At 42.9% G+C, this 57,671-nt stretch carries 42 protein-coding genes and 1 pseudogene (2 of these 43 only partly in view); 22 read left to right on the top strand and 21 right to left on the bottom strand.

Features of this window, described 5'->3' with window-relative positions; genetic code table 11:
• The 5 genes and pseudogenes from AB6811_RS10375 to AB6811_RS10355 form a co-directional block, all read right to left on the bottom strand.
• A protein-coding gene (locus AB6811_RS10375) for a bifunctional riboflavin kinase/FAD synthetase (protein ID WP_369490391.1) crosses the window boundary here: on the bottom strand, nucleotides 1–991 show its 5' portion. 20 nt of this gene lie to the left of the window's left edge; only the first 991 of its 1,011 coding nucleotides appear in the window; it begins with the start codon at nucleotides 989–991; its stop codon lies off the left edge, out of view.
• A 155-nt stretch (nucleotides 992–1,146) separates the two neighbouring features.
• On the bottom strand, nucleotides 1,147–5,400 hold the full coding sequence (gene glgP / locus AB6811_RS10370) for an alpha-glucan family phosphorylase (RefSeq protein ID WP_369490390.1): 4,254 nt from the start codon (nucleotides 5,398–5,400) through the stop codon (nucleotides 1,147–1,149).
• A gap of 410 nt (nucleotides 5,401–5,810) precedes the next feature.
• Nucleotides 5,811–7,013: pseudogene (locus AB6811_RS10365) on the bottom strand (glycoside hydrolase family 57 protein); the annotation flags it as partial.
• Nucleotides 7,014–7,024: 11 nt separating this feature from the next.
• Nucleotides 7,025–8,308, bottom strand: a complete 1,284-nt coding sequence (locus AB6811_RS10360; RefSeq protein ID WP_369490389.1) for a glycosyltransferase family 4 protein — start codon at nucleotides 8,306–8,308, stop codon at nucleotides 7,025–7,027.
• 1 nt (nucleotide 8,309) lies between these two features.
• Nucleotides 8,310–10,265 (bottom strand): amylo-alpha-1,6-glucosidase, encoded by a 1,956-nt coding sequence (locus AB6811_RS10355; RefSeq protein WP_369490388.1) that lies wholly within the window; start codon nucleotides 10,263–10,265, stop codon nucleotides 8,310–8,312.
• Nucleotides 10,266–10,539: 274 nt separating this feature from the next.
• Here AB6811_RS10355 and AB6811_RS10350 point away from each other — a divergent pair, with 274 nt between their 5' ends.
• Entirely contained in the window at nucleotides 10,540–11,766 is a 1,227-nt protein-coding gene (locus AB6811_RS10350) for a thioredoxin domain-containing protein (protein ID WP_369490387.1), read from the top strand.
• Nucleotide 11,767: 1 nt separating this feature from the next.
• Complete coding sequence (rsmA, locus tag AB6811_RS10345; RefSeq protein WP_369490386.1) at nucleotides 11,768–12,538, top strand: 16S rRNA (adenine(1518)-N(6)/adenine(1519)-N(6))-dimethyltransferase RsmA; 771 nt, start codon at nucleotides 11,768–11,770, stop codon at nucleotides 12,536–12,538.
• Here the strand turns inward: rsmA and AB6811_RS10340 are convergent.
• A complete protein-coding gene (locus tag AB6811_RS10340) occupies nucleotides 12,535–13,800 on the bottom strand; it encodes an ABC transporter permease (protein ID WP_369490385.1) in 1,266 nt (421 codons plus the stop codon). The two genes, rsmA and AB6811_RS10340, sit on opposite strands and share 4 nt — an antisense overlap.
• 307 nt (nucleotides 13,801–14,107) lie before the next feature.
• Between AB6811_RS10340 and purH the strand changes: the two genes are divergently transcribed.
• Genes purH through rodA form a run of 6 tightly spaced genes read left to right on the top strand, consistent with a single transcriptional unit; the run spans nucleotide 14,108 to nucleotide 21,291 of the window.
• Nucleotides 14,108–15,634 (top strand): bifunctional phosphoribosylaminoimidazolecarboxamide formyltransferase/IMP cyclohydrolase, encoded by a 1,527-nt coding sequence (gene purH / locus AB6811_RS10335; protein WP_369490384.1) that lies wholly within the window; start codon nucleotides 14,108–14,110, stop codon nucleotides 15,632–15,634.
• 20 nt (nucleotides 15,635–15,654) lie between these two features.
• Nucleotides 15,655–16,674, top strand: coding sequence for a rod shape-determining protein (locus AB6811_RS10330; RefSeq protein WP_369490383.1), 1,020 nt, complete (start codon nucleotides 15,655–15,657; stop codon nucleotides 16,672–16,674).
• Between the two features lie 19 nt (nucleotides 16,675–16,693).
• A complete protein-coding gene (gene mreC, locus AB6811_RS10325) occupies nucleotides 16,694–17,518 on the top strand; it encodes a rod shape-determining protein MreC (RefSeq protein WP_369490382.1) in 825 nt (274 codons plus the stop codon).
• Nucleotides 17,518–18,036 carry a hypothetical protein gene (locus tag AB6811_RS10320; protein ID WP_369490381.1) on the top strand — a complete coding sequence of 173 codons (519 nt, stop codon included), beginning with the start codon at nucleotides 17,518–17,520 and terminating at the stop codon, nucleotides 18,034–18,036. Before mreC ends, AB6811_RS10320 begins: the two co-directional genes overlap by 1 nt.
• A complete protein-coding gene (gene mrdA / locus AB6811_RS10315) occupies nucleotides 18,036–19,886 on the top strand; it encodes a penicillin-binding protein 2 (protein ID WP_369490380.1) in 1,851 nt (616 codons plus the stop codon). Before AB6811_RS10320 ends, mrdA begins: the two co-directional genes overlap by 1 nt.
• Nucleotides 19,870–21,291, top strand: a complete 1,422-nt coding sequence (gene rodA, locus AB6811_RS10310) for a rod shape-determining protein RodA (RefSeq protein ID WP_369490379.1) — start codon at nucleotides 19,870–19,872, stop codon at nucleotides 21,289–21,291. Before mrdA ends, rodA begins: the two co-directional genes overlap by 17 nt.
• Here the strand turns inward: rodA and AB6811_RS10305 are convergent.
• Genes AB6811_RS10305 through AB6811_RS10295 form a run of 3 tightly spaced genes read right to left on the bottom strand, consistent with a single transcriptional unit; the run spans nucleotide 21,248 to nucleotide 23,834 of the window.
• A complete protein-coding gene (locus tag AB6811_RS10305; RefSeq protein WP_369490378.1) occupies nucleotides 21,248–21,874 on the bottom strand; it encodes an acyl carrier protein phosphodiesterase in 627 nt (208 codons plus the stop codon). The genes rodA and AB6811_RS10305 overlap by 44 nt on opposite strands.
• 11 nt (nucleotides 21,875–21,885) lie before the next feature.
• The gene (locus AB6811_RS10300; protein ID WP_369490377.1) at nucleotides 21,886–22,671 is read right to left on the bottom strand and encodes a UDP-2,3-diacylglucosamine diphosphatase; all 786 of its coding nucleotides are present in this window, start codon (nucleotides 22,669–22,671) and stop codon (nucleotides 21,886–21,888) included.
• Nucleotides 22,672–22,679: 8 nt separating this feature from the next.
• A complete protein-coding gene (locus AB6811_RS10295) occupies nucleotides 22,680–23,834 on the bottom strand; it encodes a peroxiredoxin family protein (protein ID WP_369490376.1) in 1,155 nt (384 codons plus the stop codon).
• 120 nt (nucleotides 23,835–23,954) lie between these two features.
• Between AB6811_RS10295 and AB6811_RS10290 the strand changes: the two genes are divergently transcribed.
• Genes AB6811_RS10290 through AB6811_RS10280 form a run of 3 tightly spaced genes read left to right on the top strand, consistent with a single transcriptional unit; the run spans nucleotide 23,955 to nucleotide 27,402 of the window.
• Entirely contained in the window at nucleotides 23,955–25,076 is a 1,122-nt protein-coding gene (locus AB6811_RS10290; protein WP_369490375.1) for a pyridoxal phosphate-dependent aminotransferase, read from the top strand.
• Nucleotides 25,073–26,185 carry a glycosyltransferase gene (locus AB6811_RS10285; RefSeq protein ID WP_369490374.1) on the top strand — a complete coding sequence of 371 codons (1,113 nt, stop codon included), beginning with the start codon at nucleotides 25,073–25,075 and terminating at the stop codon, nucleotides 26,183–26,185. The genes AB6811_RS10290 and AB6811_RS10285 overlap by 4 nt, the downstream gene beginning before the upstream one ends.
• Nucleotides 26,161–27,402, top strand: coding sequence for an ABC transporter permease (locus AB6811_RS10280; protein WP_369490373.1), 1,242 nt, complete (start codon nucleotides 26,161–26,163; stop codon nucleotides 27,400–27,402). Before AB6811_RS10285 ends, AB6811_RS10280 begins: the two co-directional genes overlap by 25 nt.
• 38 nt (nucleotides 27,403–27,440) lie before the next feature.
• Here AB6811_RS10280 and lysS read toward each other — a convergent pair whose 3' ends face one another.
• Complete coding sequence (gene lysS, locus AB6811_RS10275; protein ID WP_369490372.1) at nucleotides 27,441–29,165, bottom strand: lysine--tRNA ligase; 1,725 nt, start codon at nucleotides 29,163–29,165, stop codon at nucleotides 27,441–27,443.
• A 174-nt stretch (nucleotides 29,166–29,339) separates the two neighbouring features.
• Here lysS and AB6811_RS10270 point away from each other — a divergent pair, with 174 nt between their 5' ends.
• The 5 genes from AB6811_RS10270 to AB6811_RS10250 are packed head-to-tail and all read left to right on the top strand — an operon-like array spanning nucleotide 29,340 to nucleotide 35,895.
• Nucleotides 29,340–29,966 carry a TetR/AcrR family transcriptional regulator gene (locus AB6811_RS10270; RefSeq protein WP_369490371.1) on the top strand — a complete coding sequence of 209 codons (627 nt, stop codon included), beginning with the start codon at nucleotides 29,340–29,342 and terminating at the stop codon, nucleotides 29,964–29,966.
• A 21-nt stretch (nucleotides 29,967–29,987) separates the two neighbouring features.
• Nucleotides 29,988–31,349: a TolC family protein gene (locus AB6811_RS10265; protein WP_369490370.1), complete on the top strand. Its 1,362-nt coding sequence runs from the start codon at nucleotides 29,988–29,990 to the stop codon at nucleotides 31,347–31,349.
• Between the two features lie 26 nt (nucleotides 31,350–31,375).
• Nucleotides 31,376–32,419, top strand: a complete 1,044-nt coding sequence (locus AB6811_RS10260; protein ID WP_369490369.1) for an efflux RND transporter periplasmic adaptor subunit — start codon at nucleotides 31,376–31,378, stop codon at nucleotides 32,417–32,419.
• Nucleotides 32,420–32,437: 18 nt separating this feature from the next.
• The gene (locus tag AB6811_RS10255; protein ID WP_369490368.1) at nucleotides 32,438–35,584 is read left to right on the top strand and encodes an efflux RND transporter permease subunit; all 3,147 of its coding nucleotides are present in this window, start codon (nucleotides 32,438–32,440) and stop codon (nucleotides 35,582–35,584) included.
• Between the two features lie 17 nt (nucleotides 35,585–35,601).
• Complete coding sequence (locus tag AB6811_RS10250; protein ID WP_369490367.1) at nucleotides 35,602–35,895, top strand: PG0541 family transporter-associated protein; 294 nt, start codon at nucleotides 35,602–35,604, stop codon at nucleotides 35,893–35,895.
• 396 nt (nucleotides 35,896–36,291) lie between these two features.
• Here AB6811_RS10250 and AB6811_RS10245 read toward each other — a convergent pair whose 3' ends face one another.
• The 8 genes from AB6811_RS10245 to AB6811_RS10210 all read right to left on the bottom strand — a co-directional run bounded on the left by AB6811_RS10245 (nucleotide 36,292) and on the right by AB6811_RS10210 (nucleotide 47,415).
• Entirely contained in the window at nucleotides 36,292–37,980 is a 1,689-nt protein-coding gene (locus tag AB6811_RS10245) for an OmpL47-type beta-barrel domain-containing protein (RefSeq protein WP_369490366.1), read from the bottom strand.
• A gap of 8 nt (nucleotides 37,981–37,988) precedes the next feature.
• Nucleotides 37,989–38,918 carry an OmpA family protein gene (locus tag AB6811_RS10240; protein WP_369490365.1) on the bottom strand — a complete coding sequence of 310 codons (930 nt, stop codon included), beginning with the start codon at nucleotides 38,916–38,918 and terminating at the stop codon, nucleotides 37,989–37,991.
• Between the two features lie 49 nt (nucleotides 38,919–38,967).
• Nucleotides 38,968–40,869 (bottom strand): tetratricopeptide repeat protein, encoded by a 1,902-nt coding sequence (locus AB6811_RS10235; protein ID WP_369490364.1) that lies wholly within the window; start codon nucleotides 40,867–40,869, stop codon nucleotides 38,968–38,970.
• Between the two features lie 8 nt (nucleotides 40,870–40,877).
• A complete protein-coding gene (locus AB6811_RS10230) occupies nucleotides 40,878–41,255 on the bottom strand; it encodes a DUF1987 domain-containing protein (RefSeq protein ID WP_369490363.1) in 378 nt (125 codons plus the stop codon).
• A gap of 57 nt (nucleotides 41,256–41,312) precedes the next feature.
• Entirely contained in the window at nucleotides 41,313–42,836 is a 1,524-nt protein-coding gene (locus AB6811_RS10225; protein WP_369490362.1) for an AbgT family transporter, read from the bottom strand.
• Complete coding sequence (uvrA, locus tag AB6811_RS10220) at nucleotides 42,833–45,685, bottom strand: excinuclease ABC subunit UvrA (protein ID WP_369490361.1); 2,853 nt, start codon at nucleotides 45,683–45,685, stop codon at nucleotides 42,833–42,835. Before uvrA ends, AB6811_RS10225 begins: the two co-directional genes overlap by 4 nt.
• 8 nt (nucleotides 45,686–45,693) lie before the next feature.
• Nucleotides 45,694–46,653, bottom strand: coding sequence for a lytic transglycosylase domain-containing protein (locus tag AB6811_RS10215; protein ID WP_369490360.1), 960 nt, complete (start codon nucleotides 46,651–46,653; stop codon nucleotides 45,694–45,696).
• A gap of 591 nt (nucleotides 46,654–47,244) precedes the next feature.
• The gene (locus AB6811_RS10210) at nucleotides 47,245–47,415 is read right to left on the bottom strand and encodes a hypothetical protein (RefSeq protein WP_369490359.1); all 171 of its coding nucleotides are present in this window, start codon (nucleotides 47,413–47,415) and stop codon (nucleotides 47,245–47,247) included.
• 873 nt (nucleotides 47,416–48,288) lie between these two features.
• Between AB6811_RS10210 and AB6811_RS10205 the strand changes: the two genes are divergently transcribed.
• The gene (locus tag AB6811_RS10205) at nucleotides 48,289–49,404 is read left to right on the top strand and encodes a hypothetical protein (RefSeq protein WP_369490358.1); all 1,116 of its coding nucleotides are present in this window, start codon (nucleotides 48,289–48,291) and stop codon (nucleotides 49,402–49,404) included.
• 79 nt (nucleotides 49,405–49,483) lie between these two features.
• Here AB6811_RS10205 and AB6811_RS10200 read toward each other — a convergent pair whose 3' ends face one another.
• Nucleotides 49,484–51,154 (bottom strand): formate--tetrahydrofolate ligase, encoded by a 1,671-nt coding sequence (locus tag AB6811_RS10200; protein WP_369490357.1) that lies wholly within the window; start codon nucleotides 51,152–51,154, stop codon nucleotides 49,484–49,486.
• A gap of 119 nt (nucleotides 51,155–51,273) precedes the next feature.
• Nucleotides 51,274–52,281 carry a gliding motility lipoprotein GldB gene (gene gldB, locus AB6811_RS10195; RefSeq protein WP_369490356.1) on the bottom strand — a complete coding sequence of 336 codons (1,008 nt, stop codon included), beginning with the start codon at nucleotides 52,279–52,281 and terminating at the stop codon, nucleotides 51,274–51,276.
• Nucleotides 52,282–52,669: 388 nt separating this feature from the next.
• Here gldB and AB6811_RS10190 point away from each other — a divergent pair, with 388 nt between their 5' ends.
• The 3 genes from AB6811_RS10190 to dnaB all read left to right on the top strand — a co-directional run bounded on the left by AB6811_RS10190 (nucleotide 52,670) and on the right by dnaB (nucleotide 55,378).
• Entirely contained in the window at nucleotides 52,670–53,248 is a 579-nt protein-coding gene (locus tag AB6811_RS10190; protein ID WP_369490355.1) for an LEM-3-like GIY-YIG domain-containing protein, read from the top strand.
• A 139-nt stretch (nucleotides 53,249–53,387) separates the two neighbouring features.
• Complete coding sequence (locus tag AB6811_RS10185; RefSeq protein WP_369490354.1) at nucleotides 53,388–53,645, top strand: SemiSWEET family sugar transporter; 258 nt, start codon at nucleotides 53,388–53,390, stop codon at nucleotides 53,643–53,645.
• Between the two features lie 191 nt (nucleotides 53,646–53,836).
• Nucleotides 53,837–55,378: a replicative DNA helicase gene (dnaB, locus tag AB6811_RS10180; protein ID WP_439655720.1), complete on the top strand. Its 1,542-nt coding sequence runs from the start codon at nucleotides 53,837–53,839 to the stop codon at nucleotides 55,376–55,378.
• A gap of 2 nt (nucleotides 55,379–55,380) precedes the next feature.
• Here the strand turns inward: dnaB and AB6811_RS10175 are convergent, their stop codons facing one another.
• Entirely contained in the window at nucleotides 55,381–56,097 is a 717-nt protein-coding gene (locus AB6811_RS10175; protein WP_369490353.1) for a YjjG family noncanonical pyrimidine nucleotidase, read from the bottom strand.
• Nucleotides 56,098–56,620: 523 nt separating this feature from the next.
• Between AB6811_RS10175 and AB6811_RS10170 the strand changes: the two genes are divergently transcribed.
• Complete coding sequence (locus AB6811_RS10170) at nucleotides 56,621–56,791, top strand: hypothetical protein (RefSeq protein ID WP_369490352.1); 171 nt, start codon at nucleotides 56,621–56,623, stop codon at nucleotides 56,789–56,791.
• A gap of 775 nt (nucleotides 56,792–57,566) precedes the next feature.
• On the top strand, nucleotides 57,567–57,671 hold the 5' portion of the coding sequence (locus tag AB6811_RS10165) for an aldehyde ferredoxin oxidoreductase C-terminal domain-containing protein (RefSeq protein ID WP_369490351.1). The gene runs 1,782 nt beyond the window's last position; only the first 105 of its 1,887 coding nucleotides appear in the window; the start codon lies at nucleotides 57,567–57,569; its stop codon lies off the right edge, out of view.

Below are 57,671 nucleotides of genomic sequence, written 5' to 3'. Positions count from 1 at the left end.
CGGGCCGTAAAGTTAGGAATAAGTTTTGATAACGTTCAACTTTTTCGTTCTTTAAGGCTTCCAGGGCATTCTGTTTATCAATAACAAGTTGCTCTTTCAAGTGCTCAACGGAGGCAAAACGTTTTTCGTCCCGTAACCGGGCGACAAGGGCAACCTCAATGCCTGAATTGTAAAGGTCTTCCTCAAAATCGAAAATGTTTACTTCAATGGTTTGCTTGTTGTCAGTTCCAACTGTTGGTCTAAAACCGATGTTAAGCATTCCCTTGTAAATGGTGTCGTTGGCGTTAACAACCACTGCATATACCCCTTCCTTGGGAATAAGTTTAAGTGGATCGTTAGGACGAATGTTGGCAGTGGGGAAACCGATTCTTCGTCCAAGCTGATTGCCGGATTGAACAGCACCGGTTATAAGGTATGGGTAACCCAGCATCTGGTTTGCCAGCTCAAGGTTTCCAGTTAGGAGCGCTTCGCGTATCTTTGTGGAGCTTACATCAATTCCTTCAATTTTTTGCGAGGGGATCACTTTCACGGTGAAACCCATTTCGCCGGAAAGTTTATTCAAAAGGTCTGAATCGCCCGATCCTCCTTTCCCAAAGCGATGATCGGCACCAATAACAAAATGCTTAACCTTATATTCGTAAACCAGCAATTTGATGAAATCGGTGGCATCCAAATTGAAAAAATCCCGGGAAAATTCCTGAACAATAAAATAGTCTATTCCAAACTTGGCAATTATTTTAGCTTTCTCGTTAAGCGTGTTAAGGAAACGAAGTTTCTCAGGATCTTTATGGAGGACAAGTCTGGGGTGTGGCCAGAAAGTTAGCACAGCCGATTCCAAACCCATGATTTCAGCATCGTGAGCTACTGTTTGGATTAGCTCGCGGTGTCCAAGGTGAACGCCATCAAAAAAGCCTAAGGTAAGTGCTAATTCCTTGCGGCGCGTTTGATTTGGACGTTGAATAATAATCATGTTGGGCTTGTGCTTACTCACATGCTAATTTGCAAAAATTTATTGTTTCAAAGTAATATTATTGTTCATGATATTTTTCTTGTTGACTAAAGTATAAAAAGCATTGACGAACCGACGTAAACTTTTGGTAAGGGGAAAAGGCTTGCATTAACCTTTTCCCCAATGCGTTTTTTCCATTATATCCATCGAACCAAGCAAAAATCCATGCGGTGGGGCAGTAGTGGGTTTTTGGGGAATATTCTAATACCACACTCAAACGCACCGGGTTCAACGGGGATCAGTTTTAACCGGAAAGTAGCTCTTGAGCCTTCAATTCCAGCAAGTTCAAATTCATGAACACGCTTAACGGTTACTTGTTGGTTCTCAATAAGGTCGGCAACCACAAGCTCTACCCCTATTTCATCGGGGGCAAGTGATCCCAAATCGAGAACAACTTCAGCCTCATACTCATTACCCAGTAATATGGGTTCACGGTTCATGTCAAACTGTTTAACCCGTATCACTTCAATCTCGTCCCAGCTACGAGTAATGCGGCGTTTCCATGCGGAAATCTGTTTGGCTTCCTCAAAATCGTTCTCGGATAGCTCATTAAACCTATAGTAAAGCTTGTTGTAAAACCGGTTTTGGTAGTCGTTTATCATTCTAAGAGTTGTAAAGTTCGATGCCACTTGGGTCATGGACTTTTTGATAAACGAAATCCACTTTTGAGGGACATCGTCGGCGGTGCGCTCATAGAATGCGGGTACAACCTCATTCTCAAGCATGGTATAGATGAGTTCAGCATCGAGTTCGTCCTGGAACTCCTCTTGGGGGTATGTGGGTTCCATTGGTAGTGCCCAACCGGCATTCTCGCGGTAGCCTTCAACCCACCATCCATCCAGAACGCTAAAGTGAAGCACTCCATTCATTACGGCCTTTTGACCGCTAGTTCCTGAAGCTTCCATGGGACGGGTGGGGGTGTTAAGCCAAACATCAACACCTTGTACCATGCGTCGGGCCAGTTCCATATCGTAGTTTTGCAGGAAGATTATTCTGCCAAGGAAACGTGGTTGCTTGGATATTTCAATAATCTTCTTGATTAAATCCTGGCCGGCTTTATCGTGTGGGTGGGCTTTACCAGCAAAAAAGATTTGAACAGGTCGTTGGGGGTTGTTGACTAGTTCCGCTAACCTGTCCTGATCCTTAAATAGCAACCATGCCCTTTTGTAGGTGGCAAATCGGCGGGCAAAACCAAGGGTAAGTATCTTGTCGTTCAGCTTTTCTTGTATCTCAATAACCTGACGTGGGCTTTCAAACCTAACCAGGTTCGGATTATTTAACCGCTTGTTAATTAGCTTGACAAGGCGTTTCCTTAGTTTGTTCCGAATATCCCATATTTTATTATCGGGCAAGTTCTCAATAGCGCTCCAGTTAGGAAGTGTGTAACCCAATTCAGAGCTGTCAGAGCTATCTTCCAGTATTGCTTTCCATTCACGGGCAGTCCATGTAGGGAAGTGAACCCCGTTAGTTACATAGCTTATATGAAGTTCATTGGGGAAGTAGCAGGGCCACATGCCGGCAAACATTTTTCGGCTAACCTCACCATGGAGCCAGCTAACCCCGTTAACTTCTTGCGAGAGCTTTATAGCCAAATGGCTCATTGAAAATCGTTCAGTTGAATCACCAGGACTCATTCGGCCTAAATCCATGAATTGATCCCAGCTTATTTTTAACCTTTCAGGGTAATGAGCCATGTAGGTTCGGACTAATTCTTCAGGGAAGGCATCGTGGCCGGCAGGGACAGGGGTGTGGGTAGTGAAAAGGCTCGATGCTCTAACAAGTTCCAAAGCTTCAGGAAACGATAGTTTTTCTTCTTGGATGTAACGGCGTAAACGTTCCAGCCCGATAAATGCGGCATGACCCTCGTTTATATGGTAAATATCGGGGGTAATTCCTAATTCGTTCAAGGCTCGTATGCCGGCTATGCCAAGAATCATTTCCTGTTTAAACCGGTTCTCCAGGTCGCCACCGTAAAGGTGGTGAGTGATGGTACGGTCAAGGGGTTGGTTATCCTCAAAGTCAGTATCCAAAAGGTAAAGGTCGGTTCTGCCAACTTCAACCTTCCATACCCGGGCGTAAACATCGCGTCCGGGAAATGCCACCTTAACAGTGATCCACTTGCCGTTTTCGTTACGCACAGGAGTAGCAACACTCTGGGTAAAGTTTTGCTGATCGTAAACAGCAACCTGTTGGCCCGATGCTGAAAGGTTTTGAGTGAAATATCCATACCGGTATAAAAGTCCGATACCAACCATATCAACATTGCGATCCGAAGCTTCTTTCAGGTAGTCGCCAGCCAACACACCCAAGCCTCCCGAGTAAAGTTTAAGGGAGCTATGTAAGCCAAACTCCATGCTGAAGTATGCAATTCGGGGACCTTTCCGTTCATAGCGTTTCATCATGTAAGAGGTAAACCTCAGGTAAACCGATTGGAGTTTATCCACAAACGCTGTGTCGTTCTCAAGTTCCTGAAAGCGGGGTAAACTTATCCTTTCGAGAAACTGAATGGGGTTATGCTCGCACTGATCCCAAAGGTCCTTGTCAATAGATTCAAATATTTCCTTTGAGTCAGTATTCCATGACCACCAAAGGTTACGTGAAATCTCATCGAGGGGTTTTAGCTTTTCGGGCAAACGTTTTTGGATTATCAACCTAACCCAGTTGGGTTGATACTGTTTGAATTTCCGTTCAACTGTTGGCAATACCTCTTGCCGTTCAACCTCCATGTACATTTGCGTGCGGTCGCCAACTACCTTAAGTGCTTTATCGTAAGCTTGGAAGTAGTAGTCAATAAAGTTTTCCCAAAGGGCAACCCGCGATATCTCGTCAGCATTATGGGCAAGATTCAGCTTCTTATTGTTGTCGAGTTTTATATTGTAATCGATGGTTAATGCAATTTGCTCAACCACTTCGGGGTCGTTATCGTCGGTGCGGTGAATTATTCTTATGGCATCCTTGGGGTTATTGTAATGCTTATTAATCCAATCGCCAAAACCCGCCAGGGTTGTTGTGATTGTAGGAACTCTAAAGGCCAAACTTTCAAGTGGAGTGTAACCCCAAGGTTCATAGTACGATGGGAAAACAGTGATATCCATACCAATAAGTAAGTCGTAGTATGGTTTGTTAAATATTCCATCGTTTCCGTTGAGGTAACATGGAACCCAGAATACTTTAACCTTATCGGTTGAAGCGTTGTTTAGTCCGAGTGCTCGAATCCGTTTTAGTATAATCTCGGATTCAGGGTCGTTTAGGTAGTGCGTAACGTGTGTATCATCAAGAATGATGTAGCTATCGCTTTCCTTGGCATCGCGTAGGTTATGGAATACATCCTTCCTAGGGCCGTGGTGTCCTGCGGGAATTAATAGGAATGCAAGCACCTCTTTTTCAAGGTTATTTTCACGATTTAGCTTTGCTAGCGCTTCCAGGAAAACATCAATACCTTTATTCTTGAACTCGTAGCGGCCGCTAATGCCAATTACTAAGCTATCCTTTGCCACATCGTGCGATAGCATAGCCTCGGCAACCTCGTAAAACTTAATCTTTCCTTCAAGCTTCCTAAGTTTAAATTCCTCTTCGGGTTTAGGAATAAAGGAGCCATCGAAACCGTTTGGGGTGATAAGATCAACCTCATTACCAAGAAAATACTTGCATTCCTGAGCTGTAATTTCACTTACTGTGGTAAAGCAGTCGGCTTCCTTGGCAGCAATCGATTCAAGGGAGTGTTTGGCAACAACGTTAAATTCCTTGGCTTTATGATCGGTGTTATACTTGTCAATATTGCTGTAAAGCGGAATACCGTTGCCCGCAATGCTGCGGCCCAAAACTGTAGCGTGGGTGGTAAATACTGTCCCTATTTGGGGCATGTTTTGTTTCAGGTATAGCAATCCGGTTCCAGTCATCCACTCATGGAATTGGGCTACCACTCTGTGACGTAGGCTAAGGTTGAAGTTTGTGAAACTCTCAATTACTTTCCCGGCTGCGTAACCAAAAAGTGCTGGCTCAATGTAGTCCCATTGTCCGGTAATTGAATCGAGTTTAAAACGTTCCCAAAGCAGTTTAAAAATCTCATCCTTATGTGATATTAGCCCTGAAAAGTTCACCAGTATTGCAACCGGTTTACACGGTATATTCCATCGTCCCACTCTTACCGAAATCCCTTCGGATAAAGCTTGGTTTCTCCAAGCTTTAAAGAGATTTGGATCCTCAATAAACTCAAAGTTATGTTCGGTGTCCTTAATTATGTCGGGCCCAATGGTTATGTAGTTATTTTTAAGTTCATTCTCCAGCAACGAAGCCTTAGTGGAAACAACAGTGTGGATTCCACCTACCTTGTTACAAACCTCCCAGCTTACCTCAAATAGGTAGTCGGGCTTCAGTAATTTTTCCTTCATACACTGAACCTTTATTTAGTTTTACTTTTTCCGGTTGTTTTTTTTGTGGCCGAAGTCTCTTTCTTTTCCTTTACTGCTTTTGTTTTAGCCGCCGGTGCTTTACCCTTAGCCGAGGTTGGCTTAGCATTTGGGGTTGATGCCTTAACTTTCTTATCTTTTTCGTCAGGCTCTACCTTCTTTGTTTTAGCAATGGTTTTGCTCGGTTTAGAGCTAGCCTTTGCAGTTTTTTCTGTAGTTTTTTTAGCAGCAGTTTTGGTTGCAGTTGCCTTTTTGGTGGATCTGGACTTAGCAGTTTCTTTAGCAGATGATTTAACCTTGGTGGTTTTTAGCTTGGATTGTAACTCATTAATTTTTTCCTGATACATCTCAATGAGCTTAACGGCCTGTTCAGGATCCTCAACCTTTTCAACTTCTGCTGGTTCTTCAATTAGTTTACTTTTAAGCCTGATGGTAAAGTCGCTAAGAACATTCATAAAGTTGATGAACGCCTCGTAGGGGGTGTCGTATGGATTAAAGTATTTATGAACGTCGCCATCGCTAAACCATTTGGTACACATGTAGTAGAAGTGGTCGCTGGTTTGCAGGTAAAGCCAGTCGCGCTTGATGTTAGGGTCGTCAATTTTTTCAACCATATCGGCAAGGTTGTAAAGCTCATTAAAGGCGCTATCCTGTAACTCGTTACCAAGCCATGCCGTAAGGTCACGTTCCTCATCGGCCCAAGAAATAGGATGTGGCACGTGAAGTAATGCTACGGGTTGATGTTTTTGGGCAGCCTCCGAGGGGGTAAGAAATTCAAAGTTGGTATTGGCAAAAACCCTACCGGGTAAAGCACGCATAAAGTCGAAAATACCAGTTTCAGCCCACTGGTGCTCACCAAAGGTTTCGTAATCCATGAAAAGGTTTACAATTTCCTCATTTGGGTTGATATTATTCAACCAGTGCACGTACTTTTCGGTTGTAAGTGGCCATTCGCTCCAGTCGCGGTTGGAGAACCTAAAGGCGATATCATCGCTTAGCCTAAAGTTCTTTAGTAGTAATCGAAGTTTTGGGTTGATGGCATTGGAGTAAACAAAGTTTGAGCTCTTCCAACCCAGGATGTGTTTAGCGCCCTCGGTTAGCATGGTGTTGAAACCCAGGTCGGCGACCATTGCACCTATCTCATCGGAATATATGAGCTCTGTATTACGGAAACTTTTGGGCTTATACCCAATAAGATTTTCAACCTTAGCCATTTGCGCCTTTACCTGGCGAGTAAGCTCCTCCCTGCTTTTTAAGGCCGATAGGGAGTGCGAGTATGTTTCAGCCAAAAACTCAACACTACCGGTTTTGGCTAGCTTCTGGAATGTTTCAAGCACATCGGGAGCATACATCTCAAACTGGTCGAGCGCAGTACCAGAAATGGAGTAGGATATTTTAAACCTTGAACCGTATTCTTTTATGAGGTCCAGCATCAGCTTGTTGGTAGGTAGGTAGCATTTCTCGGCAACCTTTCGCATTATCGACCTATTGGCAAACTCGTCAAAGTAATTATGGTTTTTTCCGATATCGAAAAAGCGATACCTACGCAACCTGAAAGGTTGATGAACCTGGAAGTAAAAGCAAATGGTCTTCATAGTATTCCAATTTACCTGTTAGCTAGTTTGTTGTATATTTCAATAATCTTGGTGGCTGCACCATCCCACTTAAGGCTGTTAACCTCCTCCTGTCCGTATTTGATAAAGAAGTTTGAAAGGGCTTGGTAGTGGAGTAGCCCGTAAATACTGTCGGCAAGGGCATCGATATCCCAAAAATCGACCTTAATGGCATACTTAAGCACCTCGGCAACACCCGATTGTTTAGATATAATAACCGGAACGCTTGAACGCATGGCCTCAAGCGGGCTTATCCCAAATGGTTCCGATACCGATGGCATAACATAAACGTCCGATAGCTGGAACATTTGATTTACCTCGTTTCCCTTGAGGAAGCCTGTAAAGTGAAACCTTGGGGCAATGCCAAGTTGCGCAACACGCCTTATCATTCGGTTTAGCATATCGCCGCTGCCAGCCATAACAAACCTAACATTTTGGGTGCGTTTGAGCACCTTGTTGGCCGCCTCCACAAAGTAGTCGGGGCCTTTTTGAAAAGTAACCCTTCCTAGGAATGTAACCACTTTTTCATCAACCCCTCGCTCAAATTCTTGCTCTATATCACCCTTAAAATGAACGGCGTTGTGAACTGTTACCACCTTATGTTCGGGAATACCATAACGGTTTATCACGATGTTACGGGTTAGGTTGCTAACGGTAACAACCATGTCGGCAACTTCCATGCCTCGGCGCTCAATATCGTAAACCGCTTGATTTACATTCTCGCCACTGCGGTCGAATTCGGTTGCGTGAACGTGAACAACCAAGGGTTTTCCCGATACCATTTTGGCTGCAATGCCAGCAGGGTAGGTAAGCCAGTCGTGAGCATGAATTACATCAAACGTTTCCCGCCAAGCCACCGATGCAGCAGTAATTGCATAGCGGGTAACCTCGGTCATTAGGTTAGGGCCGTACTTTCCTGTGAACTTAAATTTTCTTTTAAATGTGTTTATGTTGTATTCAACGCTCTCGTTTTCAGCGTACTCAACAATTTTACTAAATTCCTCAGGATCAACATAGGGAACTATGTTTGAACTGATCTCTAGGTATTTAATATGTTTCCAGAACTCTTCAAGGTTTTTGGATGAGTGCGACACCTCAATATCTTCGGCGCTAACAAGGCGGACCCTACGCTGGTCTTCATCGCCAAAAGCTTTGGGCACAACAAAAATAATTTCAGTGCCCTGTTTAGCCAATGCCCGGGTAAGTCCATAGCAAGCGGTTCCTAAACCTCCAGTAATGTGAGGGGGAAACTCCCAACCGAACATCAGAACTCTCATATTATTTACCCTTTCCTGATTTATGTTTTTCAACCATTTGATATATTCTTGTAAGTTCAGCAACGCTCCATGCCTGCGAAATGCAGCCGTTTGGACGTTGAGGGGGATCGCCATCGTAAACCTCGGAAATGGTGCAAATACCGTGAATATTAATATCTTCCTGGAACGATTCAAGAATATTTTCAGCCACATTAATGGCGTGTTCGGGGTTAAGGCGGAAATGAGCCTCAACATAGGCTCCTAAGAGCCATGGCCATGCCGTACCCTGATGGTAGGCTGAGTCGCGTGTGGGTTGGTCGCCCTCGTATCTCCCCTTATAATGCGGATTGTTTGGCGAGAGTGTTCGTAGTCCCTTGGGTGTATATAGCTCCTTATCGACAATCTTAAGCACACTTGGCATTTTATCTTCATCGAGTGGTGTGTATGGTAGCGAAATGGCAAAGATTTGATTAGGCCTAATATCGGTATTAGGGCCTTCCTCATCAACATAATCGGCCAAGTAGCCCTTCTCGGCTAGCCAGAAAAGATTGTTGAACGATGCTTTTGCCCTTTCGGCAATAGGTAGCCATTCCTTTACAAAACGGTAATCCTTGTTCTTGGTGGCAAGGTCAATGGTAAACATTATGGCGTTGTACCATAAGGCATTGATTTCAACCGGATAGCCAATTCGGGGTGTGACGGGTTTGCCATAAACCACGGCATCCATCCATGTAAGTGCATAACCCCGCTCTCCTGCCCAAATAAGGCCGTTGTCGTGCATCTTAATGTTAAAGGGTAATCCATCCCTGAATCCTTTGAGGATGGTTTTCATCTTCTTGGCATAATCGTGCCATACCTCCTTGTGGTCGTTTGTATATAGGTAGTATTGCTGAATAGCCCAGAAATACCAAAGAGGCGCATCAACCGAGTTAAAGGCCTGCGATGTGGCATTTCCCATGTTGGGGAAGAGTCCATTTTTAAGCTTTGCGCTTAGCGAGTCCAGCAGTGTTTTGCACATTTTAGGATCGTCAATGCCTAATGTTAGTCCCGGCAGCGATATAAATGAATCGCGCCCCCAACTTCCAAACCATGGGTAACCAGCAATTATATCCCAGCTTTTCCCTTTATGAACAATAAACTGTCGGGCAGAGTTTTCTATGCAAGCTTTGTAGCTATCCTTGGCAGGGCGCCGGAGTATTTCCGCATTAAACTTTTTAAGTAAGGTCGAGGGTGTTTGCTCCTCGGTGGCGGCTGAAAAGATTACGCTTTCGCCCTTTTTTATTGGAATCTCGAAGTAGCCTGGAACAAAAAGGTCCTCGTGCCCCTCGTATCCACGTTTCAGCTCCTCCATGTACTCAATGTTGTAGTACCAATCAGGGCAAGCTACAAATTCGTTTTTCTTGTTCAGCTGGAGGTGTAGCGTAGGGAACCCTGTGTATAGCTTATACTTAACCCCATTGGCACATGGTTGAAATTTTGTGTTAGCCCACATATTGGCCTTTGAAACATTATGTACATTGCGGAAGGCAAGAAAAGGTTTAATTCGCAGGTGTGTTGAGCTATGCGCATCGACCAAGGTGTAGCGAATCATGAACTGCTCCTCGTTGTGTACAAACAGCAACTCTTTCTTAAAGATTACGCCACCAACCCGGTAAGTAAGGGTAGGTGTTGGCTCGTAGGTAAAATCGATTATGTATTTATGGCCACGAGGCTCGTAAATGCCGGGGTAACGATGAATACCCAGGTTAAACGTTTGTCCGTGCTGTATTACTGTTTCGTCAACGCACGAAAGCAAAACGTGATTTTCACCATCAAACTCATCAATTGGTAAAATCATCAAGCCATGGTACTTACGTGTATTGCAAAGAATAATTGTTGTGCTGAAATATCCACCTGCACGGTTTGTGCTTAGAATCTCCCGGTTTAGCGAGTACTCCAGGTTAACCAGCTGCTCTTTGTCAAATGAAAGGTATTTCATGGCTCAAAAATTTTTAATTATACTTTAAACTTTCAATACTTTCCTTTAACTATGAGTTGTCATATTAAACATGACATAACATAAGTAAAATGCGGTTGGCAGTTGCTTTTAGTATAGCTATAAGCATATTTACAGCTCCAGCCATCCCATTATTTTTTGTAAAAAATCTCGTTACAAGTTAGCAAAAAAAGATGACTTAAGCCCAATTTTGGTTTAGCTTTTTGTTAATTTTGGAAGTTGATTTTTAAGAGTTGTCAGATATAATTCGTTTGCGATGCCCATAAATTTTTTTTCAAAAAAAATCATCTTTCTTCTTCAGGTTTCGATTTTGGTTTTTATTGCTACGGCATGCTCAAACCATTACGATAGGATTGAAATTACATTTAAAGCCCCCCAATGGACAGAGGGTTGGGTTTACTTTAGAGTGCCAGATTTTGGAAGCAGTTTTGCCGACTCAGTGTTGCTTAACTCTAAAGGTGAAGGGAAAATAACTTTTAACACCAAAGAACCTCAAGTAATAGCAATTACAACGGATAAAAAGGATTACCCGTTGATAGTATCGGCAAAGCCGGGTGAAAAAATAACACTTACCTATAGTAATGGTTGGCAAGCCGATGGTTCGCCCGAAACGATTCAGGTAGTCAATTTTCAGAATAATATTAATAAGGTTTCGCAGACCCTAAAGAATTTTCAGGCAAAAATTGATGCCATTGATAGTACTGAAATCTTGGTAAAAGATTCGCTCGTTAAGGTTTACACTCAGTTAAAGGATTCGTTGAGAAATGGCTTGCAGAGCGATGCATACATGTTTGTGGCATCTAATCCCTTTGAGCTTACATCTGTTTTCATTGTAAATGCAACATTAGATTCTGAGCAACTATTACCCTACACCAGCTATTCCAGGCTATATAGGAAGGTTGATAGCTGCTTAACCTTGCTTTACCCTAAAAAACAAGTAGTTTTCGATTACAAGAAAACCATTGAATACCATAGGCTTAACGATAGTATTTCACAAATTGAAAATTCATTAAGGCCGGGCATGGTTGTACCACCCCTTCAGTTCCAAACATTAGACGGGAAATATATTTCCATTCCGGGAATATGGGCAAAATGGATTCTGCTTTGTTTCTGGGACAAAGAATCAATAGGCAATAGCAAAAACTTAAAAAATCTTTACTCCACCTACAAACCTTTGGGTTTTGAAGTGGTGAGTTTTGGAGTAAAGGTGGATTCATTAATGTTGGACAACCTCGCTAAGTCCGATACCCTGGGTTGGTACCAGGTTTCACTAAACGACACGTACAGCATCAACAAACTTCAACTTTATGGAATAGCACGCTTACCCGGCAGTTTATTTATCGATAAATCGGGGAAAGTGATTGCAAAACATTTAACCGTAAATGCTTTAGGCTTAAAGCTCGATTCCTTGACTAGAGTACTCAAGCCAAAACCTGTGCTAAGGCCAAGAATTGATTCCGTTTTAACAAATACCCCCCAGTAACATGCCCGAAGTGCGCCCCAAAAAGCATTTAGGTCAACATTTTCTGAACGACAAACGTGTTGCCCAACGCATTACCGAAAGCCTGAGAGCCGATGGTTGTGATGCAGTGCTTGAGATTGGCCCGGGAATGGGCGTTCTTACATTCGATCTTTACCAAAGGTTTGGTAGTAGACTTGTAGCAGTTGAGGTTGATAGTGAATCGGTCAGCTACCTTAAAAGGAACCTGCCTGACTTAAAAGTGGTTGAGGCCGATTTTTTGCAGGTAGATGTTAAGGAATTGCTGAAAGGGCAATTTGCTGTAATAGGAAACCTACCCTACAATATCTCATCGCAAATCTTTTTTAGAGTAATTGAGCAGCGCGATTTTGTTCCTGAGGTTGTAGCAATGGTTCAGCGCGAGGTTGCCCAGCGAATTGCCGAAAAGCCTGGTTCCAGAACTTACGGGATACTTAGTGTGCTTCTACAAGCCTTTTACAATATAGAGTATCTGTTCACTGTAAGCGAGGGATGCTTTACCCCACCGCCCAAGGTAAAATCGGCAGTAATCCGTTTAACACGAAATAGTGTAAATGACTTAGGCTGTAGTTACACCCTTTTTGAACGGGTTGTGAAAGCTGCCTTTAACCAACGGCGTAAAACCTTAAGGAACTCCATCCGTTCAGCATTTAACGGCATTGAGATTAGCGATAAATACGGTACTAAGCGAGCCGAGCAGCTTTCAGTTGATAACTTTGTGGAGTTAACCTTAGAGGTGGAACGTTTGCTTGGCTAAGCCTTTGTATTTATTGCCTCAACAGGACTTAGACGTGATGCCACCCATGCGGGCACAAATCCCGATACTATTCCAATAACCGCCGATATGAGTAAGCCCCGGATTATGTTTGACAGGGTAAGCGACACGTTAAAATCCAACCCATGGGTTACTGCAAGTGTTCCAATAAAAATAAGCAGTAAGCCAATAACTCCACCAGCCACAGCCAATAGAACCGCCTCGTAGAGGAACTGGATTAGTATGAAGTATCGTTTTGCCCCTAGTGCTTTTTGAACACCAATTTGGCTTGTGCGCTCCTTAACCGAGACAAACATGATATTGGCTATTCCAAATCCTCCAACAATTATGGAGAAAAATGCAATGAATCCTCCGGCAAAGTTGATTGATGCAAAAATGGAGTCGAGGCTATCCTTCAACAGGTCAATTTGGTTAAGCGCAAAGTCATCCTCATCCAGGGGTTTAAGCCGGTGGTGGGCGCGGAGTATGCCACGTAACTCATCAATTAAATCCTCCACGCTAGTATCATCTTTTGCTTTAACCATTATCCACGGGCCGGAATTCCTTAGGTCGACCATGGTTCGAGCAAGGTTAAGCGGAATAATTACCATGTTATCGAGGCTGTTTTCCCCAATGGCCGATTTCCCTTCCTTGGCAAATACTCCTATTACTGTAACTTTTTGCCCGCCAATTTTGATGGTTTTATCCAATGGATTTGCACCTTGAAAAAGGTCTTTGGCAATATCGCTGCCAATTACAGCATATGGTCTTCCTGAGTTAATCTCAAACTGGTTAAAGAATCGGCCTTCGCTTAAGTCGAAAGTTCGAATTTTATCAAAATCGGTGCTAATGCCGTAAATGGTAGCATCGGGGATATTGTTGCCATTATACTTTAGCTGCTTATTGTATGCTACATTAAAGCATGCAGCATCGGTTAGTAAGCTTTTCCTGCGTATCTCCTCAAGGTCACTTAGGGTTGGTTCTGGTCTATTGAGGTATTTCCACCATGGGTATTCCTCATTGCCTCCCCAAGGCCACTTTTGAACGTATACAACCTTTTTCCCAAGCGCCTGTAGGCTGTCGCGCACATTCTTCTCTAAGCTGTCAATCATGGTAAAAACCGATATAATGGCAAAAATGCCAATAGTGATGCCAAACAGCGACAGAAAGGTTCTAAGCTTATTTGCTTTTACTGATTGGTATGCAAACTGCATGCTTTCGCGTGCAAGCTTGAGTAGAATGATAAATGGTCGTAATGCTTTCATTAATGCAGGTAATTTTAGTCAAAAATGGAAACCGATAGTTTGTGCTCATTCAACAAATATACCTATTCGTTAACTTTTCAGCTAACATAAACTGTTAAATATTCCTATCTTTTTTGAGCATTTATTGTTTACAAGGTTTAATGGGTTTGCCTTGATATATTACTTTAAGTAGCTTTTATTTGGTTAATATTTTCAGGTTTGTTGAAAAAAAGTAGTTGCTAAGTATTGGTTTTTCAAAGGATTTAACCAATTTTATGGCTAGTTACTGAATATTTATTTTATTCGTAAGCAACTGACAAACAACAAGATGAATAGTTATAAAGTTGTTAAAACTGCCTTAATATCGGTTTACCACAAGGATAACCTCGATAAAATTGTAAAGTATTTAGGGAAAAAAAATGTTACCATATACTCAACTGGTGGAACAATGGATTTCATCAAGGGGTTGGGTGTTCCGGTTTTAGCGGTAGAGGAGCTCACAGGCTATCCTTCAATTCTTGGAGGCAGGGTGAAAACATTACACCCAAAAGTTTTTGGAGGGATTCTTGCCAGACGCGATAACGAGAACGATCTTTTTCAGCTCCAGGAGTATAGCATTCCTGAGATTGATTTGGTTATTGTAGACCTTTACCCTTTTGAAAAGACTGTTGAATCCGGCGCATCCGAACCTGAGGTAATTGAGAAGATTGATATTGGCGGAATTTCACTCATCAGGGCAGCTGCCAAGAATTTCAGGGATGTTTTAATAGTATCGAATCGGGAGCAATATGAAAGGGTTTACGAAATGCTCACGGGGCAAGATTGTGCCACATCGCTGGAGCAACGTAGGGTATTTGCAGCCGAGGCATTTGCCACATCTTCGCATTACGATACGGCCATTTACGGCTATTTTAGCCCTGAGTTTCCTCAGAGCTTCTTCCGTAAAAGCTTAAAGGGTGTTAGGGGATTGAGGTATGGTGAGAATCCCCATCAGAAAGGGGTTTATTACGGCAATTTCGATGAAATGTTCGAACAGCATTGCGGTAAAGAAATCTCCTACAATAACCTATTGGATATCGATGCGGCGGTTAACCTTATCAGGGAGTTTGAAGAGCCAACCATTGCCATTTTGAAGCATAATAACGCCTGTGGCGTTGCTTCGCGCCCCAGTATCCTTCAGGCTTGGGCCGATGCACTTGCTGGTGATCCTGTTTCGGCCTTTGGTGGCATTATCATATCCAACCGGTCAATTGATGAGACTACTGCTAAGGAGATTAATAAAATCTTCTTTGAAGTTCTCATTGCTACCAACTTTGATAATGCTGCTCTAGAAGTGCTACAAGCCAAGAAGAACAGGATAATTCTGAGGATGAAGGATTTTAAACTGCCGCAACAGGTTTACCGAACTGCCTTAAATGGAGTTTTAATGCAGGAGCGCGATTCGGTTACCGAATCCGATTCGATGCTGCAGCTGGTTACCCAAAAATCGGCCAAGCCAAACGAGGTTAGCGATTTGCTTTTTGCCAATAAAATTGTAAAGCATACCAAATCGAACGCCATAGTTTTGGTTAAAAACCTTCAGCTTGTAGGGAGTGGCGTGGGGCAAACATCAAGGGTTGATGCTGTAAAACAGGCTATTGCAAAAGCACATAGTTTTGGATTTGACCTGAATGGGGCTGTAATGGCCTCCGATGCCTTTTTCCCATTCCCGGATAGCGTTCAGCTTGCCTACGAGGCAGGGGTGAGGGCTGTTATTCAACCTGGTGGGTCAATCAAGGATCAGGAGAGCATCAATTTCTGCAATGCCAATGGCATTGCCATGATTTTTACTGGAATTCGACACTTTAAACATTAGAAAATAAATATTAATTCGATATGGGACTTTTTTCGTTTTTAACTCAGGAGTTGGCAATCGATTTAGGAACGGCTAACACTATCATTCTTTTTAACGATAAAATAGTTGTCGATCAGCCTTCCATAGTGGCAATTGATCACTCCACCGGGAAAATGATAGCCATAGGAGAACAGGCCCGGGCTATGCATGGTAAAACCCACGAGAACATCAGAACCATTCGCCCGCTCAGGGATGGAGTAATTGCCGATTTTAATGCGGCTGAACAAATGATTCGTGGTATGATTAGCATGATTAATACCAAAAACCCAATTTTTACCCCATCGCTCCGCATGGTTATAGGAATTCCGAGTGGCAGTACTGAAGTTGAAATTCGTGCTGTACGCGACTCCGCCGAACATGCTGGTGGTCGTGATGTTTACCTGATTTACGAACCCATGGCAGCCGCCCTTGGTATCGGGCTCGATGTTATGGCTCCTGAGGGTAGCATGGTGGTGGACATAGGTGGTGGTACCACCGAAATTGCGGTTATTGCCTTGGGGGGTATTGTATGCAACAAGTCGGTTCGTATTGCGGGCGATGGCTTTACAGCCGACATTCAGGCATACATGCGTCAGCAGCACAATGTTAAAATTGGTGAGCGTACCGCTGAGGATATCAAGATAAATGTGGGTTCAGCTCTTCCTGACCTGGACAACCCTCCGGCTGACTTTATTGTTCGTGGGCCAAACCTAATGACAGCATTACCCATTGAGGTACCTGTTTCTTATCAGGAAATAGCTTACTGTTTGGATAAATCGCTTTCAAAAATTGAATCGGCTATTTTTAACGTGCTAGAACAAACCCCACCTGAACTTTATGCCGATATTGTTCAAAAGGGTATATACTTGGCTGGTGGTGGAGCATTACTACGTGGCCTCGATAAGCGTTTAACCGAGAAAGTGAACATTCCTTTCCACGTTGCTGAGGATCCTTTACATGCGGTTGCAAGGGGTACCAGTATAGCATTGAAAAATTTGTCGTTCCCATTCCTGATGAGGTAACCCAAGCGATGCTTTTGCGATGAATAACCTGTACGAGATTTTAAAGCGCCTTTACATTCATCTGATATTCCTAATTCTATTAGGGATATCGCTTTCGCTATACTTTAACACCACATACTACCAGAAATCGCAGGTTGGAGCAGTAACAAAATCAATTTCCGGATTCTGGCATAAGCAAGCATCACAGGTAACAGGCCTTTTCCAATTGCAGCGTTCAAACGTATTACTGCTACTGGAAAACGTCAAGCTCCGAAACGAAATAGAGGGGTACAGGCTTAAGCTGCAAATGCTTCAGGATTCATTCATGAGAATTGAGGACACTTCCGGTTTATTCCGGTATATTCCAGCCAGGGTTATTGATAACTCAATTAACAGCCGCCATAACTACATCATCCTCGATGCGGCGGGATCTAATGATGGTGCTTACAAGGAGATGGGCGTTATATGTAAGAACGGCGTTGTTGGCATTGTATCGGCTACCACTAAACATTTTGCCTCAGTCATTTCACTGTTAAATACCGATGTAAGGGTTTCGGCTATGCATAAGAAGTCGGGCGCGTTTGGAGCGGTTTCGTGGGATGGCATGAATTACAGGCGTGTTGTACTTGATGAAATTCCCCTTCATGTAAATGTGGCAGTTGGCGATACCATTGTAACCAGTGGCTTTTCAACCATCTTCCCTAGGGATATCCCAATAGGTCGTGTAGTTGATTTTTACAATAAGGATGGCAGTTTCCTACAAATTACGGTTGAACTCTTCGCCGATTTTAAAACCCTCGACTATGTGTACTTAGTCGATTCAAAGGTGAAAAGCGAGGTTGATCGTTTGCAAACAATGGAGTGATGTACAGCGATATTCTAAAATATTTAGGTTTAACGGTAATACTGCTTTTACTGCAGTTTCTGGTGCTTAATAACATCAATTTCATGGGTTATGTAAACCCGTATATCTACATACTTATTATATTATTGCTTCCCTACCGAATTACCCGCTGGATGTTGCTTATTATTGGTTTTGCACTAGGATTTGCTGTCGATTATTTTTCCAATACACTTGGACTCCATACCACCGCCTCGCTGGTTATTGCCTATTTCCGTCCGGTAATCCTAAACCGGTGGAGTTTTAAATCGGTTCAGGATATCAGGGGGGTCCCCGATGTTACGAACACCTCACTGGAGTGGTTTGTTGTATATGCCCTAATTGCTGTGCTAGTTCATCACTTTACTCTATTCGTTCTGGAAGTATTTACGTTTAAACACTTCTGGTTAACGCTGGTTCGAATTATACTCAGTACTGCTGTTTCAACGTTTTTTATAGTGATCATTGAGCTTTTACGGGCTCCCAATAAAATGTCAAGGTAGTGGTGTTACGAGCTGAAAGTAGCAGACGAGTTGTAGTGTCGGTAATCATAATGCTTGTTTTTGCTGCCATAATTGGCAAGTTATTTTATATTCAGGTAATTGATAGTTCCTACAAGTTCTCGGCAGCAAATAACGTGCTCCGCTACATCACACAGTATCCTGCCCGAGGACTAGTTCTCGATCGGCATGGAGTGCCCATGGTATCCAATAAGCCGGTTTTTGATATTTTAATGGTAAAGAGGCAGGTAAAACCATTTGATACCCTTGAGTTTGCCACCATGCTTGGGCTTACGGTTGAACAGGTTCGCGATGCATTTATTCAGGCAACAAAACAAAAAGGCTATTCCCCCCGTAAAGCCGTGGTTTTGCTTAAGCAAATATCTGCAGAGAATTTTGCCCGTTTCCAGGAGGTGATGTATAAGTATCAGGGTTTTGAAATTCAACCCCGTACGGTGCGTTCATATAATCCACCCATTGCGGCGCATCTGCTAGGGTATGTAGGTGAGGTTGATGATCGCGATATTAAGAATAACCCATACTACCAACAGGGCGATTACATTGGTATAAGTGGTATTGAGCGCTCCTATGAACATATTCTACGTGGGAAAAAGGGTGTAAAAATCTTCATGGTCGATGTTCATAACCGTATCAAGGGTTCATACGAGCAGGGGAAATTTGATACGTTAGCAATACCCGGTAAGAACATTACCAGTACTATTGATGCAAGGCTTCAGGAGTATGGCGAACGCTTAATGCAAAATAAAATAGGCAGCATTGTTGCCATTGAACCCAAAACCGGCGAGGTGCTGGCTATGATATCGAGCCCAACATACGATCCCAACCTGTTGGTTGGAAGGCAAAGGACTGCTAACTTCAAGGTTCTCCAACAGGATTCGTTAAAGCCAATATTCAACCGTTCAATCATGGCGCTATACCCGCCCGGTTCAACTTTCAAGGTGGTAAATGCGTTAATCGGATTACAGGAAGGGGTTGTTACGCCTGAAACCCGATATAGCTGCTATGGAGGATACACCGTGGGACGTGGTGTTGGTTGCCATAACCATCCATCGCCTACCAACCTGATACAATCCATACAGGTTTCGTGTAATACCTATTACTGCCATGTTTTCCGAAACATTATCGACAAAAGGGAATTTGGTTCGGTTGAAAATGGATTCTCGGTATGGAAAAGGCATGTGGAATCGTTTGGTTACGGCAACAAGCTGAATATCGATTTACCGCATGAGCTAAAGGGTATTGTACCTTCGGTTTCATTTTACGATAAGTACTTTAGAAAGGGAGGCTGGAATTCGCTTACCATCATTTCGCTTGCAATTGGGCAGGGTGAACTTTCCGTTACACCCTTACAAATGGCAAACCTTGTGGCAACAATTGCCAACAAGGGATACTACATTGCACCCCATGTGGTAAAGTCAATAGAGGGCGATACCTTAAACTCCCTGTATCGGGAAAAGCATATCACCTCAATTGAGCCAAAGTACTTTGATTACATTATTGAGGGAATGGATTTGGCAGTAAACGGAGCGCCGGGTAGCGGAAGCACTGCGCGAATAGCTGCTTTGCCCGATATTCGTATTTGCGGTAAAACCGGAACAGCCCAAAACCCACATGGTAAGGATCACTCCGTATTCTTTGCCTTTGCCCCTAAGGACGATCCCAAAATTGCAATTTCGGTTTATATTGAGAATGCTGGCTTTGGTGCCACATGGGCTGCACCTATTGCAAGTTTGATGATTGAGAAGTACCTAAAGGATTCTATCTCCCGTCCTGATCTGGAACGATATATACTTGACGCAAACCTATTAGATAGACGTGCAAAGGCGAAATAACATACTACGAAACCTCGATTGGGTTGCAACCATCCTGTACGTTGTTCTGGTGCTGATGGGTTGGTTAAATATTTATGCCGCTGTTTATAGCGATGAGCACAGAAATATTCTTGATTTCAGTCAGCGCTACGGTAAACAGCTGGTTTGGATATTCTTTGCATTCATTATGGCTATTGTTATTCTTTTCTCCAACGATAGAATATACCCGGCATTTGCTTATATCTTTTATGGGATTATTCTTTTAACATTGATTTCAACGTTGCTTTTTGGCCGTGTGGTTAATGCCTCAAAATCGTGGATACCCATAGGTTCATTCGGTTTACAACCGGCTGAGTTTGCTAAGATTGCCACTGCCCTTGCTCTTGCAAAGCTCATGAGTAGCTATGGTTTTAAGCTTTCAGGGTTTTGGTCGTACGTTAAGGTGGCAGTTATTATAGGGTTGCCTGTTGGCATTATACTTTTGCAGAACGACACTGGCTCGGCCTTGGTTTTTGGCGCTTTGATTTTGGTTTTATACCGTGAGGGTTTGCCTGCATGGATATTATCGTACCTGGTTTTTCTGGTAATTGTTTTCATTTTAACGCTCGTTTATAGCACCCCTGTTTTAATTACTTTCATTTTTGTTGTGGCAGTAACACTTTTTGTAGTATTTACTCGCCAGCACCGCGATGCGTTCAGAATATCCATTGGCGCAGCAGGAATAGGTCTGTTGCTCTACATTTCATCGGAGCTATTCCATTTAAGGCTATCTAATGCATTGATCTTTCTTATCCCAGTACTAATTAGTGCTGTTTTAGGCTTTTTTTATGCCTACAAGAACAGGTTAAGGCAGGTTTATGCTATTTCATTCTTTCTTATTGCAACCATAGGTTTTTCAATGTCGGCCGATTACGTTTTTGAGCGTGTGCTAGATGTTCATCACCAAAAGCGTATTAACGATTTACTTGGTATTGAAGATGATCCGTTAGGGTGGGGTTACAATGTTAACCAATCAAAGATTGCCATTGGCTCTGGCGGTTTCTGGGGTAAAGGTTACCTTTCGGGCACTCAAACCAAATTCAACTTTGTGCCCGAGCAAAGCACCGATTTTATTTTTTGCACAGTGGGTGAGGAGTGGGGCTTTTTGGGTTCTACTGTTGTGGTTTTGCTTATAGCGCTTTTCCTGTTAAGGTTACTAAAAATTGCCGAGCGTCAAACCGAACATTTTGCCCGTATATACGGATATGGAGTAGTTTCCATCCTGTTTTTCCACGCTGCGGTTAATATTGGCATGACCATTGGGCTGGTTCCTGTTATTGGGATTCCCCTGCCGTTCTTTAGCTATGGGGGCTCGTCGCTATGGGCGTTTACAATCCTGGTATTTATTCTCCTTCGGTTCGATGCTTCACGCTATGGGGCATACTAATAGGAATACCGTACTCTTTTTCTGCAACCTGTATTAATGCGTAAAGCAATTCCTGAAGCCCAGCACTGAACGCAATATAGTTTTCCTTCACTATTTGCAGAGCAAGGCTTGGGTTCCCTTTCATTGTGGTGTAGTTACCCATTATCTCAAGGGCTCTGGTTACACCCTCATCGGTGCTGTAGGAGTAGAGTCTGTTACTTTGAATCATAAATGGTAAGAATCCCCTTACTGCTGGGGGTAGCATGTGGTAGCGCTGAAGCATCTGAAAGTAGAAAGTTCTTGTAAAGCCTTTAAGAGGCCTGTTTGAGTATGTGCTCCATTCTTTTGCCAGGATGTAATCGAACATCACATCTGTAGCAACACCCGACCATCGCCCATAGCTGGGGCGCAATTTCTCCCTACAGCTTTTCCATGCCTCGTGCCTATCAGTAACCTGATCGATTTTGCGGTGAAGCTTTATGCCAGTTTGAATACCCTGCGGGTAGGCAAGGATTTGTTTCCCTTTTACATGATCGCCTATAAAATTGCCCAACCGAATATCGATGTTGCTCCCCGAAAGGTATAAATGAGCCAAAAAATTCATTAAGTAGCTTGTTATAAGAAAGATGTAGTAGCCAAAACCTCATCGGCTTTGGGTGGTTGGTAGCGCATAAGCTTTAGCTCCTTGCCATCCCAAACACTGTAGGTGTTGCTTACTAACCAATCACCTAGCACTACAAGGTTCGATTTTTCTGAAAGCGGATATATTATGGGTGAATGCCAGTGCCCGTAAATAAAAAAATCAATATGATCGTCCTGGAGTTTATGCCTTGAGAACTTGGTTATTTGCTCATCCTCGCCCCTGAAAACATGGGTTATTTCCTTGGAGTATCTACTGCTTACACTCCACTGGTTACCAAACCATAACGAGAAGTTAGGGTGGAGTTTGGCAAACATCCATTGTAGGGTAGGGCTGGTAAAGATTCGTTTAAGCAGTTTGTAGCCGGGATCGCCAGGGCCAAGGCCATCGCCATGGGCAAGCAGGAACTTTGCACCATAAAGTTCCCGAACAATTGGTTCGCGGTGAATTTGAACCCCTAGTTCCTTTTCAAAATAGTCGAACATCCATACATCGTGGTTGCCAGTAAAAAAGTGAACGGGAATGCCGCTATCGGTAAGCTGGGCAATTTTTCCCAGGAACCGCGTATATCCTTTGGGAACAACCCGCCTATACTCAAACCAAAAGTCAAAAATGTCGCCTAAAAGGTATACTTCCTCAGCATCGTGGCTAATGGTATCGAGCCAGGTATTGAAAAGCTTTTCACGGGGTAGGCTCTGCTCAAGGTTGGGCAAGCCCAAATGCAGATCCGATGCAAAGTATATCTTTTTACCCTGGCTCATAATGTTTTTTACTTGTTCAGGTAGCTATCCAAGGCCTTTTGCAGGTTTGCGCCGTATAGATTTTTGCCAATGATATTGAAATCTTTACCAATAAGGTAATTGGCAGGTAGTTGTTTTACGTTGTAGAATAATGCTGCATTTGAAGCCGATGGATCATCCTCCCTTACACTGATCCATGGTAATCCGGCGTTCTCAATGTAGTTAATCCAACCCTCACGGGTAGCATCGAACGATATCTGGTAAACCTCAAACCCTCTGCTTTTATACTTCTTATAAATTTCCAATAGTTCACGATTATCCAGCAAGCTTGCTGTGTTCTCGCTGGTAAAAAAGTCGAGAAGTATAACCTTGCCTTTAAGTGATGATAGTTTAATATTACGCCCATTCCTATCAGGAATGCTTAGGTCAGGAATAGGCATCTCTGCATTCTGGATTAGCTGCTGCATTTTAGCATTGGCAATGCGATTTTCAATATTCTTGATATCCTCAAGCATCCCTTTGGTGTAACTCGATTCCGGGTAAAGTGCTTTCCATGCGGTGGCAACCATTTTTATTAGCAGTAAATCGTCGGAGCTGTCAAATATGTAAAGGTTCTCGTTATATTTTTGGTATAAAGCCATTATGCTGGCTTTGTTCATGGGGTTCTCCCAAACAAATTTGGTGAGTTCGTCCTTTACCCGCTTGCGTTCCTGCTCAAATTGGTTGTTTATTAATTCACGTTCCGAGTTACTCTCGGCGTTCAGGTATCGTTTTGATAGCTCGTCAACTGTGGTTTTTGACTTGGCAAATGTTCTTGTAACCCAACGAACCTTTTCAGAACCCTCTGAACCCGAAACCTGATAGTCGATGGCATTGTTAAGGTCTAATATCACGTTGATTTTTTCACCTTTTGAAGCTAATAGGGTAATGGCAATCCCTTTGCTAGTGCTAAGGGAGTAAAACTCCGGTTCTTCGCCCTGTTTTACCTTAAACTTTTTTACACTTTCGCCAGCCGAAATCCTAACCGAGTCAAGCTTTATGGTTTTATTGAAATCAATTTTACTTAAGAAAAGTGTAGTTTTTTCAGGACTCTTTACTTTTACGCTAATAACAACCGCATCTTTGCTGCTGCATCCCGCCAAAAACACTATTAAAACTATTGAAACAAAATACCTAAAACGCATGCTGTTTAAATTTTGGTTACATGCAAATTTAGCCAAACTTTACAATTTTGGCTTACCCTATGTCTATCTAATGCTTTTTTAATTGCATTTTTGTAGATATTTTGCTTAAACTCTTGGTTTATGAGAGCAAAACCCGATGGTTCATATATAAGCTATTTCAGTAACCTGGTAAAAGTAAATGGAGGTATCAACCTTGCACAGGGCATTCCAGGCTTTCAGCCTCCCACTGAACTCGTTAATATTTTAAAAGATATTGCTAATTCGCAGCATCACCAGTATGCGCCTGGAATTGGTAATCTACAGCTTAGAGCGCTAATTGAGAATCGCTATGGAGTTGAACCCGATGAGCTTCTGGTAGTTCAGGGTGCAACCGAAGGCCTTTCGTTGGTTTACACCTATCTTTTTCGAATGCTTGGAGAAAATCTGGTAACCCTTTCCTTTGACCCCGCTTACGAAAGCTACAGTCGGCTGCCTCAAATCTTCAACCAAAAATTTGTTCCCTTTCCTTTGATTAATGAAGAGTTTGTTGACTTCGACGAACTTAAAAGATGCATTGAGGGAAATAAAGTAAAGTTGATATTCATTAGTTCACCCGGTAATCCCTACGGCAAAGTTTGGACAAAAGCAGAAACCTGTAAACTTCTCGAACTTGCTAACGAGCTAAATTTTTTTGTTGTTTTCGATTCGGTTTATGAGGAGCTATACTTTTCACAAAAACCCTATATTCCTTTGGATAATATCTCCGAAAGATTATTCATTGTTAGCAGTTTTTCAAAATCGTTGTGTATTACCGGATGGCGTGTGGGTTATGTAATCCATCATCCCAGTCACACCAAGGCCATTAGGGCCATTCACGACTATATCGGGCTGTGTGCACCAAGCGTTATGCAACAAGCGCTTGCGGTTTACCTTGCACAGTTCCAAAACGGTAAAGCTTTTATGGATGTGCTAAGGCAAAGGGTTAAGAGTTCCTTCGACAGCTTAAGTGGCATGCTTCACCGTTTAAACTTTACGGTTCCCAGAATTGATGGCGGTTGTTTTATCTGGGCTAAGTTGCCTCAACCCTTTACCGATGGCTTTGAGTTTGCTTCTGACCTTTACGATGCTACTGGCGTGGCTGTTATTCCGGGCGAGCATTTTAGCAGCACAAAGGTAAACTGGTTGCGCTTTAATGTGGCTCGACCTTTAGAGGAGATAGATTTAGCCAGTAACAGAATTGCTGATTTTATGAGCAAGCAATGATTATAATCTCAACCATACTGATTGCTATTTACACTATAGCCATTCTATGGTTGTTAAAAGGCTTGTTGACCAATAACTGGTTGGAATCCAATGGAGCCCCCGGTCAAACTGTTAATGGCATTTCGGTGATAGTGGCATTCAGGAATGAGCGCGAAAATCTACCTAAACTTATTGCTTCGCTTGAGGCTCAGGATTTACCGCATGAGTTTTGGGAAGTTATTTTAGTTGATGATGGCTCAACCGATAGCGGTTTTGACCTAGTAATGTCATGCAAAAGCCAATTACCTTTAAAACCTTTGGTTTTACCTAATGGGCAGGCGGGTAAAAAACAGGCATTACTTTATGGACTATCAGCAGCCAGTTTTGATACTGTTGTATTCACCGATGCGGATTGCACCCACACCCCTCAGTGGCTAAGCTCTATTCGTGAATGCATGGAAAATACTGATTTTTTACAGGGTGAGGTAAAACCCCAGTTTGAAAAGGGCAGTATTGTTTCCATGTTCGAGGCACTCGATTACCTATCGCTTATGGCCGTTTCAGCGGCAAGTTTTGCTGTTGGCAAACCGGTTATAGCCTCATCGGCTAATTTGGCTTTCAGGCGAAGCAAGGTTAATATAGATGGAAAGGTATTGCGCACCGATATAGCCTCAGGCGACGATATGTTTCTGCTGCATCATGCCAAAACCATCACTGGTTTACGGTTTAAGTTCATAGCATCGCCTAGGGTTGCTGCCTACACAAGTTTTAGTGGCGGGGTAAAGGGTTTTGTTTTGCGCCGAAGCCGTTGGGCATCAAAGGCAACTGCATATACCGATTCCCTAACGCTTCTATTATCGCTCCAGGTTTTTACCCTAAATTTTTGGATTGTTCTTTTGGCAGTACTGTCAGTTTTGGGTGTAATTGCTTTTAACCTTCCAATTTCACTCCTTGCTGCCAAAGCAATAGTAGATTTACCTTTCTTGGCATATTACCTTTTTAAAACCAAACAGCAAAACCTATTGGCGGTTTTTATACCTTTACAAATCCTTTATCCCTTTTATATAACATTTGCAGCCATTCTAGGATTAATTAAAGGAACAACTTGGAAAGGAAGAATAAACAGCTAGCGGAGTTAGCCCGAAGCGGTTCCCCAATGCGAATAGCCATACGTAGGTTACTTGCCGACCGTATGGCCGTAGCATCGCTATTGCTTATAGTTTTTATTGCCTTTATAGCGTTTCTTGGATACCTAATCACACCCGATAGTTCGCCATATGCAAATGGTCAGCATTTACAGCTGGCAACGCTTAAGCCTGGTAGTAAAGTCAAATTCCTGCGTGTTGCTATGCAGCACGAGGTTAAAAGGCGGAACATTCTGGGCCGAATGTTTTATGGACAGGAGCAAGATTACAACGAAATACCTGTTGATTCAATCTACTTTGATGGTATTAAGGTATATGTCCGTGAGTACAACCCAATTCCCGAAGGCGATGCCATTGTTACTGAATTAACACTCCCCGAAATCCTCTTCAGGTTGAACCCCCAAAAAAAATACTTACTTGAGAACGATACAATCACAGCATTTCTGTTCAATGGGCAGCAAGCAATTTTGGCTGTAGCTGAAGCACAGCAAAGGGTTTTAAATCAAAACCTTGTAACGCGCCGATTCCTTCTTGGAACCGATCGTTTTGGGCGCGACCTTTTAAGTCGCTTGGTTATTGGTGCACGCATTTCGCTTTCAGTAGGTTTTATTGCCGTGGGCATTGCTCTAATAATTGGTATTGTTCTGGGTGCCATTGCCGGTTTTGCCCGTGGATTTATTGACGATGCCATTATGTGGCTGGTGAACGTGGTTTGGTCAGTTCCTACTCTGTTAATGGTAATTGCCCTAACCATGGTGATAGGTAAGGGTTTCTGGCAAATATTTGTTGCTGTTGGTTTAACCATGTGGGTTGATATGGCACGTGTTGTACGCGGTCAAGTGCTTAGCGTTAGGGAAAAGGAGTATGTTGAAGCTGCTAAGGTTTTGGGTTACGGCCCGTGGCGTATCATTTTCAGGCACGTTCTACCTAATATTATGGCACCGGTTATCATAGTTTCGGCAAGCAACTTTTCAACAGCCATACTGCTTGAAGCAGGATTAAGTTTCTTGGGGATTGGCGTGCAGCCCCCGGCTCCCTCGTGGGGAACCATGATTCGCGACCATTACGGCTACATCATTATGGATAAGGCCTACCTTGCCCTGATACCTGGCTTTGCCATGATGCTTTTGGTGCTGGCCTTTAACCTGCTGGGTAACAGTCTCCGCGATGCCTTAGACCCCCGGGAAATAGAAAAGGCCTAGTTGGCTAGGCCTTAAAAAGTTTACTTAAAGTAATATCTCTATTCCACCCATCGTTTCACATCGTCCATGGTGGGGTTGGGGAGTCCAAGTTTATTCTTTTTGTTGTATCCGCAAAGGTCGTTAAAAAGTTTACCTGCTGCCACTCCGTTCAGTGAGGCCACGGTGTTAAAACCCATTTTTTGGAGTACTGGAACCCAATCGGCAGGAATGCCTTTTTGGGCGTAAGCTTCTGCAGTATCCTTCTGCGGTTTCTTTTCGGGGCGCATTTGCGGGAAGAATAGCACATCTTGTATGGATTGTTGGTTGGTCATGAACATGGTAAGACGGTCGATTCCAATACCCATGCCCGAGCAGGTTGGCATACCATACTCCAATGCACGCACAAAATCCATATCGATATACATAGCCTCATCGTCGCCGCGTTCGCTTAGGCGGAGTTGCTCCTGGAAACGCTCCAGCTGATCGATGGGATCGTTGAGCTCGCTGTAGGCATTGCAAAGTTCCTTGCCGGCGACAAAAAGTTCAAAGCGCTCGGTTAGCTCGGGGTTGTTGCGGTGGCGCTTGCACAGCGGCGACATCTCAATGGGGTAATCCATTATAAAGGTTGGCTGAACAAGATGCTCCTCGCACTTTTCGCCAAAAATGGCATCAATCAGTTTTCCCTTCCCCATGGTATCGTCAATCTCAATCTCCATCTGCTTGCAAATGGCACGGAGTTCATCTTCGGACTTGCCAGTAATATCAACGCCAGCATACTGCTTAATGGCATCGGACATGGTCATACGGCGGAATGGGCGCTTAAAGTCAATCTCCTTATCGCCAAAGGTTACCTTGGTCGTGCCATGAATGGCAACGGCTACAAGCTCAAGCATCTCCTCGGTGAATTCCATCATCCAAAAGTAGTCCTTGTAGGCTACGTAAATTTCCATAACGGTAAACTCAGGGTTATGGGTCCTGTCCATTCCCTCGTTTCGGAAATCTTTTGCAAACTCATATACTCCATTAAAGCCGCCTACAATCAATCTTTTAAGATAAAGTTCATTGGCTATGCGGAGGTATAAGGGGATATCAAGTGCATTGTGATGCGTAACAAACGGACGGGCTGCTGCACCACCCGGTATGGGTTGAAGAATGGGTGTTTCTACCTCAAGGTATCCCTTGGAATTAAAAAACTCGCGCATGGTGTTTATTATGGTAGCCCGCTTGCGGAAAACATCGCGCACACCCGGATTGACAATTAGGTCGACGTAGCGTTGGCGGTACCGGAGTTCGGGGTCGGTAACGGCGTCAAACACCTTGCCGTCCTTTTCTTTAACTATTGGGAGCGGCCGTATTGATTTGGCGAGCAGTGTAAGCTCCAGGGCATGTACCGATTCCTCACCCATGTTGGTTCGGAATACAAATCCCTTAACGCCTACAATATCACCTATATCGAGTAGCTTTTTGAAAACAGTGTTGTACATGGTTTTATCCTCGCCGGGGCAAATATCGTCGCGTTTCACGTAAACCTGTATTTTACCCCTCTCGTCCTGTAATTCAAAAAAGGATGCGCTTCCCATGATACGGCGAGCCATAATTCTACCCGCAATATAAACCTCTGCCCGGTTTTGGCTCATGTTCTCAAAATCCGATAGGATATCGGCAGTGGAATGGGTTACGGGATACATGGCGGCAGGGTAGGGTTCAATCCCTAGACTTCGTAATTCATCAAGCGCTTGTCGGCGAAATATTTCCTGTTCGCTAAGTTCTTCGTATAAAGCCATTGTTTTATCTGATTTTTTGCAACTTGCAAAAATACAAGAATTTTGCTAATCGACACTTTAACTCTTTGAATTATCAAAAACATGTTTTCAGGTAAATTAACAAAACTATTCTCCTTTATTTAGTTTTTTGTTTTACTTTTGCCATCAGAAAACTAAAATAGTTTAAATAGTTTTATGGCGGTTAAGGAGCAGATAGTAGAAGGGGCACTGGAACTATTCAAGCGAATGGGAATTCGTGGGGTTACCATGGACATGCTGGCAGAGCACCTAGGAATTTCCAAGCGAACCATCTATGAAAATTTCCAGAACAAGGATGAAATAGTTGAGGCCTGTGTTTTACTCGAGAATGAAAGTATGCAGGCCATGGTCCAAAGCATTTTGAACAAAAGTGAGCATTACATTGAGACCTATATCATGTTCATGTGGTCGCATATCAATAAGTTACGCAATGTTAGCCCACTTTTCATGTACGATTTAAAAAAAAATTACCCCAAAACCATTTGTAAGCAAGCAGGAGAGTTTGACCATTACTTGAAGGAGAGAATGGTTGAGTTTATTGAAAAGGGTAAGGCCGATAATCTTTTTAGAGCTGAAGTAAATCCACAAATCGTGGCCAGCGTGGTTTTTGAATTTACAAAACTCCTTCGTAGCGGATTTGAACCGGGCTCCAACTCCTTAAACGATTTTCCTTTGGCCGAAGTTTTTGAACACATGGCCGTAAATTTTATTCGCGGGCTTGCCACTTCAAAAGGAATTGAACTGGTTGATTATTACTACGAAAAACACAAACAAATTCGATAATAAACTTTAAACATTAACAGTATGCGTAAGCTAATAACAATTTTTTCTTTTGCAGGCTTTGTCCTTTCAACAAGCCTAGCCCTTGGGCAGCAAAAGCCCGACACATTGCATTTAACTGTTAAGCAGGCGGTTGACCTTGCTATTCAGCAAAACCTAATGCATAAGGTAACTGAACTTGAACTGCAAAAGAAACAGGAAAAGGTAAAAGAGTATATGGCTGCTCTTTATCCAAACATTAAGGCATCGGCTAGTTACACGCGAAATCTCAAACTCCCTGTAATATTTATGCCTGAAGGTTCGCCCTTTGGGTCCACCTTAACCATTGGCTCCGATAATAGTTATTCTGCTTCAATTAGCGCAAATAGTTATTCTGCTTCAATTAGCGCATCGATGCCATTGTTTGTTTACAATGTATTTGAGTCGATTCGGTTAGGACAAAAGGATGTTGAAATAAGTCAGGAAAAGTTGCGCGAGAGCAAAATTAACCTGGCCGCTAACATCAAAACAACGTATTACAATGTTCTGTTGCTTCGCCGAACACGCGATGTGATTAACCAAAGTTACCAGAATGCCGTTGCAAACTTTAATAATATCCAAAAGCTTAATGCCAATGGCATGGTTTCCGACTACGACTTTATCCGCATTAAGGTTCAGGTTGATAATATTTATCCCAATCTGGTTCAAACCGAGAATGCCTACACCAACTTACTTAATATATTCAAGGTGTTACTCAATATCGACATAAATACCCCAGTTGAACTCGACGAAAAGGAACTTACCAACTACAATTTCAGTGAGATGGCACTTGCCGATTCCAGCTGGTTGAGCAGTAACTCAACCCTAAGGCAACTTACCCTTACCCGACAAATGCTATCCATTCAGGAGAAAATGGTAAAGGGTGCAAATTACCCAAGCCTGGTGGCAATTGGTAATTACCAGTATCAAACCCAGGCAAACGATTACAAATTCAGCAACTACAATTGGGTGCCAACATCGATGGTTGGTTTGCAACTCAATGTGCCAATTTTTAGTGGTTTTTCGGTTCGTAAACAGCTCAGTCAAGTACGCATAAGCCAGCATCAAGTTGATATGCAAGCGCAGTTTACGCAAAACAACCTGACGGTTCAGGTTCAAAATGCTGTGAATGCTGTGAATGCTGCAGTAAAAAAGGTGAACTCGGCAAAAGGTAATGTTGACCTGGCGGAAAAAGGATATACTATTGCTCAAACCCGCTACAATACCGGACAAGCAACGCTTTTGGAGTTGAACGATGCCGAAAATGCAATGCTTCAGGCCAAGTTAAATCTTATTCAGGCACAGCTGGAGTATCTCACTGCTAAAACCGATTACGAAAAAATTTTAGGTGAGCCATTTGAAAAGTAAAACAAAACATTTAAACATATATTACCATGAGAACACTTATCAACATTAAAACAATTGCATTTGCCTCTGTGGTGATCTTCCTTGCCTCGTGTCAGGGTAATAAGGCAGAAGATGCTCAACCCGTTGCCTTAGTAGAGGCTAAAGTGGTAACCCAGCTCATTCAGCCCGTTAGTATCGAACGTCAGCTTAGGTATCCTGCAACCATTCAGGCCTACAAGGAGAACCATTTGGCACCAGCCACTGCCGGTAGGCTAGAGAAAGTTATGGTTGATGTTGGCGACAGGGTAAAGGCAGGGCAACTTGTTGCCATGCTCGATCGCACCAATTACATGCAAGCCAAAATACAGTTCGATAAGGTTAAGATTGACCTTCAGCGTGTCGATTCCCTGCTTAAAGTTGGTGCAATTCCGCAACAGCAGTACGATGCTGTTAAGATGCAGTACGATATTGCAAAAACCAACCTTGAGTTTTTGGACGAAAACACCTCGTTAAAATCGCCAATTGATGGGATTATAACCGGTAAATACATAAACGATGGAGAGATGTTTGTCATGTCGCCTGCACCCGGCGTTGGTAAACCAGCGGTGGTTTCAATCATGCAGCTCGATAAGCTAAAGCTTTTGGTTGGTGTGTCATCAACCTATTTAAATAGCATTAAGCCTGGCATGAAGGTTACTGTTAAAACCGAGGTTTACCCCGATAAGGAATTTACAGGCAACATTGAAAAGATTTACCCTACTATTGACAACATGACCAAAACCTTTACGGTTGAGGTAGTGGTTGCAAATCCAGATATGAAGCTAAGGCCCGGTATGTTTGCAACCGCAATTATCAATGTAGGCAAAGGCGAGGCCTTGCTGGTTCCTGCCTTTGCTATATTAAAACAATCGGGGACAAACGAGAGGTACGTGTTTGTTTACCAGAATGGCAGAGCCGTTCGTCGTCCTGTGGAGCAGGGCGATGTTTTTGACGATAATGTAGAAATAGTGAAAGGGCTATCCGCCGGTGAAGAAATTATTATTGAAGGACATACCATTGTTGCCGACGGCCAAGCAGTGGTTAAAAAGTAACCGTTAAAACAGTAAACCATGAGCCTTTACAGTTCAGCCGTAAAAAAACCGATTACTACCTTGATGGTTTTCATTGGGGTGATCGTTATGGGCTTCTACTCGCTATTATATATACCGGTAGATCTGATGCCCGACATGGATATTCCTAGCATAAGCGTTATCACCTTTTATCCCGGTGCTAGTGCCGAGGATATTGAAGTGAACGTAACTAAACCGCTCGAGAATCAACTTAATGCTCTTCAAAACCTTAAAAAGGTAACATCGTCGAGCAAGGATAATATCTCGTTTATAATCTGTGAATTTGAGTATGGTATTAACCTTGATGAGGCAAGTAATAACATTCGAGATGCGATAGGCCTTGTTGAAAAGACTTTACCCGATGGATGCGAAAAACCATCCATTTTCAAATTCAGCTCATCCATGATACCCGTTCTTATTTATGGCATTCAGGCCGATAAGAGTTATGCCGCACTCGAAAAAATTATAGATGAGCGAATTGTCGAAAAGCTAAGCCGTATCGATGGGGTGGGTACCGTTAATATTATTGGTAAACCCACTCGTATTATCGATGTTAAGGTTGATCCGCGTAAGCTCGACTCATATAACCTTACTCTTGAACAGGTTGGTGCAGCAATTGGCGCCGAGAACATTTCGTTACCTGCTGGGCGTATTGAGGTAGGCAGGATGGAGTTTCCGGTTCGTACAAATGGGGAGTTTAGCAGCAGCGATGTTGTTAAGAACCTGGTTGTGGCCAACAATGGCGGTAAATTAGTTTACCTAAGGGATATTGCCACTGTTAAGGATACCCTTAAGCACGTTTTGGTTGACGAGCGAATTAATGGCAGTATGGGCGTTAGGCTTATGGTTCAAAAGCAAAGCGGTGCCAATACTGTTAAAATAGCAAGAGAGGTTCGAAATAAGTTTGATGAAATTAAAAAAGAACTTCCGTCGGATGTGCAGGTGGTAAAGATCCTCGATTCCTCTGAATTCATTCAGAGTTCTATCAATAACCTTTCCGAGACACTTATTTACGCCTTTGTTTTTGTTGCTTTGGTAGTAATTTTATTCCTTGGGCGTTGGCGTTCTACCATTATTATCTTGTTGACAATACCTGTATCGCTTATTGGAGCATTCATTTACCTCTTTATTTCAGGGAACTCAATCAATATTGTATCGCTATCGGCATTGGCTATTGCCATTGGTATGGTTGTTGACGACGCTATTGTTGTGTTAGAGAATATTACCACCCATATTGAGCGAGGGAGTAGCCCCATGGAAGCAGCCGTATTTGCAACCCGTGAGGTGGGTTTAGCAGTAATTGCCACAACCCTTGTTATCGTTGCCGTATTCTTCCCATTAACTCTTGTGGGTGGACTTACAGGTGTTTTCTTCCGTCAGCTGGGGTGGATCGTTAGCATTACCATTACGCTTTCCACATTGGCAGCTCTTACATTAACGCCCATGCTTTCATCGCGAATTCTCAAGGGGAGGACTTACTACAAGCATCATCGCAATAGGTTTTTGGAGGCAGTTAACCGTTTCTGGAGCTTTTTCGATGATATTTACGTGAAAGCGTTAGCTTGGGTGCTTAAACACAAAACGGTTACTCTAATTGTAGCTGGTTTCATTTTTTTAGGAAGCATTGGTTTGTTTAGCGTAATTGGTAAGGAGTTTACCCCTGCTCAAGATAATGGTCGAATAAATGTAAATATGGAAATTCCCCAAGGTTTACGAATTGATGAGGCCAAGGCGCTTGCGCGCGATTTTGAGCAAAAGGTTCGTCAAAAGTATCCTGAAATAGTTCTTGTTTCCACAAGCATTGGTACCGATGAGGGTGGCTCACTGATGAGCGCTTTCCAAAAGGCTGCTTCGTATATTGTTAACTACAGCCTTATGCTCACCAGTGTCGAAAATCGTTCAAGAAGTATTTTTGAAATAGCTGATAGCATTCGCAACGATATTAAGGATTATTCCCAAATATCATCGTCGTATGTTGACCCGGGTGGGACACGAAACGCTATGTCAGCAGCGTTTAGTGGAGGCGGTGGTAACAATATGGAAGTTAAAGTCCTGGGCTACGATATTAACCAAACCAATTACATTGCTGAACAAATAGCCAATACCCTTAAATCCGAAAAGGGATTCCGCGATGTTTCAATTAGTCGCGATAAGGAGCGAATGGAGCTACAAATTTTCCCCGACCGTGATAAATTGGCTCAACTTGGACTTAATACTTCCATGTTGGCATCGGCTGTTCGTAACCGTGTGTATGGGCTTACGGCTACCAAGTATAGAGAAGAGGGTACCGAGTATGATGTAATCCTCAAGTACAACGATGCCAACCTCACATCGGTAACTGATATCGAGAATATCACTTTCAAAGGACCTATGGGGAATATGGTTCGGGTTGGCGACGTGGCTAAAATTAAACAGGTTTATACTACTCCCAACATCGAGCATGAGAATAAAATTCGTGTTGTAAAGGTGGTAAGTGCGCTCTCAGGAACCGACCTTGGATCAGCAACAAATATTATCAATGCCAAGTTGGCCACCATGAATATTCCAAACAATGTAATAGTTGAGATTGGCGGTGCAGCCAAGGATATGGCCGATACATTCAAGGACCTTATGCTACTATTTGTTCTAATTTTGATACTTACTTACATTGTTATGGCATCGCAGTTTGAGTCGCTTCGTGAACCTTTCATAATCATGTTCTCTGTTCCCTTTGCTTTAACTGGTGTGTTCATTGCGCTTTGGGTAACCGGATCAACCATTAATCTGATTTCTGGAATAGCCATTGTGATGCTTGTTGGCATCGCCGTTAAGAACTCCATCGTGCTAGTCGATTTTATCAACCTTTTGGTTGATAGGGGTAAATCGGTTACCCAGTCAATTCTGGAGGGGGGTAAATCGCGTTTACGTCCTATTCTTATGACATCGTTTACTACCCTTTTAGGCATGCTGCCCATGGCACTCTCTACTGGTGAAGGCTCAGAAATATGGCGTCCTCTTGGTATATCTATTGTTGGTGGTCTTTTCTTCTCCATGATGATTTCGCTAATAATTGTACCAATTATTTACGCCCTTTTTGCCAATGCACGTATAAAACGTGAAAGGAAAAAACTTCAGGCAGCGGCTGGAGAAATATCTTTTGAAGACTAACTAAATAATTGATTGAAATGAAAGCAGTATTCATAGCATACAATCAGGCTTTAACCCAAAAGGTTGATAATGCATTAAAGGTTGCTGGAGTTAAAGGGTACAGCAAATGGGCCGATATGCTTGGCGCTGGTAGCGATAAGGGTGAACCCCATTTGGGAACCCATACTTGGCCATCGATGAACTCAGGAATCCTTACCATTGTTGATGACGACAAGGTTGATAAACTTCTTGTACATATCAACCAAATTAACAAGGTTGCAGAGGAACAAGGTATTCATGCCTTTGTATGGAATATTGAGAAGATGGTTTAATTCCTCATTCCTGACAAAATAATCAAGAGCCAAACCTTTAAGGGTTTGGCTCTTGGCTTCCATAGGGTATAGAACCAATTAGCCCAAAGCGTCAATTGATTTTTTAAATTGATGGATTTCTTCTAAAAATGTTTCCGCATCCCCATTTATATTGGCTCCGTTGAATTTGTTAATTCATGGTACTCCGGGTTAACTGTTCAATGTTTAATGTTCAAAGTTTAATGTTCAATGTTCAAAGTTTAATGTTCAAAGTTTAATGTTCAATGTTCAAAGTTTAATGTTTAATGTTTACTCCCAAAAGTTGCATTTGCAATGAAAATCTAAGAATGAAAACGTGCGATAACCAAAAAGGCTGCACCTTGGGCAGCCTTTTTATTATATCCTTTTGTGAGCCAATTATTTTACAATAAACCTCACAGCTTCCATGCGTGTGTTGCCAAGCGCATCGGTGGCCCAAATTATTAGCTCATTAATTCCAGCTTTGAGGTTTGTAATGGGTGTGGAGTAGTCCTGACTTTTATTGCCGTTTATGGAATACTTAATTGTATTTGAGGCAGTCAGGTTATCCGATTCGCCAACGTAAATCCTAACATTTGCAGGATAAACCGGAAGGTCATGATTTTCAATTTGTTCAAAGCCAATAGGTTTAACGCTGAAATGCCAGAATATTTCGGGGGCTTGGGTATCAACCTTGAAGGTGAAGCCCGAAACGTTCACGTTTTCCACATTGTCGTAACCGGTAAACTCAAGTTTATAGAATCCATCGTCGGTTAAAACAAATGGGTCAAAGTACTGGCTGTTTTGCGCTTGATTGATTGAGTATTCAATGCGGTTTACGCCAGCCTCCTTGTCGGTGGCAAGTAGTTCAATTTTGGTTGCTGGCCCAATCCAAAGTGTATCGCGGATAATGACTTTTGGACCAATAAAGCGGTGTCCAAGTTCAGGCCCAGAGATATCGATGGTGGGCATGGTAAAGCTCTGAGCTTTAGCTTCGGAGTTGCTGCGGTTATTAACCCTATCGATGGCGTATGTTTTTAGTTTTACCGTACCTAGAATATCGGCCAGTAGTACTGGTTTTTCGTAAAGTTGAAATTCCTTGTTGTTCAATGAGTAGAAAATTTCTTTCACGCCTGCCTTATTGTCAACTGCCATAACCTTTAAGCGGCTCCTTCCCGATGAGAATTCACGGGTACCTATCATGTACGAGTTTCCTTCAATTTCCTCAACCACAACTGGTGGTGTTTTATCAACAAAAAATCTGTAACTCCTATGCTCTTCAATATTTCCTGCTCTATCGGTTGAGTACCAGGTTAGAGTATGATATCCCTCATTTAACGTATTGGTTTGTATGGGTAGTTTGTAATCAGTCCATTTGCCCGATGAGTCAATCATAACTTTTGTTGATTCTACACCAAATCTGTCGCTTGCTGTTAGGGTAAGTGCTGCTCTTGCTGAGAAAACATCTTCGTACTTATCGCCTTTAAACGAGATTTCGGTTTGGGGTGGGGTGGCGTCCACAATAATTTTTTGGGATACTACCGGTTCACTGTTACCGAGTTTATCGGTTGAGTATACCTTAATCTCATATTCGCCATCATCGGTAAGGTTTATGGGGGTGTTGTACGGAGCAAAGTTGCTACCATTAATTGAGTAGAATATTTTATCAACACCAGCTTCTTCATCAGTAGCGTTTAGCTCAATTATTGACCCACCCCGGATGATAATGGCATCTTTTTGCTCCAGTACATTTAGACTTTTGGGGTTTATGGATGTTTGGGGTGGAATACCATCGGCGTAAAGTTCAAATCGGATTTTCCGGCCTTTGTAGAGGTCCAGGTGGGTCATTAGCTGCGGACCTGACCCATTCCACGTTAACGAGGTTGAGTTTTTATTGATATTTCGAAGCAATACTGCATTGGAGCCATCGGGTTTTGTGCCCATGTATATTTGAGCAGGTTGGCTGGGCGAAACGTAAAGATTTCCGGTTGAATCAATATAAAATGTTTTTTTCTCGGTTTCTTGGGCAAAGCTACCAAAAGCAAATCCGGTAAGGGCTATAAGAAGTATTTGAGCAAACCTATTCATACTCATGGTTATTTTTTTGGTAAGTAAAAGCGGAATTCCACGCGACGGTTTTCACGGAGCTTGCTATCGGGGCATTTAATTCCCTTGACACACTCGTTAACCGGTTGGGTATCGCCATAACCTTTGGCTTTTAAACGGTAACCTTCAATTCCTTTCGATGTTAGGTAGTTCACCACCGACTGGGCCCTTCGTTGCGATAATTCAAGGTTATACTCGCTTGAACCACGGCTATCGGCATGGGCTTTAATTTCAACATAGAGCTCAGGGTAGTTTATAAGGATTTCGAGCACCTCTTTTAGGTTATCGATTGAGTTGCCAGTAATACGTGCACTAGCGGTCTCAAAGTAGATATTATCAGCTTTAAAGGTTACGTCGGGGGCTGCTACAATTTTATAAACCGCAGTATCGCCAACATTGCCTACATTGTCGGTTGAGTAAATCTTAATTGAGTACTCGCCGGTTCGCTCAATATCAATATTTTCCTTAAAAGGAACAAACGGTTGGTTATCAACGGCAATGTACGATTGCTTTACACCCGATTTTGAATCGATCGCACTGGGCGTATATGATGCCCTGTCCTCCACATAAACCCTGTTGTTGTAGTTAAAGAGAAGTCCTTTTTCAACTCTTAAGCTTGATTTAGGACCCACTCCATCGGCCCAAATTAGGAAGCGTACCTTTTCACCCTTACTCTCATACACCAGGTAGTGTTTACCATCGCCATCAAAATACATCGGGTTAGCGGCCTTGTCGGTACTGGGAATGAGCACTTTCTGGGAGGGCTGGTTCTCGGGGCTGATGAAAAAGTATATAGGCGCATCGGCTTTTACAAAAACATCGCCATTGTCATTCACATAAACATTGTTGGCATTTTCTTGAGCCAATACCGATGAACAAAGAAACAAAAAAGCTAAAACCCCAAAATATTGCTTACTCATGGTTTAATGTGATGTATACACAAAAATAAAAGTTTTTATCAATTTGCAGTTAAGTTTGGCTATCTATTTTAAAAGGTTTACCTGTTAGGTGAAGTCCAATGACAAGAACATCGTCAATTTGGTTATTTTCCGAGCCAATCCATTCATCAAGAGCTGTTTCAAGTTGTTCCTGTTGGGCTACCATAGGCATGTTATGGTTTTCAAGGAGCATCTCCCTGAATCGTTTGGATGTAAACTTAAGGTTTTCAGGTCCGCCAAACTGGTCGATATATCCATCGGAGAACAGGTATAGGCTGGTAGGCGAATCGATAGTGATGGTATGTAGGGTAAACTCTCGTTTTTCTTCTTTCTGTAAACCGCCAATGGGTACAGGGTCGCCTTTAATGGTGAAACACTGGTTGTTAGTTATGTAAACAATAGGGTTTTTGGCTCCGGCAAACTCAATTGTTCGGCCATCGCCATTTATTCGGATTAGGGCCATGTCCATGCCATCGCGGCTATCGTTATTTTCCTGTTTAAGCAGGTAACGCACCTGCTTATGCAGCTCATTAAGTATCAGGTTGGGTTGTGTTAACCCACTGCGTATAATCACATCAAGTAGGTTTAGCCCAATCATGGACATGAATGCTCCGGGTACACCGTGACCTGTGCAGTCAACCGCTGCAATCAGAAAGCCAAAGTCGTTCTTGGGAATGTTGGGCAAAGCTATCATGTGTCGGTTTTGCTTACTGGCGGCTATTTCCTGGCCGCCATAAGCTGCAAACCAGTAAAAATCGCCACTTACAATCTCCCGCGGACGGAACATGATAAAAGCATTGGGTATGTAGCTGACCAATTGGTCGTATGTGGGTAGTAGGGCTTGCTGGATTCGCTGCGCGTAGTTAATGCTGCTGGTTATATCGCGGTTTTGTTTTTTAATCTGTTGGAGGGCTTGCATCAGTTCCTGGCTTTTGGCCTCAACCATGGCTTTTTGGCGTGCAAGTTCCTCGTTGGAGCGTTTCTTTTGAAGGTAGTAATGGGATATTAGGCCAAGCATGCCTATGGTAGCCGCTATGATTACAATAAAGATGTTGCGAACCAGAATCTGATTTTTGATTTTTTCCTCGCGCAGTGCATTCTCCTTATTTAGTAGGTCTATCTGTAACTTTTGCTCTTGCGTTAGCTGCTCCACTTTATCGAGACTATCCTTTACGGTTTCAAGTACTCTCTGTTTTTCGCTAAGTTCCTTTTCAGTGAGTTCCTTTTCGCTTTTTATTACCTGGAGTTGCCCCTTTGCTTCCTCAACAATTTTCTGTGCCTCTGCTTCCTTTTTGAGCTGTTCCTCGCGTTGAATTTTACGGGAAAAGGCTGTATAGAGGGAGAAGTACTCCGACGATTTTTCAGAATTTCCAAGCGCCTCGTGTATTTCAGCCAGTAGCGAGTATGTGTTCCTCAGAAGCTTTGCATCGTTAATCTCAAGTGCAATGGTATTGGCCTGTTCAGCGTAATCAAGGGCTTTTGGGTACTTGCCCAATTCTTTGTAGGCATTTGCTATGTTAATAAGGGTAGCCGTTGTTTCCGCTTTATTTTTCTGTGAGCGGTTTATGGCTAAACTTTTTTCGAACTGCGCAATGGCCTCGCTATACTGTTCCAAATCAACAAAAACCATCCCAAGGTTGGTGTAAATTACCTTGAGTGCATTTTGGTTTCCAAGTTTTTCGGCAACCGATGCTGCTTTTAAGAAAATGTCGCGAGCCTCGGTAAGCTTTCCATTAACCCAGTAAGCTGTTGCGGTTTTGTTGTAAATTGATAGTGCACCGTTTAGGTCGCCATTACTTTCAAGCTCCTTGGCTTGCTGTAAGCTATTTTGGAGTTCCTTACTGCTGCCTAGCGGGGTTGTTTGCGATTGCGCAGTAAAATTTGCAAATGCAACCAAAACCAATAAAACATAGTATTGAACAAACCTAAACATACTTAGTTCTATTGCTCCACTATAAAGTTAACTTTAAGGCTAGTCATGTGGGCAAACTCAATACCCTCATCAATCATATCCTGGTCCTCATCGCGGTGATACCAGTTAAGCACCACCTCGTACCCCTGCGATGGCAATGCTTCAAAGTAACCTATGATATCGAGTAGTTTTTTTGACGACGAGGTGTTGAGGTACTCCAGCTTTAGGTTAATGGTTGTTTTTTGCTTTGGTGATTTTACGTACTCCTGGGCGTATTTTTCAAGGGGTTTATAGAATTCAATGGCATCTTCGGGCAACGATTTGCCATTCACCTCAAAGTATCCCGATTCACCATCGGCCAGCACCATGGGTGAGTCGATTCGTTTCTCAATTTTTAGTGTATCCATACCGCTAGCATTAACTTTTTATTTAACGAACTTAGGACGGCAAAAGTTCCAAAATGGCTACGCAGGATATAAAAGGCTGGCTTCGGGCCCCAGAGGCAATTTCAGTAAAATCCATGCTATTAGTAATAGGGCCCATGAAATAAAGAATGCAATGGTGTATGGCAGCATGGTGGAAATAATGGTGCCAATCCCTGCTCTATCATCGTATTTTTGGTAGTAAACAATGATTAGTGCAAAAAAACTCATCATGGGCGAGATAATATTGGTTATGCTATCGCCTATTCTGAAAACTGCCTGTGAAAGCTCTGGGGAGTAACCTAAAAGCATGAAGATAGGTATAAACACAGGTCCCATAATCGCCCACTTGGCCGATGCACTTCCCATGAAAAGATTTATGAAGCCTGAAAAAATGATGAAAAGAATTACAAGGGGTATAAGCCCTATGTCAATGCTATGCAGTAGTGTTGCTCCCTTAATTGCAATAAGTAATCCCAAATTACTCCATTTAAACCAGGCTACAAACTGCGCTGCAAAAAAAACTAGAACCAAAAAAGCAACCATACTCTTAAAGCTTGTACTCATCCCCTTAAATATGTCATCGTGCTTTTTAAATGTGCCTGCCAGGTAGCCGTAAACTATTCCCATTGATGAGGCCATTAAAAAAAGAATAGCAATAAAACCCTTAAGCAAAGGGGAATGCAAAATGCTGTTATCGGCTCCCCTGAGCAAACCATTTTGAGGAATCAACCCGATGGCAAATAGCAATAGCCAAATAATTAATGTTACCAAAGCTCCTTTAAGGCCTCTTATTTCACCCTTTGATAGCTTTTCGATTTTTTCGGGCTCAACACTTCCTTTGTAGCTACCTAGGCGTGGCTCAATCCACTTGTGAGTAACCCAAGTTCCAACAATTGCAATTAAAATGGTTGATACAGCCATAAAGTAGTAGTTGGCTGTAGGCATTACGTAGTAGTTTGGGTCAATAATGCGTGCAGCTTCGGTTGATAAGCCTGCCAGTAAAGGATCGATTGTGCCAATTAAAAGGTTTGCACTAAAGCCTCCGCTTACCCCTGCAAAAGCAGCCGACATTCCCGCAAGTGGATTTCTACCTAGGGTATGAAAAATAACGCCTGCAAGGGGTATAATAAGTATGTAGCCCAGGTCAGATGCTATGTTCGAAAGAATACCCGTAAGCACAATCATAAAGGTAATCCATTTCTTGGGCGCTTTTAGCAGAAGTTCATTGATACCAGCCTTTACTAAACCGCTGCTCTCAGCAACTCCAAGCCCAAGCATGGCTACCATAACAATTCCTAGGGGGGCAAATCCGGTATAGTTATCAACCATTCCCAGTATAATCCGATGTAACCCTTCCTTGGATAGTAGGTTTATGACCCTAACTGTTTCCCCGTTGGCAGGATTAACCCCTTGCCAATCGAGTAGGAAACCGATATATGAAAACAGTATTGTAACTAGTCCGAATAGTCCAAAAAGTGCAGCAGGGTGGGGCAAGGCATTCCCTGCAACCTCTATACCATGTAAAACCTTGTCGCTAAAACTTCTCTTTCTCTTTTCGTTCATATAATACATTTCTTTAAAAATTCCGAAGTGAAACCACAACCCGATTTTGCAATATCTTCGGGGGTGCCAGAGCATACCACTTGGCCTCCTGCGGCTCCTCCCTCGGGGCCAAGGTCAACAATGTAGTCGGCCGATTTAATTACATCCAAATTATGCTCAATTACTATAACCGTGTTACCACGGTCAACGAGTTTGTTGAGCACCTCAAGCAGAATGCGTACATCGTCAAAGTGTAAACCTGTAGTGGGCTCGTCCAGAATGTAGAGGGTTTTCCCGGTATCGCGTTTGGCTAATTCTGTGGCCAGCTTCACACGCTGGGCTTCACCCCCTGATAGGGTAGTGGATTGTTGCCCCAATGTTATATAGCCCAGTCCAACGTCCTGGAGCGTTTTTAACTTCTGATGGATTTGCGGTATGCTGTCAAAGAATTCCACGGCCTGGTTAATGGTCATGTCCAGCACCTCGCTGATATTTTTACCTTTGTACTTTACCTCAAGCGTTTCGCGGTTATACCGACGTCCAAAACAGTCGGGACACTTTACGTAAACGTCGGGGAGGAAATTCATCTCTATTACCTGAACGCCACCGCCCTTACAGGTTTCACATCGTCCGCCCTTAACGTTGAATGAGAAGCGTCCAGCCTTGTATCCCCTTATTTTTGCATCGGGGGTTAACTCAAAGAGCTTGCGAATATCCGTAAATACGTTAGTATATGTTGCTGGGTTCGAACGGGGCGTGCGTCCAATGGGCGATTGGTCAACATCAATCACTTTGTCAATGTTTTCAATTCCTTCTATCCCATCGTGTTCCAACGGTTGAGCATATGAACGGTACAAATGGCGGCTGAGGGCAGGGTATAGCGTTTCATTTATTAAGGTTGATTTACCGCTACCCGATACGCCCGTTACACAGATAAATGTACCTAAAGGAAATTTCACGGTGATATTTTTCAGGTTATTGCCTCGTGCTCCCTTTACGGTTAGGAATTTTCCGTTACCCTTGCGCCGCTCTTTAGGAATAGGAATTTTAAGTTGACCATTGAGGTACTGAGCGGTAAGCGAGTTGGACATCAGTATTTCCGAGGGAGTGCCTGTTGCAACTATTTTCCCGCCATGCCTGCCGGCGCGTGGGCCAATATCTACCACGTAATCGGCTGAGCGTATCATCTCCTCATCGTGTTCAACCACTATCACGGAGTTGCCTGCATCGCGCAGCTGCTTAAGCGAGTTTATGAGCTTGATGTTATCGCGCTGATGAAGCCCAATACTTGGCTCATCGAGTATGTAAAGCACATTAACCAGTTTTGAACCAATTTGGGTGGCCAGCCTGATGCGTTGGCTCTCGCCACCCGATAGGGTTGAAGAACCGCGGTTTAACGAAAGGTAACCCAATCCTACGTCGAGCAAAAAGCGTACGCGCTCCCTGATCTCTTTAAGTATTTCGGTGGCTATTGCCTTTTGCCTGCTGCCAAGACGATTCTCAAGACCCTGAAGCCAATGCCAGAGTGTTTCAATGTCCATGGCTGAAACATCGGCTATGCTTTTGCCATCAACCTTGAACCATAGCGATTCTTCTTTCAGCCTTGTTCCCTTGCAGGTTGGGCAGGTTACCTGTTTGATGAACTGGTTTGCCCACCGGTCGCCCTTGCCATTCAGCTCATCGTTGGTTTGATGGTTTTGGATGTAGCTGATTACTCCTTCAAAGCTCAGGAAGTATGAGCTGTTTACCCCAATGCTTGGGTGTTTTAGCTTAAACTGTTCTTCGGAACCGTAAAGAATCACGTTTAGTGCCTCTTCAGGGATTTGTCCAATGGGATCGGAAAGTGAAAAATCGTACTTTGAGGCAATTGCTTCCAGTTGCCAGAATATCAGCGAGTTTTTATATGGTCCCAAGGGTTGAATACCACCTCGTTTAATGCTCAGCTGTGGGTCGGGGATAATTCGTTCAATATCGGCTTGGTTTATGTAACCCAATCCATTACAGTGTGTGCATGCCCCTTTGGGAGAGTTAAAGCTAAATGTGTATGGCTCAGGCTCATCGTACGATATGCCAGTTGTAGGACACATCAGGTTGCGGCTAAAGTAACGGTATTCACCGTTATCCATATCAAGCACCATGATGATTCCCTTGCCAATGTTCATTGCTGTAGCCACCGACTGGCTTAACCTTTTTAAATCGCCCTCGCCTACACGGAATTTGTCAACAAGAAGTTCAATGTAGTGAGTTTTATAGCGGTCGAGCTTCATGGCCGGTCGTAGCTCCGTTATTTCCCCATCGATACGGGCGTTGAGGTAACCCTTGCGCCTTAGCTGGTCAAAAAGTTCCTTGTAGTGCCCCTTGCGTCCACGAACCACAGGGGCTAGGATTGCGGTTCGTTTACCCGTAAACCTTTCGTTTATCAGGTTAATGATTTGCTCATCGGTATAACGAACCATTTCCTCCCCGGTTTGGTATGAGTAGGCTGTTGACGCTCTGGCGTAAAGCAGACGGAGGAAATCGTAGATTTCTGTAATTGTCCCCACAGTGGAGCGGGGATTTTGGCTGGTGGTTTTCTGCTCAATGGAAATCACAGGGCTAAGCCCTGAAATCTTATCAACATCAGGTCGCTCAAGAGTACCCAGGAATTGCCGGGCGTAGGCCGACATGGTTTCCATGTAGCGGCGCTGACCCTCAGCATATATGGTATCAAATGCTAATGATGATTTTCCGCTGCCGCTCAGGCCAGTAATTACCGTCAGCTTTTGCCGTGGAATTGTAACATCAACATTCCGCAGGTTATGCACGCGTGCACCCTCAACAACAATTTCACCCTCATCGGTTAAGGCCGATTTATCAATATCCTGAAACATGCTAAAACCTATTTATATGCCTCCTCACGGAAACCTTTACGTGGTATCTTTATAAGGTACGATTTGCCTTGCTTGCCTGGCAAGTAATTTTCCCTAAGCCAGGGATTAAAGAGTTTGATGAGTTTATAGTTAACGCCGTACTGCCTTGCAAAACTAGCAATGCTGGTAATGGTGCTGTCAACTTTAACCTCAGTGTACTCAAGTGGTGGATAAAGGTCAGTGCTATCCAGAAAGAAACCGTACTGCTTGGGGTTCTCAAAAATCACCTTAAGCGCTAATATACGGTACACATACCTGCCGGTTTCGTCGCCCAAAACCATATCGTAATACGAATTACTATCCTGCCGGTCAATTTGCTTTGTAATACCGTTCATGCCAAAGTTGTACGATGCTGCTGCCATGGTCCATGTACCATACTTCTCAAAAGCTTTTTTAAAGTACTGGCAGGCTAACTCAGTTGACTTTTCAATATGGTACCGCTCATCCACCTCTTTACTAATCTCAAGCCCGTATTCTTTAGCTGTACCCTCAAGTATCTGCCAGAATCCAACTGCTTTGGAAGGTGATACTGCCTGGGTAAGGCCACTCTCTGCAACAGCAAGGTATTTAAAATCGTCAGGTATATTGTTTTTTTTGAGTATTGGCTCAATAATTGGGAAGTAGCGGTTTGCTCGCTTTAGCAGAAGAACCGTTTGCGAGTGCCAAAAGGTGTTAACATGTAGTTCACGGTCAAGCGATTCACGAACATCGAAATGCTGAAGGGGAACTTCCTCACCGGCAAAACTCAACTTCTCAGGTATGGGGATTGCAAAAATAAGCGACGATTGGTAAACCGAGTCGCTCCAAGGGTTTAACGATTTATACCTCTCAAATCCCGAATTTGGCCTTGGAATGAACGATAGCATTAAAACAAAAAAGCATATGGCAGTTACAACCAATCCTATTAAAACGATTTTTCTATTAATCATGTAAACGAAGTTTTACCATTTAACGTTACCCGAACCAATTTGTTAACTTAATCTACAAAAATACAATTTAGCGCTGATCTTCAAAAAGCACACCCCTTCAATATTTTTGAATTATTAATAATACCGCCAATACCGTTTAATTAGGGATTTTTGTCATTTTGATTTCCAATTTACAGGATAATTACTGCCGAAATAGCTCCCCGTCGTGCTGAGTCCCGCTATATCGGGATAGACTCCTCCGAAGCATCCCTTAACCTTTAATCCTTGTTGTTTTTTTGGAAGCTGCTCTTAGCCATGCTGTTCTATTGCGATGCAACGTTTCAGTGTTACTCTTTGGAAAAGGTATTGCGTGCATCGCTATACATGTGGGAATAATCATGGTGTTACAAATATTACGCCCCTACGGGGTGGGAAGCGTTGCTAGTAACTCGTTGTTCGTTTTTCGTAAAAAACGACCTCACCCCACCCCTCTCCTGACAGGAGAGGGGGAAGCAATTAGGAGACCTTATTGCAGGGCTAAAGTCTCCCCTCTCAGGGGAGATTTAGAGGGGTCATCTGGGTTGTTTGTGGAAAACGGCTTCATCCCAGACTTTATTCCTGAGAGGGAATGAAGCGGAAGAAGCAGGCAGAGGCATAAAAGCCAGACCCGGCAATGGGTCGGGGGTGGAACGTGGCGGTGGGCTTAGTAAGCGATACCACATGAATCACGCCACAGGCGTGGCGAATTGTATCGCGTGGCAGTTCCACCCGCGGGGTACCCATCGGGTTGGGCTTTTCAGCCTTGATTTTCTTTGATTCTTTCTTGTATCAAGACAAGAAAGAACATGAAAATCACTCTTTGCGATGTTTTTCCTTTGCGATGCAAAACTTCACCGTTGCTCTTTGGCTTATGCATGGCCTGCATCGCCATATGAGGGGAATTGCCCTAGAGTTACAAATATTTAGCCCCTATGGGGCTGGAAACGTTGTTTGTTGCTCGTTTTTCGTGAAACAATTGTCATGCTGAGCTAGCCGAAACATCTTTTCGTACCTTCTAATCTTTTATCTCTTTTGATTGGGTTTCCTGAAATTGTTCTTTGCAATACCATTCAGTTGCGATGCAACGGTTCACCCTTGCTCTTTGGATTATGTGTTGCGTGCATCGCCAATAATTTTGAATACCACAATACCCAGGGTTAAAACCCTGGGCTTAGTTGATTTGCCCCTACGGGGCTGGAAGCGTTTTCCGTTGTTCGTAGGAATATTGTCATGTTGAGCGATAGCGAAACATCTCATTTTTGCACTTAATAGGGAGATCCTTCGCTGCGCTCAGGATGACAAGGATGTTGTCCGTTGAATGTTGCATGTAAAAATGTTGTCATGTTGAGCGTTAGCGAAACATCTCATTACACCTAATGTGGCAGCCAACTTTGCTAGCTCTATCCGCCATATTATTGTTGGGTTTAACTGTTCACTTTCCTTCTAACTTCTTCTAACTCCGTCATATTCTTTTGATTCCGAATAATTCCGACTCATTCCGATTCATTCCTCTAAATTCATGTTACTTGGGTTAAACTTAACATTAACTTAACATACCGTTTAAACCTTAACATATAGTTTACATAGACGTAACTATCTTTGCCTAAAATTTTAGCAATGAGAAATATTGTTTTCCTATCGGCTTTAATGGTTTTGCAACATTTTGTTTACGCGCAAGAGGTAAACGACTCAATAATTTACCATCAAAATCAAAGGATATTGCAGCTTTTGGAAAGCAGTAAGATTTCAACCCAAATTTTTCTTGGCTACAGGTATTATGTGGAAGGCAATGGTAACTTCAACGAGTTTTCAGTGAAGAGGGGTTATATCAACTTTGAGAAATCGTTGAATAAGTATCTATCGGGGCGTATAACTCCCGACCTAACAATTGACAAGGAGGGCGATGGTGAAGGTGACCTTGAAATGCGCTTAAAGTATTGCTATGTTGAGCTTAAGGACGAGGGCAGTTATGGGGTATTCACAAGCCCTAAACTATTAATTGGAGAAGTTCCAACCCCTTTTATCGATTTCGAGGAAAAGGTTAACGCGTACAGAGTTGTTGCTAGCCAGTACCTCGATGACATGAAAATCCTCACATCGGCCGATTTCGGGGTTACCACATCGGTTTTACTGGGTGGAAAGGTTGATGAGGGTTACCAAAAAACAGTCAGCAATGCTTATCCCGGCAAATTTGGTTCAATTGCATTGGGGGTATTTAACGGAGGTGGTTACCATGCTCTTGAATTCAATAACAATAAAACTTTTCAGTGGAGGTTAAGTGTACGGCCAATGCCTGAGCGTTTACCCGGTTTACAGTTTTCCTATGCAGGAGCACATGGTAAGGGTAATACAGCACTCTACCCCGATTGGGATACACATACGGGTTTCTTGAGCTATGAATCTCGCAGACTTGTTCTTACAGGGCAGCTATTCCGTTCGCTGGGAAACCATGAGGGTACACTGGCCGATTCTTTGGGCAACTCATACAAAGCTAAGGGTTTGAATGCTTTCCTAGAAGTAAAGTTCTTGAAAAACCGCTTCAGCTTGTTTGGTGCTTACGGTGTTATGCGTTATACTGACTATACCGGAACAGATATTGAGAAAACCCGTGAGATTATTGGATTAGCCTATCATATTTACAAAAAGAATAAGTTTGTTATTGATTTAAACCGTAGTATTTCCAACGGAAAATGTAAGGGGGTTATTGAGTTTATGTTTGAGTTGGCTTTGTAGTAAATACTTCCCGTTTCAACATAGTAAGTATAAAAAAAGGTTGGCAAAGCGCCAACCTTGTTTTTTGCTAAAGGTGAGGTTAGAATAGTCCGCTGATAACTCCATTGTTATCCACATCAATTCGCTCGGCTGCAGGCTCATCGGGTAATCCGGGCATACGCATTATCTGTCCGGTAATTGGAATGATAAATCCTGCGCCAGCAGCAACCTCAATTTCTCTAACAGTAACCACAAAATCCTTTGGTCTGCCAAGCAGGTCAGGGTTATCGGAGAGCGATTTTTGGGTCTTGGCCATACAAATTGGCAGTTTGTCGATCCCTAGTGAGTATACCTTCTTTAAATCCTCCTTTGCTTGAGCGGTGTAATCTACAGCTTCAGCACCGTATATCTTCTTGGCAAGGGTTTCGATTTTTGCTTCGGGTGTCCAGTTCCAGTCGTAAAGGGTTTTATGCTGGTATGGGCAATTCATGGCAATCTTGTTAACAATTTTAGCCAACTCTATGGCACCCTCGCCACCTTTACCCCACACATCAACCTCTGCAACCTGAACATCCATTTCCCTGCAAACGCTTTTTATGTATTCAACTTCCTCATCAGTGTCAGTTGTAAACCTATTTATGGCTACCACGGGGCAGATGCCAAAAAGTTTCATGTTTTCCACATGCTTTTGCAGGTTGCCAATACCCTTTTTAAGAGCCTCTACATCGGGTTGTGAAACCTCCTTAAGTGGCTTTCCGCCATGGTATTTAAGAGCCCTTATTGTGGCTACAAGCACAACTGCACTTGGTTTTAACCCTGCATACTGGCACTTGATATCAATGAATTTTTCGGCTCCCAGATCGAAACCAAAACCAGCCTCGGTAACCACGAACTCACTGAGCGAGAGTCCCATTTTTGTGGCTATAACCGAGTTGGTACCCTGGGCTATATTGGCGAATGGTCCGCCATGAATAATGGCAGGGGTATTCTCAATGGTTTGCACTAGGTTAGGCATTATGGCATCGCGTAGGAGCGCTGCCATGGCACCCTCGGCATGTAAATCGCGAGCATAAATGGGCTTTTTATCGTAGGTGTAGCCCACAAAGATATTCCCTAACCTCTGCTTCAGGTCTTCCATGTTTTCGGCAAGGCAGAGTATTGCCATAACCTCCGAAGCAGCTGTTATATCAAATCCGGTTTCGCGGGGTACCCCATGGGTTGTACCACCCAGCCCAACAATGATGTGGCGCAACGATCTGTCGTTCATGTCCATCACCCTTTTCCACTTTACGGTTCGGGGGTCAATGCCTAACGAACGCTTTTTGCTTTGTAAATTATTGTCTATTAGCGCAGCAAGAAGGTTGTGTGCCTTTTCAATGGCGTTGAAATCGCCTGTAAAATGGAGGTTAATATCTTCCATGGGGAGAACCTGTGAGTATCCACCACCGGTTGCTCCTCCTTTTATACCGAACACAGGGCCTAGCGAGGGTTCACGGAGAACCACTGTGGTTTGTTTACCAATTCGGTTAAGGCCTTGCGCCAAGCCAATTGATACTGTTGTTTTCCCCTCTCCGGCAGGTGTTGGTGAAATGGCCGATACCAGTATCAACTTGTTTTGCTGATACTTTTCCTTGTCGATGTAGCTCAAGGGAATTTTGGCTTTATACTTACCGTAAGGTATTAAATCGTCAGGATTGATGCCCAGAATTCCGGCTATCTCGGTTATGGGCTTCATTTTAGCTTCGTGTGCAATTTCAATATCGCTTTTCATAGTAAAAATGATTTAGGTTATTCAGGAAAAGTGTTATTAACTTATATAGATTTCATCATATAAGTTTTGCCAATTATGAATAACAAGTTACAGCAAAATTTGTTTATGGGCAACTTTGCTTACGGTTTATATCTTGCCAGGGTAAGGATTTCCTGATAATCCTTTATAAGCATTAGCCTCTGAAGATCGATATTTTTGTTTCGCTCCATAAAGCGCTCAACAATTCGGTAGCCTATCCAAACTGCAGCCCTTCCGGGCGATTCCTGTGGAAACCCCGATGTAAATGGAGCATCGTTTATCATCTTGTTGATGTCAACAGTATTGGTGGTAAAGAGCAGCTTATTTTCAATAAGGTGAGTCCACATGGCAGACTCGTTATTTAGGCACCACTTGTACTGCTGTGGTGTAAAACCAAAAATAAGGGAGTCGGGTTGATGTGGGAGCATCCGCTTGGTTAGGTACATGATTTGCCCTTCGTAAATCATGTTACTTAGTAGGTTGTTGATTGAATCGTGGAAAGGGAAAGCGCTGTACAGCCAGGCCCGCATAACATCCGATGGAACTTTACCTGGGTGCATCTTACGTTGCTGGTAAACAGGTATGCCAAGCAGGGAATACTGTATGGTATTTTTACCCAAATAGCGGTCAAGCCCTACGGCCACCAAACTATCATCTATTGCCAATGATAGGTTATAACCTGAAATATAGGTGTAAACCTTTGGTAGTGGTTTGTTTGGGAAAAAGAAAGAGTACCTCGCGAACGCATTGCTAATCTCCTTTTCAAATGGAGCATTGGCTGGGAATACACTGTCAACCATTCTGTTGGCGTTTTGCACCATGGTATCGGTGAGGAATAACCCTAAGTACCTGTAAAAATCGGGGGAATCGCTCTTCCCAATTCGTATAATGCCCTCAGTAAACAGTTTTGTGAAACTTGTGTGCTTTTGATAAACAATGTGGAAGGCTTTCTCAATGCTGTCAGGATTAAGGCTAAACAGCTCTTTCTCGAACCTGGTAATGGAAACAGGTTCAACATCTCTAGGGGTTTGAATTGAGTCGAATCGGTTTTCCTTACAGCCATGAACTGCCAAAACAGTAATGGCTACTACTATCCATTTGTTCCTCATTGTGTTCAAGTTTTAAAAGCAGAACAAAGATAGTAAATACATGGATAAAGGGTAAAGGATAAAGAATGACCCGTCCTGAATAGAGTCTACAATATTTAAAATCAGTGGGATATAAGCTTATATATTGTTAGAATTCTACTTCTGAGACCTTATGCTTTTATCAATATGTATGTATTAGTCTGTAGCAAGTTTAATTGTTTAAACCTGATAATCGCGACTTATTTTTAGATTGGTGTAATAAGAATCTGTAATTGATATAGAATAAGTTAAAGTTTGCTATTTTTGTTAGTACTAAAGGAAATTATAAATAGTTAAAGAGGTAAAGCGTATTAGATAGTTATGAAAAGTAATAAATTTCAATATAAGCAAAGAATAAACAAAAAAACTTATGAGAATGGCTAGAAATCCTTTTTATGTTTATTTGCTGAAGGATCCGAGAACAAAACCTGCAAAACCATTTTATATTGGTAAAGGAACTGGGACTAGAGCGTGGGAGCATGAGTTAAATATTGATGATTCTGAAAAAGGGAAAACAATTAAAAGTATTAAGGATGAGGGTAAAGATGTTATTTGCTCAATAATTGCAGATGATTTAACTGAAGAACAAGCTCTTAAAATAGAAGCAGAATTAATATCTGCTTTTGGAGTAAAGAATAGGGGAGGTTTTTTGACTAATAAAGTTTCCCCAAATCCAGAAAAAATTTCTACTAAATCAAAAATAAATATCCCCGATGGATGTTATGAAAAAGCCCAAATGGCACTTGAGTTGATTAAAGCCAGCGTAATGGAATTAATTTTAGCAAATCCCGAAGGTATTAGAAATTCTGATGTTGCAAAGTACCTTGGTCTTCAATCAGATTATCTTGGTGGGTCAAAGGATTATTTAAGTTTTAGTATTCTTGGAATTTTACTTAAAGAACAGAAAATATCAAGAATTGAAAAAGGAAAACATATACTAAGAAAATAATAGCATTATATTCATTGAAATTTGCTTATTCATACGGAATGATTTTTTTCTTAATATTTGATGGCTATCTTTGAATGGCTTATAGTCAATTGAGTTAGGACTGGAAAGCATTTAGTTTTTAATGCTTAATTATTAAGCTATGATTGATGTTGCTCAGGTATTTGGTTTGCTCGGTTCAATAACTGCGGCAAGTTTATTCTTTCCACAGGTTTATACTTCATGGAAAACCAAAAAGACCCACGATTTGGCTTGGTCTGGAATTGTAATTGGTCTGCTGAACGGAGTTTTTTGGATTGTTTATGGCCTAATCCGTTTAGATCCCTTCATATACGTAACAAACACAATACTATTCATTGGCGCATTCCTGTTGCTTATCCTTAAGAAACGTTACGGTTAATCTAGGCTCTGTGACCTCAGTTTATTCACTACATCTTCTGTTACTTTCCTATTGTGTTGAGAATTTGTGGGTTTACCCCATCGGTTAATAACTTGTTAGTAACCGATGTTTGAATGTGAAAAAACATTTTTGGGTGCAGCTTCCGTTTCGCAAATTGAAATTCTACCTTTGCTTTGCAAAAACAAATAAAAATGGCCGGAGATAGAAAAAGTACGGGAAAAAAACCATATTCACCAGCTAAACCTATGGTTTCGGAGCTAGGTAAGGTTCCCCCTCAAGCGGTTGATATTGAACAGGCTGTACTTGGCGCTATAATGGTTGAAAAGGATGGTGTAATTATTGCAAGCGAGATCCTTAAGCCCGAATGTTTCTATAAGGAAACACACCAGATTATTTTTAAAGCCATTCAGGATTTATCGGCAAGGCTTGAACCAATCGATATTTTCACGGTAACCGAGGAGTTGCGTAAACAGTCCAAGCTCGATGAGGTTGGTGGGGCAGCGTACATCACTGAGCTTAGCTCCAAGGTGGGATCTGCAGCACACCTTGAGTATCACTCAAAGATTATTGCACAAAAGTATATTCAGCGGGAACTTATTCGCGTTGCCACCGATATTGAACGACGTTCGTTTGAGGATGATATTGATGTTGATGAGCTGCTGGACTACTCCGAAATGGAACTCTTTAAGGTGGCAGAGGGTAATATTAAAAGCGATACTCAACCCATTAGCAACATTGTAGTTAAAGCATTCAAGCAGATAGAGGAGGCTGGTAAGCGCGAGGATGGTCTTAGCGGAGTTCCGACTGGATTTACCGATTTGGATAGGTTAACCTCGGGTTGGCAAAAATCGGACTTAATTATTGTGGCAGCGCGCCCATCAATGGGTAAAACAGCATTTGTACTATCCATGGCGCGCAATATGGCTGTAGAGTACGAAGTTCCTGTGGCATTCTTCTCCCTTGAAATGTCAAACATTCAGCTGGTAAACCGTTTGATCATTGCTGAATCGGGCATCCCCTCGGAAAAGATACGCAACGGAAAGCTATCGAATGACGAATGGACTCAGCTAACCGTTAAAACCAAGCAGCTAGCCGATGCCAAGATTTTTATTGATGATACCCCCGCACTCTCCATATTTGAGCTAAGGGCTAAATGTAGGAGGCTTAAGGCGCAACACAACATAGGAATAGTGATTATTGACTACCTACAGCTGATGACCGGCCCAACCGATACCAAGGGTAACCGAGAGCAGGAGGTTAGCACCATTTCCCGGTCGCTAAAGGCAATTGCAAAGGAACTCGATATTCCTATCATTGCCCTTTCGCAGCTAAACCGTTCAGTTGAAACCCGAGGGGGGAACAAACGCCCTCAACTCTCTGACCTCAGGGAGTCAGGTGCCATTGAGCAGGATGCTGACGTGGTTATTTTTATTCACCGCCCTGAGTACTATGGCTTTGATGTTGACGATGACGGCAATTCAACCCTTGGCATTGCTGAAATAATTGTTGCCAAGCACCGTAACGGTGCAGTTGATGATGTTCGACTGCGATTCCAGAAGGAAATGGCTAAATTCTCCGATTTGGACGATATGACTATTATTCCCAATACTATTACCCCTACCTATACATCCTCAGCCCCCGTTACCTTTAGCTCAAAGATGAACAACGACCCTGTTGACGATTTTACGTTTAATCCCGGTAAGGGAATTGATAATACCAATATACCTTTTTAGGGTTAAAGGATTTTTTTAATCTCAACTAGCTCCCTCACCTCAAAGGTAACTTTGGCCTGGTGAGGGTTGCTTTTGGGGTTGAAGTAAATTTGATCCATACCGAACTTCTTTGCTCCCAGTATATCTATCTCAAGGTCGTCGCCTATCATAATACTCTCACCCTTACGGGCGTTAGCCTTTGATAGTGCATACCCAAAGGCTCGCTTATCGGGCTTGTGGAATCCTGAGTGTTCCGATGTTACAACCCACTCAAAGTACTTATCAATGTTGCTTCTTTGCAGCTTAGGTAGCTGAACCTCTTTAAACCCGTTTGAGATAACGTGTAGCTTATACCTATTGGCCAAGTAATCGAGAGTTTCACGAGTACCGGGGATTAGCGCAGTTTTTAAGGGCATTAAGGTTAAGTACTCATCGCCAATGGTTTCGGCAAGGGGTTTGCTTTCAATACCATACTCAGCCAAGGTAATCTCAAACCGCTTGTAGCGAAGAACTTCCTTAGTCAACTCACCTTTTAGGTACTTATCCCACAGGTAATGGTTGTTTCGGTTAAAGCAGTCAATGAAAGTATTAGGATTGGGAAAAGCCAAGTCCAGCTTATGGTTAACGTAGATTTCAGCAAGCGCATCGCGCATGTTCTGCTCAAAGTCCCATAGCGTTCTGTCTAAATCAAAAAAAATATGCTTGTAAGCGTTGTGCTTGAAGAAAAAGTTGAGTATCATGGTGTAGTATTAACGGCACAAAAATAGTTATAGTAATTAATGCCTGCAAACCTAAAACTTGATCGGGGTTATTACACATTTACGAACTACGATTTACGAGCAACTTTCCTTATCATCCTGAGCGCAGCGAATGATCTCCCTCATTAGCGCAAAATGAAATGTTTCGCTAACGCTCAACATGACAACATTTTTAAAAGCAAATTTCAACAAACAACTACCCTTGTCATCCTGAGCGTTAGCGAAGGATCTCTCTCTTTAGCGCAAAATTAGATGTTTCGCTATCGCTCAACATGACAATGGCTTCACGACCAACGAACAACGCTTCCAACCCCGTAGGGGCGAAACGTTTGTAACCCTATGTTTACTCCCACTTGTATTGCGATGCACGCAGTGCGTATGCCAAAAAGCAAGGGTGAGGCATTGCATCGCATAGGAAAAACATTGCAAAGAGTGATTTTCACGTTCTTTCTTGTCTTGATACAAGAAAGAACCAAAGAAAATCAAGGCTGAAAAGCCCGACTCGATGGGTACCCCGCGGGTGGAACTGCCACGCGATACAATTCGCCACGCCTGTGGCGTGGCTCATGTGGTATCGCTTACTAAGCCCACCGCAACGTTCCACCCCCGACCCATTCTCGGGTCAGGCTTTTATGCCTCTGCCTGCTTCTTCCGCTCCATTCTCTCTCAGGAATAAAGTCTGGGATGAAGCTGTTTTCCACAAACAACCCAGATGACCCCTCTAAATCTCCCCTGTGAGGGGAGACTTTAGCCCTGCAATAAGGTCTCCTAATTGCTTCTCCCCTCTCCTGACAGGAGAGGGGAGGGGGTGAGGTCAATTTCACGTACAACGAACAACGTGCAACTTACACAAATAACTTCTTTTGTCATCCTGAGCGTAGCGAAGGATCTCTAATTGACCCCATGAGATGTTTCGCTTGCGCTCAACATGACAATAGTTTCAAGAACAACGAACCACGCTTCAAGCCCCGTAGGGGCGTAATATTTGTAACACCATGATTATTCCCACATGTATAGCGATGCACGCAATACCTTTTCCAAAGAGTAACACTGAAACGTTGCATCGCAAAGGAAAAGAATGGCAAAGAGCGATTGTCTGAAAAACAATCAAAAGGAATAAAGGATTATAGGCACAAAGAGTTGCTTCGGCGAGCTCAGCATGACAAGGGAGCAGAAATGAATATAGGGTTTTTGTCATCCCGAGCAAAGACGAGGGATCTCTTCAAAGGATTGAAGAGAAAAGAGCAATGAGATGCTTCGGCGAAGTCTATCCCGATAAATCGGGACTCAGCACTATAGCGTAATGTTTCGCTTGCGCTCAACATGAAAAATAACCTTAACTAAACAATATTGACTTGTAAATGGAAATGGGCAATATTAAAATCTGTTATTTTAATAACAGATAATTCTTGCCTTTGTATCTTTGAGCAGAAATTTTAAACCGTACTAGAATGAGCACATCAAATCCAACCATAAAAGTGCTGATGGTAGATGCAGCAAGTGGCTTTTACAAGGTGAACCGTTTCCAAGTAGGTGATTTTTTTGGGCCGGTTGAT

Origin of the sequence: Tenuifilum sp. 4138str, from assembly GCF_041102575.1 — a bacterium.
GTDB lineage: Bacteria > Bacteroidota > Bacteroidia > Bacteroidales > Tenuifilaceae > Tenuifilum > Tenuifilum osseticum.
This window is presented reverse-complemented; position numbering and strand designations above follow the sequence as displayed.

Bases quoted from the DNA above. Each gene is read 5' to 3' on its own strand.
- glgP (WP_369490390.1), bottom strand. From the start codon at position 5,400: ATGAAGGAAAAATTACTGAAGCCCGACTACCTATTTGAGGTAAGCTGG.
- AB6811_RS10360 (WP_369490389.1), bottom strand. From the start codon at position 8,308: ATGAGAGTTCTGATGTTCGGTTGGGAGTTTCCCCCTCACATTACTGGA.
- AB6811_RS10355 (WP_369490388.1), bottom strand. From the start codon at position 10,265: ATGAAATACCTTTCATTTGACAAAGAGCAGCTGGTTAACCTGGAGTAC.
- AB6811_RS10350 (WP_369490387.1), top strand. From the start codon at position 10,540: ATGCCCATAAATTTTTTTTCAAAAAAAATCATCTTTCTTCTTCAGGTT.
- rsmA (WP_369490386.1), top strand. From the start codon at position 11,768: ATGCCCGAAGTGCGCCCCAAAAAGCATTTAGGTCAACATTTTCTGAAC.
- AB6811_RS10340 (WP_369490385.1), bottom strand. From the start codon at position 13,800: ATGAAAGCATTACGACCATTTATCATTCTACTCAAGCTTGCACGCGAA.
- purH (WP_369490384.1), top strand. From the start codon at position 14,108: ATGAATAGTTATAAAGTTGTTAAAACTGCCTTAATATCGGTTTACCAC.
- AB6811_RS10330 (WP_369490383.1), top strand. From the start codon at position 15,655: ATGGGACTTTTTTCGTTTTTAACTCAGGAGTTGGCAATCGATTTAGGA.
- mreC (WP_369490382.1), top strand. From the start codon at position 16,694: ATGAATAACCTGTACGAGATTTTAAAGCGCCTTTACATTCATCTGATA.
- AB6811_RS10320 (WP_369490381.1), top strand. From the start codon at position 17,518: ATGTACAGCGATATTCTAAAATATTTAGGTTTAACGGTAATACTGCTT.
- AB6811_RS10305 (WP_369490378.1), bottom strand. From the start codon at position 21,874: ATGAATTTTTTGGCTCATTTATACCTTTCGGGGAGCAACATCGATATT.
- AB6811_RS10300 (WP_369490377.1), bottom strand. From the start codon at position 22,671: ATGAGCCAGGGTAAAAAGATATACTTTGCATCGGATCTGCATTTGGGC.
- AB6811_RS10295 (WP_369490376.1), bottom strand. From the start codon at position 23,834: ATGCGTTTTAGGTATTTTGTTTCAATAGTTTTAATAGTGTTTTTGGCG.
- AB6811_RS10290 (WP_369490375.1), top strand. From the start codon at position 23,955: ATGAGAGCAAAACCCGATGGTTCATATATAAGCTATTTCAGTAACCTG.
- AB6811_RS10285 (WP_369490374.1), top strand. From the start codon at position 25,073: ATGATTATAATCTCAACCATACTGATTGCTATTTACACTATAGCCATT.
- lysS (WP_369490372.1), bottom strand. From the start codon at position 29,165: ATGGCTTTATACGAAGAACTTAGCGAACAGGAAATATTTCGCCGACAA.
- AB6811_RS10270 (WP_369490371.1), top strand. From the start codon at position 29,340: ATGGCGGTTAAGGAGCAGATAGTAGAAGGGGCACTGGAACTATTCAAG.
- AB6811_RS10265 (WP_369490370.1), top strand. From the start codon at position 29,988: ATGCGTAAGCTAATAACAATTTTTTCTTTTGCAGGCTTTGTCCTTTCA.
- AB6811_RS10260 (WP_369490369.1), top strand. From the start codon at position 31,376: ATGAGAACACTTATCAACATTAAAACAATTGCATTTGCCTCTGTGGTG.
- AB6811_RS10255 (WP_369490368.1), top strand. From the start codon at position 32,438: ATGAGCCTTTACAGTTCAGCCGTAAAAAAACCGATTACTACCTTGATG.
- AB6811_RS10250 (WP_369490367.1), top strand. From the start codon at position 35,602: ATGAAAGCAGTATTCATAGCATACAATCAGGCTTTAACCCAAAAGGTT.
- AB6811_RS10245 (WP_369490366.1), bottom strand. From the start codon at position 37,980: ATGAATAGGTTTGCTCAAATACTTCTTATAGCCCTTACCGGATTTGCT.
- AB6811_RS10240 (WP_369490365.1), bottom strand. From the start codon at position 38,918: ATGAGTAAGCAATATTTTGGGGTTTTAGCTTTTTTGTTTCTTTGTTCA.
- AB6811_RS10235 (WP_369490364.1), bottom strand. From the start codon at position 40,869: ATGTTTAGGTTTGTTCAATACTATGTTTTATTGGTTTTGGTTGCATTT.
- AB6811_RS10230 (WP_369490363.1), bottom strand. From the start codon at position 41,255: ATGGATACACTAAAAATTGAGAAACGAATCGACTCACCCATGGTGCTG.
- AB6811_RS10225 (WP_369490362.1), bottom strand. From the start codon at position 42,836: ATGAACGAAAAGAGAAAGAGAAGTTTTAGCGACAAGGTTTTACATGGT.
- uvrA (WP_369490361.1), bottom strand. From the start codon at position 45,685: ATGTTTCAGGATATTGATAAATCGGCCTTAACCGATGAGGGTGAAATT.
- AB6811_RS10215 (WP_369490360.1), bottom strand. From the start codon at position 46,653: ATGATTAATAGAAAAATCGTTTTAATAGGATTGGTTGTAACTGCCATA.
- AB6811_RS10210 (WP_369490359.1), bottom strand. From the start codon at position 47,415: ATGGGTACCCCGCGGGTGGAACTGCCACGCGATACAATTCGCCACGCC.
- AB6811_RS10205 (WP_369490358.1), top strand. From the start codon at position 48,289: ATGAGAAATATTGTTTTCCTATCGGCTTTAATGGTTTTGCAACATTTT.
- AB6811_RS10200 (WP_369490357.1), bottom strand. From the start codon at position 51,154: ATGAAAAGCGATATTGAAATTGCACACGAAGCTAAAATGAAGCCCATA.
- gldB (WP_369490356.1), bottom strand. From the start codon at position 52,281: ATGAGGAACAAATGGATAGTAGTAGCCATTACTGTTTTGGCAGTTCAT.
- AB6811_RS10190 (WP_369490355.1), top strand. From the start codon at position 52,670: ATGAGAATGGCTAGAAATCCTTTTTATGTTTATTTGCTGAAGGATCCG.
- AB6811_RS10185 (WP_369490354.1), top strand. From the start codon at position 53,388: ATGATTGATGTTGCTCAGGTATTTGGTTTGCTCGGTTCAATAACTGCG.
- dnaB (WP_439655720.1), top strand. From the start codon at position 53,837: ATGGCCGGAGATAGAAAAAGTACGGGAAAAAAACCATATTCACCAGCT.
- AB6811_RS10175 (WP_369490353.1), bottom strand. From the start codon at position 56,097: ATGATACTCAACTTTTTCTTCAAGCACAACGCTTACAAGCATATTTTT.
- AB6811_RS10170 (WP_369490352.1), top strand. From the start codon at position 56,621: ATGGGTACCCCGCGGGTGGAACTGCCACGCGATACAATTCGCCACGCC.